The organism is Actinacidiphila sp. bgisy160 (assembly GCF_057707815.1).
Window position 1 is genome coordinate 1 of the sequence record NZ_JBYIQW010000031.1, and the last position, 56,707, is coordinate 56,707.

Consider the following 56,707-nt stretch of genomic DNA (forward strand, 5'->3'; position numbering starts at 1 on the left):
CGCGACAACGATCCTCAAGCTCACTTGATGTCCCTCCACACTCTCGGTTTGCTGATTACGGCAGGTTGCGGGCCATGACGATGCGCTGGACCTGGTTGGTGCCCTCGTAGATCTGGGTGATCTTGGCGTCGCGCATCATCCGCTCCACCGGGTAGTCCCGCGTGTACCCGTAACCGCCCAGCAGCTGCACCGCGTCCGTGGTGACCTCCATCGCCACGTCCGACGCGTAGCACTTGGCCGCCGCACCGAAGAACGTCAGGTCCGCGTCCGACCGCTCGGACTTCGCCGCCGCCGCGTACGTCAGCTGCCGCGCCGCCTCCAGCTTCATCGCCATGTCGGCCAGCATGAACTGGATGCCCTGGAACTCGGCGATCGCCTTGCCGAACTGCTTGCGCTCCTTCACATAGCCCTTGGCGTAGTCCAGCGCGCCCTGCGCGATGCCGATCGCCTGCGCCGCGATCGTCACGCGCGTGTGGTCCAGGGTGCGCATCGCCGTGGCGAAGCCCGTGCCCTCCGCACCGATCATGCGCTCGGCGGGGATCCGCACATTGTCGAAGTACACCTCACGGGTGGGCGATCCCTTGATGCCCAGCTTCTTCTCCGGGGCCCCGAAGGACACGCCCTCGTCGCCCTTCTCCACCACGAAGGCCGATATGCCCTTGGAGCGCTTGTCCGGGTCGGTCACGGCCATGACGGTGTAGAACTCCGAGACACCCGCGTTGGTGATCCACCGCTTCACGCCGTTGAGCACCCAGAAGTCCCCGTCACGCACGGCGCGCGTCTTCATCCCCGCCGCGTCGGAGCCGGCCTCCGGCTCCGACAGGCAGTACGAGAACATGCCCTCGCCACGCGCCAGCGCGCCCAGGTACTTCGCCTTCAGCTCCTCCGAGCCGGACAGCTGCACCGGCAGCGACCCCAGCTTGTTCACCGCCGGGATCAGCGAGGACGAGGCGCACACCCGCGCCACCTCCTCGATCACGATCACCGTCGACAGCGCGTCCGCACCCGCGCCCCCGAACGCCTCCGGCACGTGCACCGCGTGCAGGTCGTTGGCCTCCAGGGCGTCGCGCGCCTCCTGCGGGAAGCGACCCTGCTCGTCCACCTCCGCCGCGAACGGCCCGATCTTCGCCTCGGCCAGCGAACGCACCGCGTCCCGGAGCATGTCGTGCTCCTCCGACGTCCGGAAGAGGTCGAAATTGTCACTCACGTCCGTTACTCCAGTCCGCGTCAGGCTTCCATGGCATCGAGTACCCTCAATTATGCACACTCAGTGCCATTGATCGACGGTCCCCCGGTGTTAGGTTCGCCTCCATGACCACGAAGCCCCCGATGCGGGACGCCCTCGTCGCCGCGGCCTTCCAGCTCTTCCTGGAACGCGGCTACGAGGCCACGACCATCGACGACATCGTCACCCTCGCCGGCGTCGGGCGCCGGTCGTTCTTCCGATACTTCCCCTCCAAGGAAGACGTGGTCTTCCCCGACCACGAGCGCGCGCTCGCCGACATGACCCGCTTCCTGGAGGCCAGCGCCGACACGGACGACCCGGTGACGCGGGTCTGCGACGCGGCGCGCCTGGTGCTCACCATGTACGCCGAGAACCCCACCTTCTCCGTGCAGCGCTACCGCCTCACCAAGCAGGTGCCCGGCCTGCGGGCATACGAACTCTCGGTCGTCTGGCGTTACGAGCGCGCGCTCGCCGACTACCTCGGGACCCGCTACGCCGACCGCCCCGACGGCAAGCTCCGGGCCGACGTGATCGCGGCAGCCGTGGTCGCCGCGCACAACAACGGCCTGCGCACCTGGCTGCGTTCCGGCGCGGAGGGCGACGCCGGCGCGGCCGTGGACCACGCGCTGGAATTCGTCCGCAGCGCCTGGAACCGGGAGGGCACCGCGCGGCAGGGCGCCCCGGAGGCGGAGGACGACGTGGTGATCGTGATCACGAAGCGGCGGACGCCCATGTGGCGTGTCGTCCGGGAGATCGAGGCGGGCTTGGCGGAGGAGGAGTCCCCCGCATAGGACCCCACTCGGGGCACTCAGTGCCTTCCCAAAGTGCACTCAGTGCCATATGGTGTGCGCCATGGATGACCGGACTCTCGACGCGCACGACGAATCGGTTGACGGCGGGCTGCTGGTCCAGCGCTGCCGTTGGTGCGGCAACACCGCCTTCCAGCGCCTCCTCTGTCCCACCTGCGCCTCCACGGAGCTCGAAGAGGTGCGCAGCGACGGCACGGGGGTGATCGTCCGATCGCTGCGGGACACGTCCCTCGTCGACCTCTCCGACGGCTTCTCGGTGCGGGGCCGGATCGTCGGCGCCTCCCCGACGCAGGTGCGCAGCGGCGCCCGCGTCCGGCTGGCCCGCACCGCCGGCGGCGAGGCGGGCGGGCTCCTCTTCGAGCTCTGCGAGCCGCCCGCTTCGCAGTACACCTGGTAAACACCCCCGGCCGCCGCCTCCCGTACGTCAGTTGTGCTCGGGGTGCTGGGGCATCGCGGACAGCAGTGGGTTGAGGAACAGCAGGACGCGGGCCAGCGCCGCGGGCGTCACCAGGGAGTACAGCTGGGGGCCGAAGGGGCCCTCCCCGATGACGGCGCGACGCTCCCGCGTTGGGGCCGGTCGGCCCCTCCTCGCGCTCCCGGGTGCCGGAGCACCCTGGTGGTGAGGGCGTACCGGACGAGAGGGAGGACGCGATGACCACCACCACGACGGGCCTGCTCGACGCATTGCCCCCGGAGACCCGCGGGCGACTGCTGGAACTGGCGCGTGAAGTGTCCTTCCCGGCCAGGGCCCGGATCTTCGAGGAGGGGCACAAGGCCGACCGTTTCTGGATCATCCGCACCGGCTCGGTCGCGCTCGACCTGCACGTGCCCGGCCGGCAGCCCGCCGTGGTCGAGACCCTCGGCCCGGGTGACCTGCTCGGCTGCTCGTGGCTCTTCCCGCCCTATTGCTGGCATCTGGGCGCGCGGACGCAGAGCCCGGTGAGGGCGGACGAGTTCGACGCCACGTTGGTACGGGCGCTGTGCGAGGCCGACGCGGTGTTCGGGCGGGCGGTCGCCCGCCGGGTCGCGCAGGTCGTCGCGCACCGCCTTCAGGGGGCTCGCACCCGGCTGCTGGACCTGTACGGTCCGCAGGGCAGCGGCAGCACGGCGCACTGAGGAGCGCGTGGCCGGTGGCACCGGGCGCGCGCCCCGGCACTGCGGCCCGACGAAGCGATGGCCGACGTGCGCCTCCCCGCCGACGGCACCGGCGTCGGGAAGCTGCGCTCGCGCATGCTGGGGCTGGCCTGTCTGATGCTGACCTCCTTCGACGACGCGCCGCTGGACGCGATCACGGCCGGTGCGCCGGTTATGTGCTGAGCAGATCAAGGGCTCCGAACTGGCCTCCGGGGTCCGGACGGTGGCCTCGGGCCAGCCGATGCTCGACCCGGCCACCACCGCCCGCCTGATGCACAGCCTGCGCGAGCACGAGCAGCAGCCGGAGCCGCGGGACGAGGCGCCGGCCGGTCCGACCTCGCGCGAGCGGGAGATCCTGGAGCTGGTCGGCGAGGGACTGACCAACCGGCAGATCGGGGAACGGCTGTTCCTGTCGGAGAAGACGGTCGAGAACCATGTCTCCCGGATGCTGGACGAGCTCGGCGTCGAGCGCCGCATCCAGGCGGCCGTGCCCGCCACGCAGCGCCAGCACACCGGCGGCGCACCGGGACCGGGTCCCTGAGGGGACATACCCGGATACAGCGCCTTCGCGCGCCGGCACGGTTGGCAAGCACCGCACCCCCCGACGGCACGCGTGCCGGTCAGCGCGAGCCGCCACCACGGCGGCACCGGCGCCTGCCGGTGTGCGTGAGCCGGCCGGGCGGGACGGCTTCGCAGGGATGCCCCGGCGACCCAGGCGGTAGGGCCGGTCGGCCCTCCCCACGGGGCGTCGCGACGTGCAGGGTGGAGCACGCGCCGTCCGGAGGGAGCGCGTCATGAATCCCACCACGCTCAACGGGGCGACCCTGGAGAAGCTGATCTCCGCCGCTGTCGCGGCGCCCTCGTTCCGCGGCAGCCGGCCCTGGCGTTACCGTCTCGATCCGGACACCGGCACGTTCCAGGTGCGCGCGGTCCCCGAACCGGGCGTCCCGGACTCCGAGGCGGCGGCCCGCGCCCTGCACGTGTCCGTCGGCGCCGCCGTGTTCAACCTGCGGGTCGCGCTGGCGCACTTCGGCTGGGAGACGGCCGTGCGGCTGCTGCCCGTCCCCGGCGACCCCGACCTGCTCGCCGCCGTGCGCCCGATCGGCCCGCGCCACGTCGGCGACCACGCATACCGGGATCTGTACGACGCGATCTGGCGGCGGCACAACTGCCGTACGCCGTACTTCGCGCACTGCCCCACCGGGGCGGTCGTGCTGGAGCTGATCGACGCCGCGCACGCGGAGGGAGCGTCGTTGACCCTGCCCCGCACGGAGGAGGCGCTGCGGCTGCTGCGGCTGACCGCGGAGGCCGAGCAGCGCGGTGCGACGGGCACGGGCCGCGCCGTCGGTTCCGGGGGCCGGGTCCACGAGGAATCGGGGGCCGGAACGGCCGCCTTGGCCGATCCCGGGCCGCGGTCGCTGGTCGCGGTGCTGTGCACGCCGCACGACACGTGCGCCGACTGGCTGCGGGCGGGGCAGGCGATGGAGCGGGTGGTGCTCCTGGCGACGGCGCACACCGTCCACGCGACACTGCTGCACGAGGCGATGCAGTGGCCGGACCTGCGGGCGGCGATGCGCACCACGGACTGCGGTCCGGGCCTGGTACAGATGCTCATCCGGTTCGGTGCCTCGGCGTCCGGGTACGGCGCGCCGCAGGTGCCGGTCCGCGAGACCGCGCAGTGGGGCTGATCAGCGCGTACCCCGGCCGTCCGACGGCACCCGCCAGACCAGGCGGGTGCCGCCGTGGTCGGGTCTGTCGAGCGTCATCGTTCCGCCCGGCTTCCCGGCGCGCAGCGCGAGGTCGGCCAGTCCGCCGCGGCGCCCGTGCCCGGGAAGCCCACGCCGTCGTCGCTGACCGTGCGGGTCAGCGTGCCGGAGCCGACGACCAGGGACACCTCCGCGGCGTGGGCCCTGGCGTGCCGGGCCACGTTCGACAGGGCCTCGGCAAGCACGGCCATCACGTGGTCGGCGACCACGGCCGGCACATCGGTGTCGATCAGCCCCTCCATGCGCAGCGACGGGGGTGAAGCCCAGGCCGGGCACGGCCTCCTCCACCGCCTTCGCCGTCCGCACCCGCAGCCCCTGGCGGCCGGGGCCGGTGTCGTGACTGCGCAGCCCGAAGATCGTCGAGCGGATGATCTCGATCGTCTCGTCCAGGTCGTCCACGGCCCGCAGCAGCCGCTCGCTCGCCTGCGGGTGGCCCACGAAGCGCATCGCGCCCTGCAGCGTCATCCCGGTGGCGAAAGCAGGGCGCTGGTGATCTCCGCACACAGCGCCACCTTGGCGGCGGGACGCGCGCAGCGACGCCGCTATTCGTGGCCCCGTTCCCCTGGCGGTACGGCCGCCCAGTGCTCGATCTGCTCGTCGGGCGCGAGCCGGGACAGGGCCTCGCCGAGCCTGCGGCAGACCAGCTCGATCTCGCGGCGGGTGTGCTCCCGTTCGGTGACGGTCGCCGACAGCAGCAGGGCGGTCAGGGCGGCGGACCCGTTGAAGGCCTGGAGGGTCGCCATCTTGGCGAAGAGGTCGAGCCCCGCGAACGGGCCGGACCCGGCCGCGGCGGCGTCGATCGCGATGAGCGAGGTGATCAGGGCGCAGGGCGCGGCGCCGGCCAGCTGGAAGCGGAACGCGGCCCAGATCAGCAGCGGTGAGACGAGGAAGAGCAGCCCGGGCGTGCTGTGGGTGGCCACGACCGTGACGAGCGCGGTGCCGGCGAGCAGGGCCGCCGCCTCCGCCCAGCGGTACGGCGGTACCCCTCGCGGCGGCCGGACGTTGCGCAGGACGAGCAGCAGTGGCGCGATCACCAGCACGCCCATCGCGTCGCCCGTCCACCAGACCGACCAGGTGGACCAGAAGGCGCCGGCCGGTACGGCCCCGGAGGCCACCAGCACGCCGCTGCCGATCGTCGCGCTGATCAGCATCCCGCCGAGTGCGCCGAGGAACACCAGGGCGAGAGCGTCCTGCAGCCGGTCGAGTTCGACGCGGAACCCCACCCTGCGCAGCAGCAGGCAGGCGCACACCGGGGCGAGGGTGTTGCCCGCCGCGATCCCCAGCACGGGCAGCAGGGACGGCCCGATCGCGATGTTGACGACGAACGCGCCGATCGCGATCCCCGGCCACAGCCGGATGCCGCCGAGCAGCAGGCCGACCAGGGCGATCCCGGTCGGCGGCCACATCGGGGTGACCTGGCCGCGCACCAGCTGCTGCTCCAGGCCGATGCGGGCCGCGCCGTAGTAGGCGGCCGCGATGGCCAGGACCCACAGGGCCGTGGCGCTGCGGCCCCGGAGCCCCTCTGCGTGTCCGCCGGCGGCGGTCATCGCGGTGCCGCCCCGCAAGGTCCGCCGTGCGCGAGGACGAGCACGGCGGCGTCGTCACTGTGCCCGGTGAGGTCGGCCACGGCGATCACCCGGGCGGCCAGTTCGTCCGGGTCCGCGGTGCAGCCGGCGGCGGCCAGCTCCGCCACGCGTGCCAGCCCCTCGTCGATGGGATGCCCGGGCCCTTCCACCACGCCGTCGGTGACCAGTACGAAGGCACCGGAGCCGGCCAGAACGCGGCGGGTCGAGGGGTACTTCTCTCCGTCGAGGATGCCCAGCGGCAGGCCGCCCTCGTCGAGCACGATCTCGCAGCCACCGTCGTCGGTGGCCCACACCGCCGGCACGTGTCCGGCGCGGGCGTCGACCAGTTCGCAGGTCGCGGGGTCGAAGCGGAGGAAGGTGCAGGTCACGAAGGGGGCGGACCCCATGGAGATCAGCAGGTCGTTGGTGCGGGCGAGCACATCCGCCGGTTCCGTGGTGGCGACGGCGACGGCACGCAGACAGGTGCGCACCTGGCCCATGTAGGCGGCGGCCTCGACGTCGTGGCCCTGTACGTCGCCGATCGCGCAGCCGACGCTGCCGTCCGCCATGGGGAACACGTCGTACCAGTCACCGCCGATGTCGAGCCCGTCACGGGCGGGGGCGTACCGGCCCGCCACGCGCAGTCCGGGGACGGCCGGGAGTGCGGCGCCGAGGGTGTGCCGCTGGAGTGCGGCGGCCAGCTCCACCCGGGCCTGCTGCATCTTGATCCGCTCGAGGATGCGGCCGGTGAGCTGTCCGAGTGTGTGCAACAGCTCCTCGGCGCTGCTGGAGGGAGCGGTGTGACGTCGGGACATGGCACCAACGCTCCGTCCTTGGGCACTCGCGCCACTCTCACCTTACGCCCGCGAGCCCTCCCGCACCCCTTTCAGAGCCAGCCGCGGCGGGCAGCCTGCCATGCGAGCTGCATGCGGGTGGCCGCGCCGGCGAGCGTCATCATGTGCTGGATGTGGCGCTGCACGGTGCGCCGGCTCAGGCCCATCTGGCTGGCGATGGCCTTGTCTGCGACGCCCGCGACGAGCAGCGACAGCAGCCGGCGGTCGGTCTCGCACAGCGGGTCCGCTTCGCCGGCTCCGTCGGTGCCGCTCATCGCGCCGGACGCGCTGACGTGCAGCGGTACCGCGTCCTCCCAGTAGCGTTCGAACAGCGCGGTCAGCGCCTCCAGGAGGCTGCTGTCGCGCAGCAGCGCCGCGGTCGGTTCGTTGGGGCTGCCGTGCGGGCCGCCGGGGACCAGGGGACAGATGGCTATGGTGCGGTCGGCGACCGCCAGCCGCAGCGGCAGGTGGGGCACGGAGCGGGCCATCTCCCCGGCCTGGACGCCCTCAACAACGTTGTCGATGGCCCCCTCGTCGTCGAAGAACGCCCGCTCGTACAGGACGCGGTAGCGCACACCGCGGGCCAGGGCGTCGTATTCGGCGCGGTTGCTGCCCGAGGGCATGGCGACGTACTGCGCCTTGCAGAACCAGAGCATCTCGTGGCGTGCGTTCTCCTGCATCTGCCGCAGGTGCTGGCGCAGCGCCTCACTGCCGGTGATCACCTCGATGAGCTGGCCGGCGTCCTGGCGGCGCGCGGTGCTGCGGTAGCTCTCCAGCAGGTCGGTGACCGCGGTGCGGGCCTTGTCGAGGGCGTCGGCCTGACGTTGCAGCCGCGGCAGCAGGGCCACGTCGGGCGGGGTGGCTGCGTACTGCCGGGGGAAACCGTCGGTCGGGCTGGCCAGCCCCTTGGTGGCGAGGGCGGCGAGGACGCCCTCCGTCTGGCCGGGCGGGAGGCCCGTCTGGGCGGCGACCTCGTCCGCCGAAGCGGTCGCGGTGGTGACCAGAAGCCGGTAGACGGTCTCCTCGACCGCGGTGAGACCAGCCGCCTCGAGCATGCCGCGTTCCTCCGGGTACAGGACGGTCCGCACGGCAGGCGCGCAGTCCGCGCACAAGCCGCACATATCGTTAAAGCTTGGACTATACCCGGGAAATGTTTCGTGCCAATGGCACGGCGGGTGCAGGGGCCCACACTCCCCTGCACCCGCCGCAGTGTCAACGGTGACGCCCCACCGTCACCGTCGTCCGGAGGACCCCGTTCCGCTGTGCAGATAGGCGCGGTCCACCGTCTGCCGGACGCTGTTGCCCGCAGCGTCGGTCGCGGTCACACGCAGCGTCACATAGGCGTCGCCGCGCACCCGCGACGGACGCTCCACGGTGGCGGTGAAGCCGCTGCCCTTGCGGGCCGTGCGCGCCGTCGTCCAGGTCTTCCCGTCGTCGTAGGACGTCTCCACCCGCAGGGTCACCCCGCGCGGCGCGGCCATGCCGTCCTGCATCCGCACGTTCAGGCCCAGGTCGTACCGCCGGGCGGAGCCCACCGCGTTGCGGGCGTCGACCGGTACGGCGTAGTCGACCTGGAGCAGCGGCAGCAGCGTCATGTCGGCGGCGGCACCGGAGCGGAACGACCACGAGGTGCGGGTGCCGACGCCGAAGCGCCAGTCGTCCGATACCCGGGTGGTCGCCAGGTCCAGCCGGTACTCGGCATCGCCCGCGGGCACCTCGAAGTCGCCCCACGCGCCATGGCCGGACTCGGCGATCCGCTGCCCGTCGCGGTAGAGCACCGCGACGGCGGTGTCGTCCAGCGACGCTCCGTCGCCGGCGCGGGCCGCGCCAGTTCCGATGCCGCCACCGAAGCCGTTGATCTCGTAGAACGAATAGTGGCCGGTACCGGAGTCGTTGAACTCCGGAACGAAGAGGGACAGGGTGTTGCCCCTGCGCACCGACGGCCAGGCCGCACCGCGCGGAATCGACGGACGGACCACGGCCCCGAACCAGCGCTCCGTGGCCTTCTGACCGGGCCGGTAGGTGCGCGGCACGTTGTGCATGCCTGCCCCGAGCGGGGTGTCCATGCCGAAGACGACGTTGTGGTGCACGGTGTGGCGCCACAGGGTGTCCCCGCCGGTCACGTACTCCACACGCTCGCGGCCCGTCGGCACCTCACGGCTGTACTGGAGCCAGGCGGTGTCCTGGTACGGACGCCACCCGAAGCGCTGCTCACTCGCCCACTGCGAGGCGCCGGTACGGGTGTAGGTGCTGCGGACCACGGCGCTCTCGCGCTCGGAGACGGTGTGCACCAGGTTCTTCGGAACGAAGCCCTTCGACACCTGCATCACGTCGTACAGGTACGGGCTGCGCACCGTGCCGGAGAACTCCACCGTGGTGGTGCGCTCGTTGATGCTCTTGAGGAGCGCGGTGCCCTCCGCCGCGCCGGCGCGCATGGTGGGCAGGGCCATCCGGTCGCCGGTCGGGCTCCACCGCGTCCAGGGGTAGAAGCCGTCCTCCACGACCAGCGTCAGCGCCTTGGCCCCGGCGGCCGCGGCCGCCTCGGCGAGCTCCCGTTCATCGGTGAAGTGCCAGCGGACGACGGCCAGTTTGCCGCGGACGCCGGCCTTCTGCAGCTCGGCCGCGGTGCCGGTGCCGGCGTCGACGGCGGTCAGCTTGGCGCCCTTGTCGTCGAAGGCCGGGGACGCGGGCATGTAGTACGGGGTGAAGGCCTGCGACGTGCCGGAGACCTTCGCCCGCAGTTGCGGGGCGACCAGCTGCCAGCGCGAGGCGTACTCGAAGTCGCCGTCGGTGACGCGCGCGGTGGGGCTGACGTAGATCCGCTTGGCGATGTCGAAGAACATCACGCCCTGGAGCAGGCCGTTGCCGTCGATCTTCCGGTACGTCTGGTAGCTGAGGATGCCGCGCTGCTCGGCGGGCCGGGGCGTGCGGATCTTCACCTCGGTGACCTTGGAGGCGTCGAGCGTCACCGTGGTGTCCTTGGTGACCTTCACCTCCGGGTTGACCACCTCGCGGAGCTCCTGGCCGTCCGCGGCGTTGTCCAGCATGCCGAAGCTGAGCTGATACGTGCCCTCCTCGACCTCGGCCACTGCGGGCTCGAAGCCGCTGTACTCCACGAACCCGTCGGCGCCCCAGATCGTCGGCGCCGCTCCCTCGATGACCTTGCCGTCGCGGTCGCGGGCGACCACGGTCAGCTTGTGCTTGGGGGCGTGCACTTCGAGGCTGACGGTGGTGTGCGCGACAATGGTGCCGTCGTCCGCCGTGGCGGTGACGAAGCCGTAGTACTTCCCGCGCGAAGCGTGGGCCGGGTCGGTGCTCAGCGGGACGTCGGCGGTGGCGCCGGGCGCGAGGCTCACGGTGCCGGAGCCGAGGGTGACGACCCCTTCGGGCAGCGCGCGCCCGGTTCCGGTGGACAGCGTGACGGCCAGCTTCAGGTCGGCCTTCTTGTCACCGGTGTTGGTGTAGCGCACGGTGGCCGCCTGCTGCCGGCCCGCCGTTCCGCCGTTCTGGACCGGGGGCAGCGCGATCGTGCCGGTCGCGGTGATCGGGCCGGTCGCGGTGGCCAGGTCGATCCGGCCGCCGCCCTGCTCGGTCACCTTGGTGCCGGGCACCGTGCGCGAGGTGCTGATCAGCGCGTCCTTGATCTGCTGCGCGCCCCAGCCCGGGTGCTGCTGCGCCAGCAGCGCCGCGGCGCCCGCGACGTGCGGAGTGGCCATCGACGTGCCCGAGGCGGCGACATAGTTCGCGTCGACCGGGTCCCCCATGGTGGTGCCCGCGGCACGGGCGGCCACGATGCCCACACCCGGCGCGGTCACGTCGGGCTTGACGGCGCCGTCGCCGAAGCGCGGGCCGCGGCTGGAGAAGGAGGCGAGGGAGTCGTCCCGGTCCACGGCGCCGACGGTCAGCGCGGCGTCGGCGGCGCCCGGCGAGCCGACGGTGGAGGCGCCCGGGCCCGCGTTGCCCGCGGCGATGACGAACAGCGTGTCCGTCGACGCGGTCAGGGTGTTGACGGCCTGGCTCATCGGGTCGGTGCCATCGGTCTGGATGTCCGCACCGAGGCTCATGTTGACGACCTTGGCGTGCTCGCCCGCCGCCCACTCCATACCGTCGATGACCTGCGACTCCGACCCCGACCCGTCGTCACCGAGCACCTTGCCGACCAGCAGGTCCGCCTTCGGCGCCACACCGCGCCGGGTCCCCTCCGACGCCGCGCCGGTGCCCCCGACGATGGAGGCGACGTGCGTGCCGTGCCCGAAGTGGTCTTCGGTGTTCGTGCTGTCGGAGAAGTTCCTGGCCTCCGCGATCCGCCCCGCGAGATCGGGGTGGTTCGCGTCGACACCGGTGTCCAGCACCGCGACCTTCACGCCCTGGCCCTCGTAGCCGGCCTTCCACGCGGCGGGCGCGTTGATCTGCGCGGTGCTGCGGTCCAGCACCGCCTTGACCTTGCCGTCCAGCGAGACCCGCGGGGTCACCGCGGCCCGGGCGGCGTCCGAGGTCCCGCCGGGGTTCAGCGTCTTCCAGAAGGCGCCGAGTTCGTCGCCGTCGACCCGGAAGGAGCGGGCGTCGATGCTCTCCAGGGTGCGGGAGGGCGCCTTGTCCGCGCGGAGCGCCACCAGCCGGTCGGCGGTCGCCTCGGCGGCCTTCGCCGCCCGCGCGGCGACCCGGGCACCGTCCCGTGCCGGCTCCGGCCGCGAGGAGACGATCAGCGGCAGCGTGGAGGTGTGCGCCTCGTCGAAGCCGGCGGCGATCAGCGCCGTCACGTCGAACAGCCGGCGGTCCAGGGTGCCCGCGGACACCAGTGCCTCGGCGTCGAACGGCAGGACGGTCAGGGACTTGTCGTCGGCTTCCAGCGTGCGGAAGGGGATGTGTTCACGGCCGGGTCCGGGCTGGACCGAGGCGGTGCGCCGCCCACCGGGCACCGACGTCACCGTCACCCGGTCACCGGTCACCAGCCGGACGGTGGTGGAGTACGTCCCGACCCGGTCGGCGGATCGCGCCGGACCGTCCGGGGCGGTCCCCGCGGAGGCGCTGGTCGTGCCCCCGAGTGTCACCACCAGCACTGTCGATATCGCCGCCGTAAGGCGGAACCATGCCATCAGCCAAACACCTTTCGTACAGCTCCGGGTCACGCGCTGTCCGACAGAATCTGCCGACGTCAGGGAGGTGTCACCGGTTATCAGCTGTCACAGCTGTGACATGTCCCAACGGCGACACGACGGTTCGGGCAACCGGTGACGACCTGCGCCATGACACGCCGAACCGCCCGGTGCCGGTACGAACCGCCCCAAAGGGCGGCCCGGTGCGGGGAGGCGGTGTCTCCGGCAGGGCCGCGCCCCGCCGCCGCGGCGACACGGGCACTGCCCGGCTGACTCCCCGTAGGGCCGGGCGGCGGGGTCCGGACGGCGGACCGGGAGCACGGCCTGGAGATCGCCCGGCGGGTCCGCACCGGCGCCTTCCGCGTCAACGGCGCGGCGCCCGTCCTGGCGGCCTCCCTCGGCTCCTTCAAGGCGAGCGGTCCCGGCCGCGAGTCGGGCACGGCGGGACCGGCCCGCCGCACCGGACTGAAGCCCATCGCCGTCTGACCGCCGCGCGCCCTCCTCCGTCGCTCAGCCGCCGGGGGAGGACCCCGCCAGCGCGGCCTCCACGGCCTCCACGGCCTCCTCGGCGGATGCCGCGCGCAGGAACGTCCTCCCCGCCGGGGGCCCCTGCACGTCCCAGCCGCCGACCACGACGACGGGCTTCCCGGTCCGCAGGGCGAGCGCCACCTCGCTCAGGGTGCCCCAGCTGCCGCCGACCGCCACGACCGCGTCGGCGGCGGCGACGACGAGGCCGTTGCGGAGCTCACCGAGGCCGGTGGCGATCGCCACGGACAGGGACGGGTCACCCGCCCGGCGGTCCCGGCCCGGAAGAAGTCCGACGGTGGTCCCGCCGTGCGCGCGGGCGCCCTCGGACGCGGCGCCCATCACCCCGCCCAACCCGCCGCAGACGACGACGGCACCGCGCCGGGCCAGAAGTTCGCCGACCCCGCGGGCGACCTCGCACTCCCGCTCGCCGGCCTCGGCGGACCCCACCACGGCGACATAACGGCTCGTCATGACCCTCCCCCCGGCATCCCGCTCCGATTGACATACAGGACATCAAGGATATTCGCTGCACATGTGACCTCGTACGTCCTCACCCCCCGACGCGTGTCCCTCGCCCTGCTGGCCACGACGCTGGCCCTGGCCGCCTGCGAGAGGGCGCCGTCCGCCCCTGAGTCCATGGCCGCCACGGGGCGCGCGGCGGCCACCGCCACCCCGAAGGCGTCCTGCGCGGACCGGGTTCTGGCGGCGATGAACGACACGCAGCGGGTCGGCCAGCTCTTCATGGGCGCGGCCCAGTTGCCCACGCCGCCGAAGGCGGACCTGGACGCGATGAAGTCGTACGCCGTCGGGTCGGTGTTCCTCGCGGGCCGCAGCACGGCCGGTGTGACCAAGACCCGGACCCTGGTGGACGGGCTGCAGAAGTCGCTCGGGCAGACGGTGGCGGGGCAGCGGGTCGGCCTGCTGGTCTCCACGGACCAGGAGGGCGGCCAGGTGCAGGTCCTCAAGGGCACCGGCTTCTCCACCATCCCCAGCGGCAAGACGCAAGGCACGTGGTCCACCGCCACGCTGCGCTCACGCGCGGAAGGCTGGGCCAAGGAGCTGAGGAAGGCGGGCGTCAACGTCAACCTGGCCCCGGTCGCCGACATCGTCCCCGCCTCGATCGGCACCGCGAACGCCCCCATCGGCCGCTACGGCCGCCAGTTCGGCTCGACGTCCGGCGTGGTGTCCCCGCACGTCACGGCGTACGTCCAGGGATCGAGGACGGCCGGGGTGCTGACCACGCCCAAGCACTTCCCGGGCCTCGGCAGCGTCAAGGGCAACACCGACACGACCGCCTCGGTGACGGACACGACGCTGACCCGCACCGGTGGCAACATCGCCCCCTTCCGCGCGGGCATCTCCGCCGGTGCGGGGCTGGTGATGGTCTCACTGGCGACGTACAAGCGCATCGACCCCAAGCACAAGGCCGTGTTCTCCGCGCTGATCGTCGATCAGACGCTCCGCCACGACCTGGGTTTCAAGGGCGTCATCATCTCCGACGACCTCGGCAAGGCGGCCTCCGCCCAGTCCGTGGCGCTCGGCCAGCGCGCCCTGTCCTTCCTGCGAGCCGGCGGTGACCTCACCCTCACCGTCTCCCCCAAGGGCATCCCCACGATGGCCGAGGGCATCCGCTACGCCATGCGCCACGAACCGAAGGTGCGGACCCTGGTCGCCAACAGCGTGCGGCGCGTGCTGACCGCCAAGCAGGCGGCGGGCGTGCTGCGCTGCAGCGGTTGACGCAGCGCAGGCCTCCCAACCGGCCCCGGCCCGCGCGTGCCCGGGCCGGACCGGGCCGGCGACCGATCAGGTCGACGCCGGATGCCGTGACCGGGAACGTCGACCGGGCCGGCGGGTACGGCTCGTCGGGACGCGGCGCCGCCTTCCGGCAGCGGCCCTTTCAGACCGGGACTTCAAAGATGAGCTCGAGGCCGTCCACCTCGTCCCACTGCTCGCCGACCTCCACGAAGCCGAAACCGGAGATCGTGGCCAGGGACGCGGTGTTCTCGGGGCTGATCGTCACCCGTGCGGTCCTGACCGCGGGTTCGGCGGCGGCGCGACGCATCAACTCGGTCAGCATCGTCCTGGCGTACCCCTGACGACGGTGGCCGGGGGCCACCGAATAGCCGATCTCCACCATGCCCGTCCCATCGGGCGGGCCATGGAAACCGGCATACCCCACGACGACTCCCTCGGGCTCGGCCACCACGGCTCGGGTGAGCCACCCCGCGCTACCCGGGTCGGAGGCGAGCTGATCGACCCGATACCGCCAGACCCACTTCGCCTGATCGGTGAGGAAGTAGTCCGTGAGCCCGACTCCCGCTTCGGCACTGGCCCGGGCAAGGTCGTCGTCCAGCAAGGCGGTCATGGCCGGGCCCGAGAGATCAACGAATCTCACCGGCCTCAGGCCGGTCGGGGCGGGGGAGCGGTGGGCGGGCTCATCTGTCACGGCTCGGATGTTCGCGCAGCGCGCTGGAGCGTGTCCAGCGGTTTTCGCGGTGGCTGCGCCCCACCGGCGCAACGCGCTCAGGCGGCCGCCGGACCGCGTCGACCCGCGCCGTCATCGGACGCCCGAGGCGCCCGGCACCCCGGCCGGGCCCGGCCGGGGCGGCGTCAGCGACGGATCAGGCTGGAGTCGCGGACCACCAGTTCCGGCTGGAGCACGACCCGCCGGTGCCGGTGCTCCCGGGCCTGCGGCCCGGTCTCCTCCAGCAGCATCCCGGCGGCCAGCGCGCCCATGTTCGCGGCGGGCTGCCGCACCGAGGTGAGCGGCACCGCCGCCGCGGCCGCGAACTCGATGTCGTCGTAGCCGACGATGGCCATCTCGCCGGGCACGTCCACCCCCGCCGCGTACAGCGCCTGCAGCACCCCGAGGGCGAGCAGGTCGTTGGCGCAGAACACGGCGGTCGGCCGCTCCGGGAGGCCGAGCAGCCGGTGGCCGGCGTCCCGTCCGGCGGCGACGTCCAGCCGCTCGGTGGGCAGTTCGCGCAGGGTCTTTGGGGGCAGTCCGGCTTCCGCGAGGGCGGCGAGCGCCCCCGCGCGCCGGTCCCGGACCTGCTGCAGATGCCCGGGACCGGAGACGAACGCGATCCTCCGGTGCCCGGCGGCCGCCAGGTGACCGACGGCCGTCCGGCCACCGGCCACGTCGTCCACCGACACCGAGCACTCGGCGGTGCCCGCCGCGACCCGGTCGACGAGGACGAAGGGGATGCGGTGCCGCCGGAAGGCGGCGAGGTTGCCGCCGTCGGCGTCGGCCGGCGTCACCAGCACCCCGCGCACCCGCTGCTCCGCGAAGAGCGCCAGGTACGCGGCCTCCTCCCGCGGGTTCTCGGCGCTGTTGCAGACCATCACGCCGAGCCCCGCCTCCCGGGCCGCCCGCTCCGCGCCGCGTGCCACGTCGACGAAGAACGGGTTGCCCATGTCGAGCACGAGCAGGGCCATGATCCTGCTGCGGCCCGCCCGCAACTGCCGGGCGGACTCGCTGCGTACGTACCCCAGCCGGGCGATGGCGCGCTGTACGCGGACCCGGGTCGCCTCGGGGACCGCCTCCGGCCGGTTGATCACATTGGAGACCGTGCCCACGGACACCCCCGCCTCACGCGCGACGTCCTTGATCCCCACCGTGCGGCCCTTCTCCGCCACGCCCGGGCTCTCAGAACTTGAACTGGTCGATGTTGTCCTTGGTGAACACGGTCGGCTTGCCGAGCACCACCACGCCGTCCTTGCCGATGGTGTAGCTGCCCATGTCACCGGCCTTGAAGGTCTGGCCCTCGGCGCCGGAGATCTGGCCGGAGGCCAGGGCGACCGCGGCGTACGAGGCGAGGGAACCGAGCTTGGCCGGGTCCCACAGCTCGAAGGCCTCGACGGTGCCGTTCTTGACGTAGGCACGCATGTCGTTGGGCGTGCCGAGGCCGGTCAGCTTGACCTTGCCCTTGTACTTGGAGCCCGCCAGGTACTGGGCGGCCGCCTTGATGCCCACCGTGGTCGGGGAGATGATGCCCTTCAGGTCGGGGTACTGCTGGAGCAGGCCCTGGGTCTGCTGGAAGGACTGCTGGGCGTCGTCGTTGCCGTAGGCGACCTTGACCAGCTTGACGTCCTTGTACTTGGGGTCCTTGAGCTCGTCCTTCATGAAGTCGATCCAGGTGTTCTGGTTCGTGGCGGTCTGGGCCGCCGAGAGGATCGCGATCTCGCCCTTGTAGCCGATCTGCTCGGCCAGCAGCTGCACCTCGGTGCGGCCCAGGTCCTCGGAGCCGGCCTGTGAGACGAACAGGTCGCGGCACTCGGGCTTGGTGTCCGAGTCGTAGGTGACGACCTTGATACCGTTCTTGCGGGCCTGGTTCAGCGAGGTGCACAGCGCGCCCGGGTCCTGCGCGGAGACGGCGATCGCGTCGACCTGCTGCTGGGTCAGGGTGTTGACGTAGCTCACTTGGCCGGCGGTGTCGGTGCCGCTGCTGGTGCCGACCTCCTTGTAGGAGGAGCCCAGCGCGTCCAGGGCCTGCTTGCCGCCGCCGTCGGCGATGGTGAAGTACGGGTTGTTGACCTGCTTGGGCAGGAAGGCGACGGTCAGACCCTTCTTGGTCGCCGCGTCGGGGTCTGCCGACGCGGTGGCCTTGGCGCCGCTGCCGCTGTCCTTGGAGGAGTTCTTGGTGGTGCCGCCGCAGGCCGTGGCGCCGAGCGCGACGGCCGCGGTCACTGCGACGACGACGGTGGCTCGACGGGTGAGGGTTCTGGACATGGTGATCCTTTCGCTGCCGGAGCGGGCGCCGGAGTGAGGACGGGTGGTGGTGCGGGGGGTGGTGGTGCGGGGGGTGGTGGTGCGGGGGGGGGTGGTGGTGCGGGGGGTGGTGGTGCCGTGTGACGTGTGCGGGGGGGGAGGTGGGGGTTCACGAGGTGGCGAGGGCGGCCGGGGCCTTGTCGGCCGGCCTCCTGCGCGCCCTGGCCTGCGCCACCTGGCGGCCGATCCTCGGGGCGAGGACGGAGATCACCAGGAGCACGCCCGTGACGACGATCTGGGACTGCGCCGAGACGTTGAGCAGGCTCATGACGTTCTGTCCCGCGCCGAGCAGGAACACACCGGCGATCGCGCCGCCCAGGGTGCCCTTGCCGCCGTCGAAGTCGATGCCGCCGAGCAGGACGCCGGCGATGACGGACAACTCCAGGCCGGTGGCGTTGTCGTAGCGGGCGCTGGCGTAGTGCAGGGCCCAGAAGACCCCGGTGAGGGAGGAGACCAGGCCGGTCGTCACGAACATCGCCAGCTTCAGCCGCCGCACGCGCACTCCCGCGAACCGGGCCGCCTCCTCCGAGGTGCCGACGGCGAACAGGGAGCGTCCCACGGGGGTCGCGTGCAGTACCAGGACGGCGATCAGCAGCAGCACGGCGAAGGGGATCGCCGCGTACGGGATGAAGGTGCCGTCGATCCGGCCGGCGCCGAAGTCGAGGTACTGCTGGGGGAAATCGGTGACGGAGTCGGCGCCGAGCACGATCTGCGCGATGCCGCGGTAGGCGGCCAGCGTGCCGATGGTGACGGCCAGCGAGGGCAGGCCGAGCCGGGTCACGAGCAGGCCGTTGACCAGGCCGCACACGGCGCCGAGGAGCAGGCAGAGCGGGATGATCGTCTCGATCGCCATGCCGCCGTTCCACAGCGCGCCCATCACGGCGCCGGACAGGCCGGCGGTGGAGCCGACGGACAGGTCGATCTCGCCCGAGACCACGAGCATGGTCATCGGCAGCGCGATGAGCGCGATCGGCAGGGTGTTGCCGATCAGGAAGGACACGTTCAGGGCGTTGCCGAAGTTGTCCACGAAGGAGAAGGAGCAGATCAGCAGGACGACGAGCAGGGCGCCGACCGCGGTGTCCCAGCGCACCGCGCCGCCGAGGCGGGCGAGCGGGGCGGGGGCCTTGGTGGTCTCAGGCATGGTGGGCACTCCTCATCTGTGCGGCCCGCTTGCGAAGGACGCCGGCCACACGCAGCGCCACGATCCGGTCGACGGCGATGGCCAGCAGGAGCAGGACGCCGTCGATGGCCAGCACCCACACGGAACTGACGCCGATGGAGGGCAGGACGCTGTTGATCGAGGTGAGCAGCAGGGCGCCGAGCGCGGCGCCGTACACGGTGCCGGAGCCGCCGGTGAAGGCGACGCCGCCGACCACCACGGCGCTGACGACGGTCAGTTCGTAGCCGTTGCCGGTGCCGGAGTCGACGTTGCCGAAGCGGGCGAGGTAGAGCGCGCCGGCCAGTCCGGCGAGCGCCCCGCACACCACGTACGCGGTGAGGATCCGCTTGCGGACCGGGACGCCGGCCAGCCGGGCGGCCTCGGGGCTGGAGCCCAGCGCGTACAGATCGCGGCCGCCGCGGTAGCTGCGCAGGTAGTAGCCGGCCGCGACCAGTACCAGGAGCGTCAGCAGCGCGAGGTAGGGGATCACCGAGATTCCGTCGTGGCCGAAGTCGACGAAGCCGGCCGGCAGGTCGTTCGCGGTGATCTGCCGCGAGCCGACCCAGATGGAGTCGATGCCGCGGATGATGTAGAGGGTGCCCAGGGTCACCACGAGCGCCGGGACCTGACCCAGGCTCACCAGCAGGCCGTTCAGCAGGCCGAAGAGCACACCGAGGGCGACCGCGATGAGCACGGCGACCAGCGGGTCGCCGCCGCCGTGCAGATAGGTGCCGGCGGCGAAGGCCGAGATGCCGAGCACCGAGCCGACCGACAGGTCGACGTTGCGGGTGATGACGACCATGGCCTGGCCGACGGCGACCAGCACGAGGATGGTGGCGTTCAGCAGGAGGTCCTTGATGCCCTGCTGGGACAGGAACTCGCTGTTGTAGATCTGGGTCGCGGCCAGCATGACCACGAGCACGGCGAGCACGGCGAGCGCCCGCAGTCTCAGCACCCGGTCCAGGAAGCGGCGGGACGCGGTCGGTTCGTCCGCGGCGATCTGCTGCGGGGTGTCGGCGGTCACGGTCATGCCGCCCTCCGCACGCGGCCGGTCGCCGCCGCCATCACGGATTCCTCGGTCGCCTCCGACCGGGGGATCTCGGCCGTCAGCCGTCCCTCGTGCATCACCAGGACGCGGTCCGCCATGCCGAGGATCTCCGGCAGGTCGGAGGAGATCATCAGTACGGCCACGCCCTCGGACGCGAGCCGGGAGAGCAGCCTGTGCACCTCGGCCTTGGTGCCGACGTCGATGCCGCGGGTGGGCTCGTCGACGATCAGCACCCCAGGCGCGGTGGCCAGCCACTTGGCGAGGACGACCTTCTGCTGGTTGCCACCGGACAGCGTGCCGACGACGTCGGCCAGCCGTGCGTACTTCACCTGGAGCCGGACGGCCCAGTCCGCCGCGCGGCTGCGCTCGGCGCGACGGCTCATCAGACCACCCTTGGTGGTGGCGGCGAAGCCGGTGAGACCGATGTTGCGCTCGATGGACATGTCCATCACCAGGCCTTGGGCCCGGCGGTCCTCGGGGACCAGAGCGATCCCGGCGGCCATGGCGAGGCTCGGCGCGGCGCCGCGCAGCGGCTTGCCGTCGACGACGACCTCGCCGGCGTCCCGTCGGTCCACGCCGAAGATCGCCCGGGCGACCTCGCTGCGGCCGGCGCCGACGAGGCCCGCCAGGCCCACGATCTCGCCGCGGCGCACCTCGAAGGAGACGTCGGTGAAGACGCCTTCGCGGGTCAGCCGGCGCACGCTCAGCGCCACCTCGCCGATCTCCGCTTCCTGCTTGGGGTAGAGCTCGTCCAGGTCGCGGCCGACCATGCGGCGCACCAGGTCGTCCTCGGTGAGCGAGTCGAGGGGCTCGCTGGCGATCCAGGCACCGTCCCGCAGGGTGGTGACCCGCTGGCAGAGGGCGAAGATCTCGTCGAGACGGTGGGAGATGAAGAGCACCGCCGCGCCCTGCTCGCGCAGGGACTTGACGACGCCGAAGAGCCGGGCGACCTCGCTGCCGGTGAGCGCGGCGGTCGGCTCGTCCATGATCAGGACGCGGGCGTCGAAGGAGAGCGCCTTGGCGATTTCCACCAACTGCTGGTCGGCGATGGACAGTCCGCGGGCCGGCTGCTCGGGGTCGAGGTCCACGCCGAGGCGGCGGAAGAGTGCGGACGCGGCTTCGCGCACGGCCTTGTGGTCGACCCTGCCGAGCGAACGGCGGGGCTGACGGCCGACGAAGATGTTCTCGGCCACCGACAAGTCGGGGAAGAGCGTGGGCTCCTGGTAGATGACGGCGACCCCCGCGTCACGGGCGTCCCCCGGGCCGTGGAATTCCACGGGCCGGCCGTCGAGCAGCACGGTTCCGGTGTCCGGGCGGTGCACACCCGCGAGGGTCTTGATCAGCGTCGACTTGCCGGCGCCGTTCTCACCCGCCAGGGCATGGGCCTCGCCGGCGTGGAGCCGGAGCGAGACATCGCGCAGAGCGCGAACGGCACCAAAGGACTTGCTCACCCCCTCGAGCGCGAGCACCGGAGTGGTCTCCGGTTCGGGGTGCGTCATTGCGCCCTCCTGCTATGAAATGTTTCAACGGGGTTGCGGGGAAGCTAGCCCCGCCCTGCGGAGGCGTCAAGAGCTGCCACCTCCCCCTCCTGACCTGCACCCTCGAGAAACCCGCAGGTAACAGGCCCGACAACGCCGTACGAACAGCAACAACGCGCTTTCCGGGCACGGATGACACGATTCAATAACGGGGATCCAGGCCGACGGACCCCTTGACGGCCACCCGTGGACGTGGATAGCTTCACACCCGAATGAATCGATTCACTGAGCCGATTCACTGAGCCATCCGAGGTGGACATGCCTGACTTCGCAGCCGTGAAGGCCGCACTCACAGCCCAGCGGATCGAGACGCCGTCCTGGGGTTACGGCAATTCCGGCACCCGTTTCAAGGTCTTCGCCCAGGCCGGGGTGCCCCGTGACCCGTACGAGAAGCTCGACGACGCGGCCAAGGTGCACGAGTTCACCGGCGTCGCCCCGAAGGTGGCCCTCCACATCCCCTGGGACCGGGTGGACGACTACACCTCGCTCGGCGCCCACGCCAAGGACCGCGGCCTGGAGTTGGGCGCGATCAACTCCAACGTCTTCCAGGACGACGACTACAAGCTCGGCAGCGTGTGCCACCCCGACCCCCGGGTCCGCCGCAAGGCCACGGACCACCTGCTGGAGTGCGTCGACATCATGGACGCCACCGGTTCCAGCGACCTCAAGCTCTGGTTCTCCGACGGCACCAACTACCCCGGCCAGGACGACATCGTGGGCCGCCAGGAGCGCCTGGCCGGGGCCCTGTCCGAGGTCTACGAGCGGCTCGGCGACGACCAGCGGATGCTGCTGGAGTACAAGCTCTTCGAGCCGGCGTTCTACACCACCGACGTCCCGGACTGGGGCACCGCCTACGCGCACTGCCTGAAGCTCGGCCCCAAGGCGCAGGTCGTCGTCGACACCGGCCACCACGCGCCGGGCACCAACATCGAGTTCATCGTCGCCTTCCTGCTCAGCCAGGGCAAGCTCGGCGGATTCGACTTCAACTCCCGCTTCTACGCCGACGACGACCTGATGGTCGGCGCCGCCGACCCCTTCCAGCTCTTCCGGATCCTGCACGAGGTCGCCAAGAACGGCGGGTTCGAGGCCGAGACCAACGTGGCCTTCATGCTCGACCAGTGCCACAACATCGAGGCCAAGATCCCCGCGGTCATCCGTTCGGTGATGAACGTCCAGGAGGCCACCGCCAAGGCCCTGCTGGTGGACCTCGACGCCCTGGGCGCGGCGCAGCGCTCCGGTGACGTGCTCGCCGCCAACGCCGTCGTGATGGACGCGTACAACACCGACGTGCGCCCGCTGCTGCGAGAGGTGCGCGAGGAGCGGGGCCTGGCCCCCGACCCCGTCGCCGCTTACCACGCCTCCGGCTGGCAGGAGCACATCGTCGCCGACCGCGTCGGCGGCACCCAGGCCGGCTGGGGTGCGTAGGCCTGTCGTCACATAGCCGCCCACCGGCGCCCGTGTGACGACCCGGCCCGGCGCCGGTCCCCCCGTCCCTCCTCGATCCTCCCTTCCCGAAGGACATCCCATGGCACCCGCCACCCATCCGGAAGTCGCCGCGCTGCTGGAGCGCGCCCACCGCCTGGGCGCCGACCCGCGCAACACCAACTACGCCGGCGGCAACGCCTCCGCCAAGGCCGCCGCCGCCGATCCCGTCACCGGCGGCGCCGTGGACCTGATGTGGGTCAAGGGCTCCGGCGGCGACCTGGGCACGCTCACCGAGGCCGGCCTCGCCGTCCTGCGCCTGGACCGGCTGCGCGCGCTGACCGCCGTCTACCCGGGCCCCGAGCGCGAGGACGAGATGGTCGCGGCCTTCGACTACTGCCTGCACGGCAAGGGCGGCGCCGCGCCGTCCATCGACACGGCCATGCACGGCCTCGTCGACGCCGCGCACGTCGACCACCTGCACCCCGACTCGGGCATCGCGCTGGCCTGCGCCGCCGACGGCGAGAAGCTCACCCAGGAGTGCTTCGGCGACAAGGTCGCCTGGGTGCCGTGGCGCCGGCCCGGCTTCCAGCTCGGCCTGGACATCGCCGGCATCAAGGAGGCCAACCCGCAAGCGGTCGGCGTGATCCTCGGCGGTCACGGCATCACCGCCTGGGGCGACACCTCCGAGGAGTGCGAGCGCAACGCCCTGTGGATCATCCGCACCGCCGAGGAGTTCCTGGAGCGCCACGGCAGGCCGGACCCCTTCGGCGCCCCGCTGGCCGGCTACGAGCCGCTGCCGGAGGCCGAGCGCCGGGCCCGGGCCGCCGCCCTCGCCCCGGTCCTGCGGGCGATCGCCTCCCAGGACCGCCCCCAGGTCGGCCACTTCACCGACTCCGCGCCCGTCCTGGACTTCCTCGCGCACGCCGAGCACCCCCGGCTGGCCGCGCTCGGCACCTCCTGCCCGGACCACTTCCTGCGCACCAAGGTCCGCCCGCTCGTGCTCGACCTGCCCCCCACGGCGCCGCTCGAGGAGGCCGTGGCCCGCCTGGAGGAGCTGCACACCGCCTACCGCGCCGACTACCAGGCCTACTACGACCGGCACGCGACCGCGGACTCCCCCGCCATCCGCGGCGCGGACCCGGCGATCGTCCTCGTCCCGGGCATCGGCATGTTCAGCTACGGCAAGGACAAGCAGACCGCCCGCGTGGCGGGCGAGTTCTACGTCAACGCGATCAACGTGATGCGCGGCGCCGAGGCCGTCTCCGCCTATGCCCCGATCGACGAGGCGGAGAAGTTCCGCATCGAGTACTGGTCGCTGGAGGAGGCCAAGCTCCAGCGGATGCCGAGGCCCAAGCCGCTGGCCACCCGCATCGCCCTGGTCACCGGGGCCGGTTCGGGCATCGGCAAGGCCGTCGCGCACCGCCTGGTGGCGGAGGGCGCCTGCGTGGTCGTGGCCGACCTCGACGCGGAGAACGCGCGGGCGGTCACGCAGGAGCTGGGCGGCCCGGACCGCGCGGTCGCGGTCCCCGTGGACGTCACCAGCGAAGAGGCCATCCGCGCCGCCTTCGACGAGGCCCTGCTGGCCTTCGGCGGGGTGGACCTGGTCGTCAACAACGCGGGCATCTCCATCTCCAAGCCCCTGCTCGAGACCACCGCCCGCGACTGGGACCTCCAGCACGACATCATGGCCCGCGGCTCCTTCCTCGTCTCCCGCGAGGCGGCCCGCGTCCTCATCGCGCAGAAGCTCGGCGGCGACATCGTCTACATCGCCTCCAAGAACGCGGTCTTCGCCGGGCCCAACAACATCGCCTACTCCGCCACCAAGGCCGACCAGGCGCACCAGGTCCGGCTGCTGGCGGCCGAACTCGGCGAGCACGGCATCCGCGTCAACGGCGTCAACCCCGACGGGGTCGTCCGCGGCTCGGGCATCTTCTCCTCCGGCTGGGGCGCCCAGCGCGCCGCGACGTACGGGGTGCCCGAGGAGAAGCTCGGCGAGTTCTACGCCCAGCGCACGATCCTCAAGCGCGAGGTGCTCCCCGAGCACGTCGCGAACGCGGTCTTCGCCCTGACCGCGGGCGAACTGACGCACACCACGGGGCTGCACGTCCCGGTCGACGCCGGCGTGGCAGCGGCGTTCCTGCGCTGACGCCGACCGCACTGCGCGGGGGAGCCGGTCGGCTCCCCCGCACCGGTAGGACCCACCGACCCCCACGGTGCGCACAGCCGACCGCACCCGTCGCCCCGGCAGGAACGGCCCGAACGGCCCGAACGGCGAGAACGACCAGACTGACCAGAACGACCAGAACACGAGGGGCCCACGTGCCATTCGCCGCCATCGACCTCGGCGCCACCAGCGGCCGCGTCATCCTCGGCCGGGTGGGCCCGGACCACCTCGTCCTCGACGAGGTGCACCGCTTCGCCAACACCCCCGTACGGCTGCCCACCGGGCTGCACTGGGACGTCCTCGCCCTGTTCCGGGAGAGCCTGGACGGCCTGCGGCTGGCGGCGCGGGACGGGGCGGGCGTCACATCGGTCGGCATCGACAGCTGGGCGGTCGACTACGGACTGCTCGACGCGGACGGCGCCCTGCTCGGAATCCCTCACCACTACCGCGACAGCCGTACGGAGCATGTCGCCGACCGGGTCAGGGACGACATCGGCCCGCAGGAGCTGTACGCGGTCACCGGGCTGCAGCACCTCCCCTTCAACACGGTCTTCCAGCTGGCGGCGGCCCGTGACGGCGCGCAGTTCGCCGCCGCGCGGACGCTGTTGATGATCCCCGACCTGCTCACCCACTGGCTCACCGGGAGCATCGGCGCGGAGGAGACCAACGCCTCCACCACCGGGCTCTTCGACGCGCGCACCGCGAACTGGGCGGAGGGCTGCCCCGGCCGGCTCGGCATCGACCCGCGCCTGCTGCCGCCGCTGCGCCGACCGGGCACCCACGCCGGCACACTCCTGCCCCACGTGGCCGCGTACACGGGGCTGCCCGCGGACACCGCCGTCGTCACCGTCGCCTCGCACGACACCGCCTCCGCGGTGGCCGCGGTCCCGGCCACCGAACCGCACTTCGCCTACATCTCCTGCGGCACCTGGTCGCTGGCGGGACTGGAGCTCGACGCCCCGGTGCTCACGGAGGCCTCGCGGCTGGCCAACTTCACCAACGAGCGCGGTGTCGACGGCACCATCCGCTATCTGCGCAACATCATGGGCATGTGGCTGCTGGAGGAGTGCCGCCGCACCTGGGAGCAGCGGCAAGAGGGCCTGCCCCTGCGCGAACTGCTCGCCGCGGCCGCCGCCGCGGAGCCCTTCGCGGCCCTCATCGACCCGGACGACCCCGTGTTCCTGGCACCCGGCGACATGCCCGCCCGGATCCGCGCCTTCTGCGCCCGGACCGGCCAGAAGGCCCCCGCGTCGCACGGGGCGGTCGTCCGCAGCATCCTGGAGAGCCTCGCCCTGGCCCACCGCCGCACCCTCCGCGAGGCGGCCGGACTCGCCGGGCGCGACATCCATCGCGTCCACATGGTCGGCGGCGGCTCCCGCAACGAACTGCTGTGCCGGTTCACCGCCGACGCCACCGGGCTCCCGGTCGTCGCCGGCCCCACCGAGGCCACGGCCCTGGGCAACATCCTCGTCCAGGCCCGCGCCCACGGCGCGTTCGGCGAGGGTCCCGACGGCCTGGCGGCGCTGCGCGCCCTCGTCGCGGCCACCCAGCCGCTGCGTACGTACGAGCCGGACACGGACCACCGGGCCTGGGACGCCGCGGCGGCACGACTTGCGGAGCTCACCGCGGCGCGGTGGCCCTGAAGGGCGCCGCGCTCAGCCCACCGAGCGCGTGACCTCGGCGCCCTGGCGCAGGGCGCGGGGGATCTCGGCGACCTCGTCGACGGCCGCGATCAGTGCCGCGACCCGTTCCCGGGGCGCCGCGCTGTCGACCTCGACGGCGTAGGAGATGCCGGTCGACCGCCATCGGGCGGTGTCGAAGCCGCCCTCCGCGCGCACCCGGACACCCCGCAGCTCCAGCCCGCCGGCCGCGGCCTCGCGGTAGAGGTCGTTGAGCACGCAGGCCGCCACCGCGAGGTTCAGCACATGGCCGCCGGTGAACGCCGAGCGCACCCCGACGCCGCCGGGCGTCCAGCGGTGCGGGAGCCGGACGTCGTCGCCGTCCTCCTCCAGGAACGATCCCGCACTCGCCACCACCGCGAACCGCTCGTCCATGCCCTGCCTCCCGTGGCCGCTCACGCGGCCGTAGCCCGCCCACCCCGGATCCTCCCGCATCATCGCGCAACCCGGGGCGGCAGGTGGGCGGTTCGGGAACCCGCCCCGTTCGTCAGCCCTGCTTCTGGGAGGACAGCTGCGAGCTGAGGTCGGCCGTGTCGGACGCCGGGGGCGCGGTGACGGCCCGGGTGCCGCCGAACTTGAGGAAGTCGATGGTCACCTTCGCCTTGCCCAGGACCTGCACCATGCGGACCGGCAGGTCCTTGCCGTCCACCCAGACCTCGATCGTGATCTTGTCCACCGGACCGGTGACGGAGTTGAAGATGTTCTTCTCCTCGGACGGCGAGAGCGCCTTCCCCATACCGCCGAGCCGGCTCTTGTCGAGCGTCGCCCGGTAGTGGTGGGCCTCGCGGCCGCGGATCGACTGCTCCCCGAGGTCCTCGACGTCCTTGGTCAGTCCGATGTAGCGCAGCCCGGCGGTCGGGTCGGCACCCTTCTCCACGGCGGCGGCACCCGCCTTGCCCAGGACCGCGGAGACGTCGACGCGCAGCCAGTGCTTGCCCTTCAGCGGGCCGGCGGGCTGCGGGTCGACGTTGTAGTAGTAGGCGCCGTCCACCAGCAGCGCGCGCAGCTCGGGGTCGTCCTGAAGCTGCTGCATCCGCGCCGCCGCGGTGTCCATCATGACGTCGTACGCAGCGCCCTTGCCCCAGGAGTAGGTGCCCTTCATCGTGACGGGGCTGCCCTGGCCCAGATCGGTCGACATATCGACCTTGGCCGAGCCGATCTTCTCCGTCTGGCTGGTGACGCGGGCCAGTATCCGGGCGATCGAGTCCGCCTTGCCCACCGCGTCCGCCGTGTCGCGCGCGGCGCTGCAGCCCGCCGTCGCGGTCAGCGCGACGGCTGCGGCCCCCACCGTGGCGGCCACGCGTATCCGCCGCTTGTCCCTCATGTTCTCGATCTCGCTCATGCCGCCTGCCCCTTGGTCGTTCGTGGTCGATCTCGTGTGTCCGCCGTGGACCGTATCGCGGACGACTGACACCGCTAGACGCCGGTGGTGCCGTCGGCCAGTTCCCGCAGGAGGTCGAGGTGGCCGTTGTGGCGGGAGGTCTCCTCGACAAGGTGCAGCAGGATCCACCGCAGGTTGGGGTGCCGGCCGTCGCGGATGGGGCGCTCGGCGACCGCGTCCAGTTCGTGCGCGGCGACCAGTTCGCGGTAGCGGGCGGTCTGCGCCTCGTAGTCGGCCAGCAGATCGGCGAGGGGGACGTCCACGGCGATCCGCATCTCGCGGTCGGGGTCCTCCTCCGTCCAGGGGCCCTCGTCCTCGCCGCCGAGGAACACCACCTCGAACCAGTAGTACTCGACCCAGCGGAGGTGGTTGATCAGTCCGCTGAGCGTCATCAGCGGGGAGCCCGGGAGCGGGGCGCTGCGGGCGCGCTCGGGCGTGACGCCCTCGCACTTGGCGCGTGCGGTGTCGCGGGCGTAGTCGAGGAGGGTCGTCAGCGCGGAGCGCTCGTCCCATGCGGTGGGTGTGTCTGTTCGCGTCATCGGCGGAATGCTGTCGGGAACGACGGCGGCGCGTCCACCGATTAACCGCGGGCGGCGCGCCGCGTCCCCCTGACAGCAGATGTCAGCGGAAAGCCGGACCATCGGTCCCCGTGACCACCACCGAACGCACGCAACGCCTCCTCCTGCCCGCCGTGTTCATCACCTCTCTGGGCAACAACATCCAGCTGATCGCCGCGGCCCTGCTGATGGTGCGCGCCCAGGGCTCGGTGCTGGACGTGGGGTGGCTCTTCATCGCCGTCGCCGTCCCCCAGGCCGTGCTGTCGCCGTTGGCCGGCCGGCTGGCCGACCGCTACGACCGGCGGGCACTGTGGGCGGGCTGCGACCTGCTCAGCGCCGCCGTGGCCGTGGTCCCGGCGCTGGGCACGGCACTCGGCTGGCCCCGGGGAGCGGTCGTCTACGGCAGCAACTTCGCGCTGGCGGTGGCGGCCGCGCTCTTCGTGCCGGTGAGCGCGGCGTTGGTCAAGGAGCGGGTGCCCGCCGGGCGGCTGCGGCGGTTCAACGCCCACTACGAGATGGCACTGCAGAGCGGCATGCTGCTGTCGGCGGCGGTGGGCGGCCTCGCGTTGCAGTACGCCGGCCCGGCCCCGCTTTTCGTGTTCAACGCGGCGACCTTCGTGGCCTCCGCCGTCCTCGTCCTGGCGACCGGGCGCGGGCCGGGGCAGCCGGTCGCCGCGGACACCGCCGCCGTGGCGGCCGCGGCGCGGCCGGCCCCGTCACGACGGCCGCTCGGGCCGCTGATCGTGCTGTACGCCCAGGGCAGTGTGGTGGTGACGGTCTTCAACGCCCTGATGCCGGTGCTGGTCATCGCCGAGCTGCACCGGGGCGCCGCCGTCGTCGGTGCGGTGGACGCGCTCGGCGGCGCCGGTTTCCTGCTGGCGGCGGCCGCGTACCGGCGCACGGGGGCCCGGCTGGGGGACCTGCGGCTCGCCCTCACCGGCTTCGTGGTCTGCGCCGTGCTGTTCGCGCTGCAGCCACGGTTCGGGGTGACGGGACTGCTGCTGCTCGTACCGGCCGGGGCCTTCGTCTTCGGGCAGGCGCGCATCGCCTCGCGCACCCTGCTGATGACCGCCGTCGACGAGGGCCGCGCCGGGCGGGCCTTCGGGACGGCGAACGCGTACGGGCTCGCCGCGACCGTGGCCGTGATGCTCGGGACCTCGGCGGTCAGTGCCCGCGCCGGACTCCTGACCGGCTTCGCGGCGGTCGCCGGCCTCAGCGCGGTGGCGTCCGCGGTGGCGGCGGTGTGGATCGCGGCGGGCCGTAGAGGGCGGCCAGCGCCCGCGCCGACTCCGCGAGCATCTCCCGCAGCGGACCGGGCGCCAGAACTTCGAGATCCGCGCCGAGCCTGAGGAACTCGCCGTGCGCGTGCGCGACCGACTCGATGGGCACCCGGGCGCGCACCCAGCCGTCCGGCTCCCGCTCGCCGCCTTCGGCCACCGCCCGGGCGACGGCCGGTGACAGCAGCGCCGGCAGCCGCTCCGCGCCGCGCGGTGACAGCCGGATCAGGGCCTCGTCCCGGTGGAGACGCGCGTGGAATCCGGCGAGATACTCCCGCCAGTACGCGGGGAGGTCGAAGCCGGGCGGGGGAGGGAACGTCTCGTCGAGGGCGCGCACCTCCAGCATCTGGTCGACGCGGTAGGTGCGCGGCTCGCTGCCGTCGTGGGCGACCACGTACCAGCGGCCCGCCTTGAGCACCAGCCCGTACGGCTCCAGCCTGCGGTCGGTCTCGGCGGGCTCGCGCCAGCGGCGGTAACGCACCCGCACGACCTGCCGGTTCCACACGGCGTCGGCCACCACCGGCAGGTGCGGCACCTGCTCGTCGGAGCTGTACCAGCCGGGCGCGTCCAGCAGGAACCGCTCCCGCACGCGCTCCGCCCGTTCCCGCAGCGCCGGCGGCAGCGCGGCGCTGAACTTCAGCCGGGCCGCCGCCGCGGCCTCCCCGAGCCCCAACTGCGCGGCCGGGTCGGGAAGGGCGGCCAGGAACCACGCCTGCGTCTCGTCGGCGGTCAGGCCCGTCAGCCGGGTCCGGTAGCCGTCGAGGAGCCGGTAGCCGCCCTCGTGCCCGGCGTCGCCGTACAGCGGGATGCCCGCCTCGTGCAGCGACTGCACGTCGCGGTAGATGGTGCGTACGGACACCTCCAGCTCCTCCGCCAGATCCGAGGCGGTCATCCGGCCCCGCGTCTGGAGGAGCAGGAGGAGGGAGACCAGCCGGCTCGCGCGCATGGCGGCAGTATCGCCGCCACCACCGACACCGGCCGCTGCGGACGGCCGTGCGCACCCTCGCGGACGTCGGCCTGGCGCCGCACGAGCCGCTGACGCATCTCGACGACCTCGTCACGCACCTGGACCCCGGTGGACGGTGGGGACCGGGAGGTGTCGCCCGCCGGGACCAGCGGCGAGCTCGGCGCGACGTGTCCGGTCGCCGTGCACGACCCCATCGCGCGCCGCTGCGCCCTCGCCGGCGCCGCCCGCCGCCCGCCCCCGGCAGACCGCCGCGGGCAAGACCATCCGGGCCGAACAGGCGTTTCCCCCGGCCGGGCGATGAGCGGGGCCACGTCCGGGCTCCCCGCGTCGCGCCGACCCTGACGAGCTGTCAGTCTCGGATGCATGACCGCTCGCTTCCCCGTGGCCGCACTGCACTGGACGGTCGTCGTCCCGGTGCTCTCCGTGGTCCTGCTGGCCCTGACCTGGGGACGCGTGCTGCCGGTCGCCGTGGTCGTGATCGTCGCGGTCTTCCTCGCCGTCGCGGTGCTCGCCGCCGTCCACCACGCGGAGGTGGTGGCGCGCCGGGTGGGCGAACCCTACGGCGCGCTGGTGCTGGCGGTGGCGGTGACCGTCATCGAGGTGGCCCTGATCCTCACCCTGACGGCGGACGGCGGCCCGAAGAGCGCGGGCCTGGCCCGCGACACCGTCTTCGCCGCGGTCATGATCACCTGCAACGGCATCATGGGGCTCTCCCTGCTGGTGGGGGCCGTGCGCCGGCGGGTGGCGGTCTTCAACCCGGAAGGGACGGGCGCCTCCCTTGCGACGGTCGCGACCCTGGCCACTCTCAGCCTGGTGCTGCCGACGTTCACCACCAGCACCCCGGGCCCGCGCTTCTCCACCGCCCAGCTCACCTTCGCCGCGCTCGCGTCGCTGGTGCTCTACGCCCTGTTCGTGGCGACGCAGACGGTGCGGCACCGCGCGTACTTCCTGCCGGTGAAGCCGGGCGGCGAGGTGATCGACGTCTCGGAGGACGACACCGTCCCGCCGACCTCCCGCGCCGCGATGTTCAGCCTGGCACTGCTGGTGGTGGCCCTGATCGCGGTCGTGGGGCTGGCCAAGGTGGAGTCGCCGACGATCGAGCAGGGCGTGCAGTACGCCGGGCTGCCGTCCTCCTTCGTCGGTGTCGTCATCGCTCTGCTGGTGCTGCTGCCCGAGACCATCGCCGCGGTGCGCGCGGCCACCCGCGACCGTGTGCAGACCAGCCTCAACCTGGCGCTCGGCTCGGCGATGGCGAGCATCGGGCTGACCATCCCGGCGGTGGCGGTGGCCTCGCTCTGGATGTCCGGTCCGCTGCTGCTGGGGCTCGGCGCCACGCACATGGTGCTGCTGGCGATCACCATCGCCGTGGGCACCCTCACGGTGATCCCGGGACGCGCCACACCACTGCAGGGCGGGGTGCACCTGGCGCTGCTGGCGGCGTACGTGGTGCTCGCGATCAGCCCGTGAGCCGGTGCCGCCCACCGGCAGCCGGCGACGAAGCACCCGCCGCGGACCCCGCCCGCGCGCACCTCACCCGTACGTGGCGAGCCCTCGCCGGCGCGTCCTCGGCGGGCGTGGGTTCCAGTGCCGTGCGCGGCACCCGTCAGCCGGCGACCGGCTGCTCGTCCTTGCCCTCCTCGACCGGGGGCGCCGGTGCCACGGGCTTGCGGCCGAGCCAGCCGCCCAGCAGTTCGTGCACGGCCGCGGCGCCCACCAGCCGGTCCTGCGGGTCCGGACCGTCCAGGTCGAACGGGTGCAGCAGGAAGGCGCGGCTCTGGTCGCCGCCCAGGCCGCCGTGCGATCCCACCTGCTCCTCGAAGGCGTGCACGGCCCGGGTGACCGGGTCGTACGCGGAGTTGACCATGATGTCGGCGGCGTGCGGGAAGCGGGCAGTGCGCAGCACCGCGGCCGCCGCGCCCGGCCCGAACGGCGCCAGCGGGTCGCGGCCGGTGATCCGGCCCGTCCCCAGCTCGTGCTCACCACCGTCCCCGCCCAGCACGAGCGGACCGCGCTCCCGGTCCAGGACCAGCACGAAGCCGATCCCCGGGTGCTCGGTCAGCGTGCGCAGCAGGGCCGGGTGGCGGGCCTCGATGCTCTGCCGGTCCGCCCGCCCCGGAAGGCCGGGGAAGGAGATCAGCGCCAGGTTCCCCGAGGCCAGCACCACGGGGTCCGAGGACGGCCCGGCCATCTCCTGCTCCTCGCCCGCGTGGCGTCCGTGCTCCGGGCGGTGCAGCGCCGCACGGGCCGCCGCGCGCGCCTCGGCGCCACTGGCCGTGCCACGGGCGCGGCGCCGCACCGGCAGCCCGCACCCCGCCCGGACCAGGTCCCTCAGGGTCAGCCCGTATGCGGCCTCGAAGGTCTCGCCGTGGCTCTGACCGTGGTCGGAGAGCAGCACGATCCGGTAGGGGCGCGGCGCGTACCGGGAGGCGTCGGCGATCAGCCGGATGGCGCGGTCCAGACGGCGCAGCACCCGCATGGCGTCCGGGCTGCGCGGCCCCGAGTGGTGCGCGACCTCGTCGTAGGCGACCAGGTCGGCGTAGACGGCCCCGCGCCCGGCGAGCATGTCGCCGACGACGGCCGCCACCGCCACGTCGCGCTCGACGACGGTGGCGAAGGCCCGCAGGAAGGGGTAGAGCCCGCCGCGCCGCACCCGGGGACGCTCGTGCCGCAGCCGCGCGGCGATGGACTCGGTGATCTCGCGGCCCACCTCCGCGAGAAAGGACGCGGCGGTGCGCACCGCGTTGGCCGGGTCGGAGAAGTACGCGAAGTAGCCGGTCCGGGAGCGGGTGGCGCCGGCCCGGGCGAGGACGGCGGCCGGATCCCCGCCCTCCGGGGCGCCGAGCGCCCGGGACCGCAGCCGGGCCATGGCGAGCCGGTCGGCCGAGAAGCGCCGGCGGCGCGTCGACACCGACATCACCAGCGCCAGCTGCTCCGCGCCGCCGCTGAACAGGTTGCCGCGGCTCGCGCCGTCCGGCGCCAGCAGACCCGCCCGCCCGGTGCGGGCGACCGCGCGGCGCTCCAGCTCGGCGGCGCAGGAGGGCCGGTTGCAGACCATGACCTGCCCGGTCTCCTTCTCGTACCAGCGGAAGGCCGGCACGTCCTCGTTGCTGCCGTGCAGGATGGCCAGCTGGCTGGCGCCGGTCTGGCTGCTCCAGTCGGTGGTCCACGGCACCAGGCGGTGGCTGCCGTCGAGCCACTCGGCGACCGTCTCCATCGCCGGGGCACGCAGCCGCCCCTTGCGCGTCGCCGGGCGCACGGCCTCGCGCAGCACGTCGTGCCCGACGCCGTCCAGCTGGACGAAGACGAAGCCCGGCTCCCGCGTGCCCTCCGCGTCGTGACCCGCGCCCCGGCGCCGGCCGGCCAGGCGCGCCAGACGGCGGCCGTACGCCGCGTCGTCGCGCATGGCGAGGGTCGTGCTCATCGCGGACGAGGCCGCCGACATCACCGCGGCGATCACCACGGCCGTGGCAGGCGCGATGTCGCCCTGCCAGTCGGGGGTGAAGCGGAGCGCGAGCAGCAGCAGCGAGCCGTTGAGGAAGAACACCAGCAGGCCCAGCACCAGCGCGGGCACCAGCAGCACGGCCCGGACGAGCACCGGCCAGACCAGCGCGCTCAGCAGGCCGAAGGCACCGGCGGCGGCCGCCGCCGTCACCGCGATGCGGGTGGGGCTGTCGCCGCTCGGCGACTGGATGCGGAAGTCGGGCAGGATCCCGGCGAGCGCGGCCATCGTCGCCGTCGACACCGCCCACACGACCAGCACGCGCACGATCGCGCCACCGGTGGCCCGCCACCGACGCAGCACGCCCACCCTCTCCTCACGTCTGTCCACGTCCCCGAACACGAATACCCCCAGACTGTCACAGTCCCCCCTGCGCCCCGCGGCGCACCCGGGGCACAGGCGGGCGCGCCGGAGCATAGGCTCGGGGCGAGACGAGGAGGCACGAGTGGCGGTCGAGATCACCTGGTGGGGACACGCGACGGTGACCGTGCGGGACTCGGGGGTACGGGTGCTCACCGATCCGCTGTTCGCCCCGCGCCTGGCCCACCTGCGCCGGCGGCGCGGCGCGGTCCCGCCGCCGGGAGCGGCGCTGGCGGACGTCGCCGTCGTCTCCCACCTGCACGCCGACCACCTGCACACCGGCTCGCTGGCCCGGCTCTCCCGGGGCACCCGGGTACTGGTGCCGCGCGGGGCCCCCGCCGCGGTGCCCCGGCTGCGGCGGCTCGCCGCGGACCGGCGACTGGAGCTGACCGAGGTCGCCCCCGGTGACGAGGTGAAGGTGGACGCGCTGACGGTACGCGTGGTGAGCGCCGCGCACGACGGCCGGCGCCTGCCGTACGGGCCGCGCCGCTCCCCCGCGCTGGGCTACGTGCTGACGGGCGAGGAACGGACGTACTTCGCCGGGGACACCGGGCTGTTCGACGCGATGGCGGACGAGGTCGGCCCCTGCGACGCCGCCCTGCTGCCGGTCGGCGGCTGGGGACCGTTCCTCGGCACCGGCCACCTCGACGCGGCGCGCGCCGCCCAGGCCCTGGCACGGCTCGCCCCGCGCGCCGCCGTGCCCATCCACTACGGGACGTACTGGCCGATCGGCATGGACGCCGTCCGCCCGCACGAATTCCACTCCCCCGGCGAAGAGTTCGTGCGCCTCGCCGGGCAGCTCGCACCGGCGGTGGCGGTGCACCGGCTGGAGCACGGGGAGAGCATCCTGCTGGAGGCCGCCACGTGAGCGGACTCACCCTGCTCGCGGAGCAGACGTCCTCCCAGTCCACCGGCCAGGTGGTCGGCTACCCCTCGCTCTTCCTGCTGGTCGTGCTCGGCTCGCTCGTGCCGGTCGTGCCCACCGGAGCGCTCGTCAGCAGCGCCGCCGTCGTGGCCTTCCACCAGACCGCCCCGTTCTCCCTGGCGCTGGTCTTCGTCATCGCCTCCGGCGCCGCCTTCCTCGGCGACATGGGCCTCTACCTGCTCGGCCACCGCGGCGTACGCTCCCGCAACGGCTCGCGCTGGATGCGGCAGCTGCAGGAGCGCGCCGACCCCGCGCGCCTGGCCGACGCGCAACGCCGGCTCGACGACCACGGCGTCACCGTCCTCGTGCTGTCCCGCCTCATACCGGCCGGCCGTATCCCGGTGATGGTCGCCTGCCTGCTCGCCGAGATGCCCGTCCGCCGCTTCGCCCGCGGCGACGTCCCCGCCTGCCTGGCCTGGGCGGCGGCCTACCAGCTCATCGGCATCCTCGGCGGGACCCTCTTCCCCGAGCCCTGGCAGGGCGTCCTCCTCGCCGTCGCGCTCACGCTCCTCATCGCCTCCGCCCCGCAACTCTGGCGCCGGGTGCGCGGCCTCACGGCCACTCCCACCACGTGCGACGACACCCGGGCGGAACGCCCCGGCCGCTGACCGTCTCCCGGCGGGGGTCGCGCCGCGGGCCCGTTGCCGCCCCCTTGGCAGGCCGGGAGCGCCAACGAGCACGGGCGCCCGCAGGGGTACGGCGTCGCCAGAGCGCTGTTCGCGGCCTCCCCGGCAGGAGTGCCCGGCAGCGAATCCAAAGACGCGCCGCCGTCAGGGCACAGGGACCGTGGCTGCTGCGCCCATACGCAACCGGGCCGCCGGCGAAGGCGGAGGGGCACCGTCCCCGGCCGGGCGTCGGCACCGGGCGGCACTCAGGCGGCGCCCGTGCCCAGGCCCGCGATCGCCGCCTCCAGGTCGGACAGCGCCGCGGCGACGTGGGGCAGTTCGAGCGGGTCCCGGGCGCCAAGGGCGGCACGGCGCTGGGCGTCGTCGGTGCCGTGGAGGGGGCCGGTGTCGATGCGTACGTGGAGGGCGGACGGGTCGTCGCCGAAGCGGTGGCCGCCGGGGACGGGGCGGCCGAGGCGGGCGGACAGGGCGGTCTCCAAGGTTGGGGCGTCCGTGACGCCCGCCGCTTCCAGGGCGTGCCGCAGGGGCCCCAGATCGGCGTAGAGGTGGAAGCCCGCCTCGGGCGGGCGGCACAGGGCGCCCGCGCGGGTGACCACCTGGTGGGCGGCGGCCCCGAGGGCGGCGTGCAGGCGGGTCGCGGCGGCGAGGTGTGCCCGTACGGCGCCGTCCTCGGCGAGCGCGTGGGCGGCCGTGGCGGCCACCGGCTCCGGCAGCACCGCGCGCAGCCCGGCGCAGCGGTCCGCCACGGCGTCACGCAGCCGCGCGCCCTCCTCGCCGGCCGGGAAGCGGGCGACGGCCACGGGCCAGGACGGCGGGGCCAGGGCCGCGCACAGGTCGGTGACGACGATCGTCCGGCCGGGCAGCATCTCGGCGGGCGTGAGCAGCACGGTCTCGTGCGGTTGGTGCACGGTGTCGGCGTACGTCTCGTCGGAGACCAGCAGGAGCCCGCACTGCTCCGCCGCCTCGCACGTCTCGTGCAGCAGTTCCGGCGGAGTCACCGTCCCGCTGGGGTCGTCGGCGGCCGACATGAGCAGCACCCGCGGGTCGGCGCCCTCCGTGCGGGCCCGGCGCACCGCCTCCAGCAGGGCGAAGGGGTCGGGGGCGCCGCCGCCCACCGCGGGGGTCTGCACGGCCGTCACGCGCCGGCCCAGCGTCCGCACCAGCGGCGCCTGCCAGGCGGCGGCGGGCCTGGCGAGCACGACGTCCCCGTCCACCGCCGCGAGGAGCGCCAGCAGCAGCGTCTCCGCACCCGGCGCGGCCACGGTGTCGGCCGCGGTCGTGGCGAGCCCGCGGCGCTCCCAGTAGCCCGCGGCGGCCGCGCGCACCGCCTCGCCGCCACCGGGCGGCTCCGGCGCGGCACCGCCGGGCAGGCCGGCGGACAGCCGCTCGGCCCAGTACGGCGGCACAGGCAACCCGGGGTCGGGCCGCCGGCCGGCCCGTGCGAGGCGCCCGGCCGGGGCCGGCGGTGAGGTCCGCTGCATCCGTGCCTCCGGTGGGATCGGGGGACCGGCGGGATCCGGCGACGGGGCACACGGCCCCGGTCGTCCCCCGCCGCCACCCTCGCACGCGCTCCGGGCTCCCGCCGCCGGGACGCGCGAATTGCGCTGCGTGCCGCCGGGAATTCAGGGCAACCGGAATCCAGGAGGTGTTCCCATGACCCCGCTGCTCCTCGTTCTGCTGCTGGCCCTCGTCCTCTTCGGCGCGGGTTTCGCCGTCAAGGTCCTCTGGTGGGTCGCCCTGGTCGTCCTGGTGCTGTGGCTGCTCGGATTCGTGGCACGGAGCGGTTCCGGCGGCTCGCGCTGGTACCGGTGGTAGTGAACGGAACCGCGAAGGGAAGGGGGGCGCGCGTCCGCCATCGGGTGGCCGCGCACCCCGAATGCGCGAGGAATCCCGCCCTGTCCGCTATTGCTGGGCCTGGACCGGCATCCGCACGGTCCGGGCCCTCGCCCCGGCCCGGGTACGGCCGGCGGAGACCATCCGCTGGGGATGACGGCGCAGGTACTCGCCCTCCAGGGCCGCCATCCGCGAGTTGTGTGCGTCGAGCGCCGCACCGGAGCCGTAGAGCAGTGTCTCGTGGCGGGTCCGGTGGACCGACTCCAGCTCCTGCACCAGCTGTCGTTCGTCCAGGTCTGCGGGGTCGACCCCGCCGGGATAGCGGCTCATGGGTCGCGCACCTTCCTTTCGCCTCCCTGTCACCTCGCCCGTTTGTTACCCCCGGCGCGGGGATTCATCCGCTTCTGTGGGCATTCAACAGGCATCGGATCCCTGGTCCGGGTAGACGATGGAAGGACCCGACCCCTGAGGAAAGGAGCCACCGTGCAACGAGGAAGCGACCGTCTGAGCGTCCATCGAGACGACGAGATGAAGCACGAACTGCGCGAGATGCTGCGCTCCGGGCACTCCACCCGGGTCGAGGAGTGGCACGACCCCGAGCCCGCCGCGGACGACGACCCCGAGGTCGGCACCGGGCCGGCCTGGGCGGGTGCGCCCGAGGGCGCGTCGGTGCGGTTCGAGCTCGCCAGGCATCTGACCCGGCAGCCGTTCCCCGCCCGGCGCGGCGACCTGTTGCGGGCCCTGCGCGACCGGCACGCGCCGGACCCCCTGACCGATCTGGTGGACGGACTCCCCGGCGACAATCGGCGGTACGCCAACGTCCAGGAAGTCGTACGGACCCTGGGCATGCGCCCGGAGGCCTGACCGGCCGCACGACCGCGACGCGGGCCGCGGGGCCGGTCGGCCGGCCCCCGCGCGCCTCGCACGGACCGCACCGCCCGGGAATCGACCGATCACGAAGGGAGTCGTTGTGCGCCGGATGCTGAGCACATGGGACAAGGAGCTGTTCCGGAATGTGGCGACCCGTTCGTGGCCGGCCGCCGAGCCGGTGCTGCCCCGCCTCAGCAGGGCCGCCAACCACGGGCTGCTGTGGTTCGGGGTCGCCGCCGGCATCGCGGCCGTCGGCGGCCGCACCGGCCGGCGCGCCGCGCTGCGCGGCGCCGGGTCGCTGGCGGTGGCGTCGGCGGTGGTCAACACCGTCGGCAAGGGCGCGGTGCGACGCAACCGCCCGGCCCTCGACGGCGTGCCCGTGATACGCAGGCTGGCGCGGCAGCCCGGCACCACGTCCTTCCCGTCCGGCCACGCCGCGTCGGCCGCCGCGTTCGCCGCGGGCATCGCTCTGGAATCGCCCCGCTGGGGCGCCGCGGTGCTGCCGGTCGCCTGGTCGGTGGCCTTCTCCCGGATCTACACCGGTGTGCACTATCCCAGCGACGTCCTCGCCGGGGTGGCCCTCGGCGCGGGCGCCGCCCTCGCCGTACGCGGCCTCGTCCCGACCGGGCGGCAGCTGGCGGTGCGCCCGACCCCACGGGCGGACGCCCCGGCCCTGCCGGACGGCCGTGGACTGTACGCGGTGGTCAACGAGGTCTCCGGCCCCCCGCCGCTGCTGGGCCCGCCGGCCGATCGACTGCGCAACGCGCTGCCCGAGGCCGTGGTGGAGGAGTGCTCCGAGGACGACGACCTCGCCGAGATGCTGGAGAAGGCCGCCCAGCAGGCCGCGGAGGCCGGCGGCGCGCTCGGCATCCACGGCGGCGACGGCAGCGTCAGTCTCGCCGCTTCGGTCGCGCTGCGGCACGGCGTGCCGTTGCTCGTCTCCCCCGGTGGCACGTACAACCACTTCGCGCTCGATCTGTCCGTCAAGAGCATCGAGGACGCCGCGCGGGCGGCCCGGGCGGGCACCGCGATCGCCGCCGACGTCGCGCGGATCTCGCCGGCCCCGACGGACGACGCCGCGGGCGAGGAGACGGGGTCCGCGCAATCCACGGTCTTCCTCAACACGTTCAGCATCGGCGTCTACCCCGACCTGGTCCACTACCGCGAACGCTGGTCGCGGCGTGTGGGCAGCTGGCCCGCGGGGGTGCTGGCCGCGCTGCACGTGCTGCGCACCTCCGCCCCGATCGACCTCGAGATCAACGGCCGGCGGCACTCGGTGTGGATGCTCTTCGCCGGCAACGGCGCGTACCGCAGCATCGGCCCGGCGCCGCTGCGCCGTCGTGCCCTGTCCGACGGGCAGCTCGACGTCCGCATCGTGCCCGGCAGCCCCCACGCCCGCACCCACCTGCTCGCGGCCGCCCTCACCGGCTCCACCACGGCCCTGCTGCGGCGGCTGCGGATCGGCGGCATGGATCCCGGCACCCGCCTGGCCTTCGACGGCGAGGTGGCGCCCGCGCCCCGCGACCTGGTGATCGACAAGGCCAACGAGGCCCTGACCGTCTACCGGCCGCTCTGACCCGGCGACGCGAAGCGGGCCGCTCCCCAGGGGCGCGGCCCGCTTCGCGCGTGCGGGTGGGCGGGCCGCCGTCAGTCCGACAGGCCCGCCAGCGCCCGGACGCCCTCGCCCTTGATGGTGAGGGTGTCCGGCGACCCCGCGTCTATCGCGAGAGTGAGGTCGTCCGACGGCCAGCCGCTGCTCAGCGCCGCGAGGGGCAGGATGCGGTAGCCCCGGGCGTTGGGCAGGGCGTGCGCCAGGCGCACCTCGGAGGTGAAGACCGGGACCAGCTTCGTCCCGTCCTCCTGCTCGAAGACCGGCAGGCTGATCGTCTCCTGCTCCGCCCCGTCCCCCGCGGGCTCCTCCGGCGGCGCGGGCACCGGCAGCAGGACGTCGCTGGAGGCCAGAGTGCTGAGCGCCGCCGCGTTGTCACCGCCGGTGGCGATCTCGTGCAGGGCTCGCTGCGCCGGGGGCTGCGCACCGTTCGGAGTGGTGAAATCGGTCATGGCCGTTCCCTTTCCGTTGCTTGCGTACGGGGTGGCTCGGGGCCTGCGCGTACCCAGCGAGGGAACGGTCATGCGTGCCCGACGGGGTCACTCGTACTCCGTGCCGCCCTTGCGGGTGAGGTAGGCGTCGCTGACCGCCTTCAGGACGGCGCGTCCGCCGAGCTCGGGGCTGTGGCGATCCGGGGCCGCCCGGACCACGACGCCCTCGCGCAGGTGCAGGCCGCGGCCGGAGACGGTCTCGGCGCCCCGCGCGAGCTCCAGGACGAGGTCGAGGTCGAACGGGCCCTCGTACAGCGTGGGGACCAGCGGCACGCTGCCGGCCGGGAGGATCTCGGCGGGGGCGAGCCAGCGGACGGACCCGTCGATCTCGGCGGCGACGTCGAAGGCCGCGTAGCCGGGCGTGTCGCGGCGCGCGTCGGCGCCGTAGCCCAGGTCCTGGACACCGGAGCCGTACACCTCGCCGTAGATCGCCACCCGACTGGCGCCGAGCCGGCCGGCGAGGGCCGCGGCGACCTCGGGCAGGCCGTGGCCGCGCACGGCGCGCCAGTAGAGGTTGCCGTCGGCCTCCTTCAGTGCGAGGCGCTGGGCACCCAGCCCCTTGGAGGTGACCAGCACGCGTCCGGTGTCCGCGAGATAGGTCAGGCAGCAGGCCGTTCCATGGAGCTTCTCGGTGATCGCGACCGGCTCGCCCGCCGTGAAGACGCCGGGGTGACGCTTGACGTTCTCGATGTCGATCCACGGCAGCAGGTCCGGCGCGGACTCCACGTCGCCGCTCATCGACACCGGCACCGGCGGCACCCACTTGGATATGCCGAGGAGCCCCGCGAAGTCGGTGCCTTCCCCGGCGGCCCGCGCCAGGTCCGTGCCGCCGAGCGCGGCCGGGCGGCAGACGATGCCCTGGGACAGCTCGCCGCGCAGCCGGACCGCCTTGACGCGGTCGGACGCGGGGCCGGCGAGCCGTCCGGTCAGGCCGAGTTCGGCGATGAGCGCGGCGGGCAGCACGGACTGCTCGGGGATGTACAGCGCGAAGTCGCCCGTCCGGTAGGCGCCCTTGGCCACGACCGCGCGGTAGAGGCCGACCTGGGCGAGCTCCAGGGCGTCCGCGTTCGGGTGGTCGTGGACGGTGAGCCTTTCGGCGGTGACGCGCAGCGTCGACATCGGGTTCCCCCTCGTGGTGGTGCGTGGATCGCACCACTGTGCGGGGTGCCGCGCTCCGCGGGCGAACGGTTTTTCAGGGCGCCGGGGCCATACGGAAGTCGTACGTCCCGGGCAGCGGTTCGTCGGTGAGGGCCTGCCAGGTCGTGTGCAGCGACTCCTCGCCCTCCCTCAGGTCGTCCACGGTGAAGCCCCCGTCGAAGACGGCCCGCGCGCCCGCGGTGTCCCCTGCGGCCAGCAGGACCTGGGCGTGCAGCAGCCTGAAGCGCCCGCGGGCGCGGGTCGTTCCGGGCAGGGCGTCGAGGACGGCGGCGGCGTCGCCGGGGCGGCGGGCCGCGAGGAGCACCGGCACGGCCTCGCGGGCCAGGGCCGCCGCGGCGGTGGCCCATGCCTCGCCCACGGGCACGGCCCGGAAGGCGTCGAGGTAGCGCTGCGCGGCGCGTTCGGGGTTGCCGTCGGTCTGGTCGGCGACGGCGAGGCAGTGCAGCGGCAGGCACGAACCCGACTCCGCCGCGGCCCGCTCCCAGCTGCGCACCGCCTGGGCGCGGTCGCCGGCGTGCCATTGGGCGAGGCCCAAGTGGTAGTCCAGGGCCCAGCTGTTGTCCTCGTAGGTGCCCGCGGTCTCCAGGAGTTCCCGCCACTCCGGGGAGACGAGCACGGGGCCGGGGACGGTGTCCTCGCTCAGCCGCGGGAAGACCCCGGCGCGCAGGAGTTCCAGCCAGGGCTTCTGCAGCTCTCCCATGGTGTCGGGCGCGAACGGCGTACCGGGCAGGTCGAACCGGCCGCGGGTGACCTCCAGCGCTCCCCAGCCGGAACCGGTCGCGAGGACGTCCTCGGGCTCGGTGTCCGCGGCGGGCAGCCACGCCTCGTGGGCGGCGCGCAAGCGTTCACGCGGCAGGACCGCCTCCAGGTGATCCGCCACGGCGTGCGAATCAGCGCCGGGGGCGGTCTCCAGCGGGCCGTAGGCCTCCAGCCAGCTGACGCAGGCGCCCGCGGCCAGGGGGAGGTGCTCGAGCTGGGTGGGGGCGAGTCCGGCCTGGATCTCCAGGTACCCGGGGCCGTCGCCCTCGTCCCCGGCGAGCCAGCGCTGCCAGCGGCGGCCGCCCGCGCCCTGCCCCCAGACGAAGAGCTTGCGGCCGCGGAGGGTGTCGGTGGAGGTCTGCACGAGGCCGCGGCCGCCGGCGTCGAGGGCCGCGATCCAGGGGCGGGTGCCGTCGGGCAGGTCGTAGAACCAGTCGGCGGGGTGCTCGGAGGCGGTGGGCGCCTCGGGGACGGGCACCCGCTGGAGGGTACGGGAGGCGCCGAAGTGCCAGGCATGGGTGGCGGGTGCGACGACGCGGGTGCCAGGTGCCTGCGGTACGGCGGTGTTGGACCACCAGTAGAGGGGAACGGTCCGGTGGTGAGGATTGCGGACGCGTACCCCCGCGTAGAGGAAGCCGGAGCCCTCGGGGAGCCACAGGTCGATCTGGAAGGGCAGGTCGCGCAGCCGCTCCCACTCCCAGAGGCGGAGCATCTCGCCGCCGTCGGGGGCGGGGACGCGGGCGGCGTGGAGCGGCGCGCAGCTGAGCGTGGTGTGCCCGGTGGCGCCCGGGTTCCATTCGACGCCACCGGAGAACCAGGCGCCGGCGAGGCCGAAGTCGGCGTACTGCAGGGCGGGGTCGGCGTGCAGCAGTTCGCGGCCCGTGGACTTGTCGTGCAGCGCGTACAGGCGGCCGCCGAGGCCGGGCAGGACGGTGGCGCGCAGCCGCTCGTTCTCGAGGACGACGGCGTCCAGTGCGGTGGGCACGCGCTCGCGGGTGTAGCCGTCGAGGCGCGGTACGGGGAGCAGGGTGCGCAGTTGCCCGTAGGCGATGCGCCGGGCCATGGCGGGCGGGAGCGCCGCGCTCTCGGACGGGTCGAGGACGTGCGGGTCCCCCGGCGCGCGGAGCGCGGGCAGGGGGTTCTCCGGGCCGAGCGGGCTGGCCGGGAGGGTGAGGGTGGTGCGTCGCACGGTGGTGGCCAAGAGGTCCCTCTCTCTGTCACCGGTATTCGGGTGAGGACATGGAACCCCGTATCGGCCCGCGCCGTCAGCGGTTTGCACCTCACGGAACGGCCGGCGTGCGCACATCGGTCCATGGTGAACGCCATTTTGGCCTGCTTTTGCCGTCCGACGGGTCCGGGAGGGTTTGCCGATCATGCTGTCCACGCTGTGGAGCCCGCCGAACGGCACGCCTTCGCGCGCGCCCCGCGTGCCACGTCCCGCTCCGGTCGAACGCGCGCACAGCCCGCGGCTGGCGGCGCTGGCCGCCCGTCCCGAGCGCGAGGCCGAGTTCTGGCGGGCCGTGGAGGCCGAGGGGACACCCCTGGTGGAGCGCCTGGACGGCGACCCGGGGCACGCCGCGGTCACCTTCCTGTGGCGCGGTACCACCGCGACCCGCGCCGTACTGGCCCTGCCCAACCAGGTGCTCGACCCTGACGACCTGGCCGGCAACCTCATGTCGCGGGTGCCGGGCACGGACGTGTGGCACTGGACGATAAGGATGCGGGCCGACTGGCGCGCCACATACGCGCTCTGCGTGGACGAGGGCGACGGCGGCGCCGCGGCCCCCTCGGGGCCCAAGGGGCAGGCGTACCTGCGCGGACTGCGCCGCCACCCGCGGCGCGACCCGCTCAACCGCACGGTCTTCCCCACCCGCTGGGGCACCGAGCCGCTGTCGGTGGTCGCCCTGCCCGCGGCCCCGGCACCGCTGGGCGCGTGGCGCGACCGGCCGTGTCCGCCGGTGGGCGAGGTCACCGTCCACACCATGCGCAGCGCGCACCTGCGCAACTGGCGCCGCGTGTGGGCCTACACCCCGTCCGGCTACGAGGATCTCGCCGGGCTGCCGGTGGTGGTGCTGCTCGACGGCGACGTGTGGCAGCAGCACCTCGACGTCTCGGCGCTGCTCGACGGGCTCGTGGCGGCCGGCGCGCTGCCGCCGCTGGTCGCGCTGATGCCGGACGCGCTGGACAGCGACACCCGGCGCCGCGAACTCACCTGCGACGACCGCTTCGTGGCCTTCCTGACCCGCGAACTGCTGCCCTGGGCGGCCCGCCGGTGGCCGGTCAGCGGCGACCCGGCGCGCACGGTCCTCGCCGGCCAGGGCCTCGGCGGACTGGCCGCCGCGTACGCGGCGTTGCGGCGGCCCGAGCACTTCGGGAACGTGCTCGCGCAGTCCGGCGCCTTCTGGTGGCCGGCCGGGCGCCGCGCGGGCGCGCTGCCCGAGGAGTGGCTGACCGGCCGCGTGGCGTCGCTCGCGCGCAGACCGGTGCGGTTCCACCTCTCGGCGGGCTTGCAGGAATGGGGCCTGACGGCCGTCGTCCGGCGGCTGCGGGACGCCCTGCAGGCCCAAGGCTACGAGGTGGCCCACCACGAGTACAACGGCGGCCACGACTACCTCTGCTGGCGCGAGGAACTCGCCCACGGCCTGGCCTCGTTGCTGCGCGGCCCCTTCCCGGGCACCCTCCCCGGCCCCCGGCTGCCGGCCCCGGCCGACACCGAACCCGTCTGACGCGGCCACCCGGCGCGCCCCTTCCCCGAGGCCCACGCCGACGCCCAGCGCCACGGGGCGGCGCGCCCCAGGGCGGCGAACTCGCGCAGGGGCGGCCTCGTTGCCGCACGGCACTGTCCCGAGGACCCTCCCGGCCGACAGGGAACCCGTCTGACGCGGCCACCCGGCACAGCGGCAAGGGGGTGGCGCGCCCCGGGGTGGGGAAGCGGCCCGGGACCCGCTGACGTTGCCGTCCCGGCTGCCCTCAGTCGGTCCGCGGTGCGTGCGGCGCGTGCCACGCAGCGCATCCGTCCCGGGCAGCCGCGACGACCGCGGCCCCGCGTCGGATGCCGACGTGGCGCGCAGCCGCCGCGCGTACGATGGCGCTGCCGCCGGAGCCGGCGTCTGCCGGTCCGGCGCGGCGAGGGCGCCATCGCACGGAAAGCGCCGCTCACGCGGATCGGCGGGACCCTGCGGCCGTTCGCGACGACGGACCTTCCGGCAGCCGTGCGGAGCCGCTGCCGTCCCGGCGGCGTGAGGCGGTGGCGATCGCGGCGGGAAGAGGGGCCCACAGGGTGGCCGCGGCCGAAATGCGCTTGCCCGGCGGGGGTGGGGCGTCCAGACTGCCCGGGTGCTGATTCGACGTGAGACCCCCGACGATGTCCCGGCCGTCCAGGCTCTCACCGCGAAGGCGTTCGCCTCGGAGGACCGTCCCGACCCCGTCGAGGTCACGTTGCTGGCCGAGTTGCGCAAGAGCGACGCGTGGCTGCCGGAGCTGTCTCTCGTCGCCGTCGACGCCGACGGCGATCGCGTCGTCGGCCACATCGTCTGCACGCGGGCGCACGCCGGCGGCACGCCCGTGCTCGGTCTGGGCCCGCTGAGCGTCGCGCCGGGGCACCAGCGCAAGGGCGTCGGCCTGGCGCTGGTGCACACGGTGCTGGGCGCCGCGGACGCCCTGGGGGAGCCGCTGGTGGCGCTGCTGGGGAGCCCGGACTACTACGGCCGTTACGGCTTCCGGGTGAGCACGGACTACCGGATCACGCCGCCCGACCCGGCCTGGGGGCCGTACTTCCAGGTCCGCCCGCTGTCCGCCTACAGCCCTTCGGTGAGCGGGGCGTTCCGCTACGCGGAGCCCTTCGACCGGGTCTGAGTGAACCGGGGCAGCCACGCGGGCACGGCCCGGCAGTACGCCTCGTACTCCTCGCCGTGGGCCGTGCGCAGCGTCGGCTCCTCGTACCAGTGGACGAACGCGGCGACCGTCAGCCACACGGCGGCGGCGTAGAGGAGCAGGACGGGCCGCAGAAGCAGCAGTCCCTGCCCCGCGACGAGCGCCACGACGGCCAGGTACATGGGGTTGCGGACCCGGGCGTACGCGCCGCCGGTGACGAGGCGTTCGGTGGGGGCGACGGGCGCGGGCGTGCCGCGCCCCTCGCGTACGAAGCGGGCGAAGCCGTGCAGGAGCACCGCCGCCCCGGCCAGCGCGACGAGGCCGCCGGCCGCCCGTACCGGCCAGGGCCCGTCGCCGGACGCGTACCGGGTGAGCCACCAGGGAATCAGCCCGGACACGACGCCGGGCGCCGCGAGGAAAAAGACCGCGCTGCCGAGCGCGGCCGTGGACCGTCTCATGCCTTCATGGTGCCCGCCGACGGTCGCCCCGGATACGTCTTGGCGGCGCGGGTTGCCGTAGACATGGGCGCGCAGTTCAGGGCGCACATGGTCGCGACGGCGAGGATGAAGGGGAGGCGGCGAGCCGCAGGCCGGTCATGGCGTACGGGAGCGCGGTGGGCCGGACGAGCCGGCGCAGCGTCGTCCAGAGTTCCGTTCGCGCAGTGAACTGTCGTTCATTGGGTGGTGCGCAAAGCGACGGTAGCGTCGCCGCGCGGGCGCGTTCAACGGATCGCACAACGGCTCCTCGATGACAGTTGTGTCGCGGACGGGAGAGCGGGGGCGCAGGGGACATGAGGGGTGAAATTACATGGAGAAAATCGCCAATTGTGGCCTTTTGCCCCTGGCGGTCGGCTTTCACCCCGAGTAGATTGGATTATGGCCTACGGGGCGAGCGAGGGAGTCCGGTAGCACCGGTTGCGGAGCAGGAAGCAGCAGCTTCCGCCGGCGCCGGGTTCAACGGCCGGGCTGAGAGGCTTGAAGGTCTGGGAAGAGGTTTTTGGACCGGAGAGCGACCCCTAGCACCTGATCCGGACCATGCCGGCGAAGGGAGTCCCACCTCGTAGGTCGTGGAACTGCAGCCGATGAGCCGCGCGGTGAGCGCGGCTCTTTGTGTGCCGCGGCCACTTGGCCGTCCCGCCCGGCCGCTGGGATGATCCCCTGAAGCGTTGGGCGCCGACGGGTGGAGGGCTTGGGGGGACATGGACGACCGTATGCCGGTTGCGGCGGTCAACGGGCTGACCGCGCGGTGGGCCCGCGACACCCTGGGCGGCGGCCGTGCCGGGGCGACCGTCTTCTCCGCCGCAGGGGTCTGGCCGCTGCTGGGCCTGCTCGCCGCGGGGGCCGCCGGCGCCGCCCGTGCCGACCTGGAACAGGCCGTCGGGACGGACGCCGCGACCGCGGCGGGTGCCTCGGGACGACTGCTCGCGCGGCTTGACGCCATGGAAGGCGTCGACACCGCCGTGGGGCTGTGGACCCGCGCTTCCCTTCCGCTCGCGCCCGGCTGGCTCTCCCTGCTCCCGGCCGGCGCCCACGGGCACTTCACCGGCGACACCGAGACCGACCGCAAGACCCTGGACACCTGGGCCGCGGACCGGACCCACGGCATGATCCCCAGGATGCCGGTCGCCGTGGACCGGAACACCCTCCTGCTGCTCGCGAACGCGCTGGCCCTGCGCACCGACTGGGCCGAGCCCTTCCAGGACAACCACACCGGGACCCTCTTCCGCAGCTCGCCCTACCTGGACATGGCCGGGGTCGCGGCCACCCCCTTCGGCCCGCTGACCATGGCTAAGGTGAACGGCACCAACGGGATCGAGGTCCACCTGCTGCTCGGCCCCGACCACGTCGCCCCCGGCGAGGTGATCGCCGCCGGCATCGCCGCCCTCGACGGGACGTACCAGGTGCTGCCCGGCAACCTGCTGCCCTACGGGCGGCCGGGGCCGGGGGTCACGGTCGAGGACGTCACGAGCTTCGACCCGGCACCCGCGCTCGACCTGACCACGGTCCCGTTCACCGTCGGAGCCGAGCACGACCTCCTCGAGCGCGCCGAGCTGTTCGGGCTCGCCACCGCCCGCGACAGCGGCGCGGGGCACTTCCCCGGCGTCAGCGCGCAGCCGCTGGCCGTCGGCGCGGCGAAGCAGGCGGCCACAGCGACCTTCAGCGCGAAGGGCTTCCGGGCCGCCGCCGTCACCGCGGTCTCCCTGCGCGTCGGCAGCGCTCCCGGGCAGGCCCGGCAGACCCGGCGGGTGCGGGTGGGATTCCTGCGCCCGTTCGGCTTCCTCGCCGTCCACCGGCTCCTTCCGGCGGTCCTCGTGGCGGGGTGGGTGACGCCCTGACCTCGGCACGCGGCGGTCACGGTCACAGGGCGCTCCCCGACCGCCAGTCCCGTCACCGCGCTCTCGGCGGCCGAACCCTCCTGAGGACGGGACCCCGCACCGGTCAGCCGGTGGGCGCGGGCACCTCCACCGTGAGGGTGCCCGCGTCCGCGTCCAGCACGGCGGGGACGCCGAGCGGCACGGTCAGACTGGTCTCGCAGTGACCGAAGCCCAGTTCCTCGACGATCGGGACGCCGAGCCCGCCCAGCCGGTCCAGGAGCACCGCCCGCACCTGCTCGTAGGGGCCGCAGTCCCGCCAGGAGCCGAGGGCGATACCCGCCACCCCGTCGAGCCAGCCGGCCCGCAGCAGCTGGGTGAGCATCCGGTCGATCCGGTAGGGCTCCTCGCCGATGTCCTCCAGCAGCAGGATGCCGCCCGGCACCCCCGGCCGCCCGTCCGGTGTGCCGAGGCCGGAGGCGAGCAGGGCCAGGCAGCCGCCGACGGTGACGCCGCGTGCCGTGCCGGGGACGAGCGTCCGGGCGGTCGGCGCGCCGAGGACTCGCGTCCGCCCGGGCTCGAAGAGTGCCTCCCGCAGGTGTGCGCGCGTGGGCTCGTCCTTGAGGAAGCCGTGCGCCGCGATCATGGTGCCGTGCAGGCTGGCCAGGCCCAGCCGGACGGCGAACGCCTGGTGCAGCACGGTGATGTCGCTGAAGCCGAGGAGGGTCTTGGGCCCGGCCGCTCGCAACGCCTCCCAGTCCAGGAGGTCTGTCATGCGCTGGGCGCCGTAGCCACCGCGGGCGCAGAGCACGGCGGCCACCGACGGGTCGCACCACGCTCCCTGGAAGTCGCGGGCGCGCGCCGCGTCCTGTCCGGCCAGGTAGTCGAATGTGGGGTGGCGGTCCAGGACGTGCGGCGCGACCACCGGGTCGAGGTCCCAGCCGCGGAGGATGTCCAGCCCGGCGTCGAGCCGTTCCCGGGGCACAGGTCCGCTGGGGGCGACGACGGCGACCCGGTCCCCGGGGACGAGGGGGCGGGGTCGGGTGAGGGGGGCCAGCGGTGTCACTTGGTGAGCTCCAGAGGGGGTACGGAGGGCGGGGTGAAGCCGAAGACCTGTCCGTAGAGGGCGAGTTCGGCCTCCAGACAGGTGATCATCGTGTCCTCGCGGCGGAAGCCGTGGCCCTCGCCCTCGAAGGTGAGGTAGGCGTGGGGGACGCCGCGTCCCTTGATCCGCTCCAGGAACCGCTCGCACTGCACGGGGCGGCAGATCACGTCCTCCAGCCCCTGCAGCAGCAGGAAGGGCACGGAGAGCCGGTCGGCCCGGGTGACCGGCGAGCGGTCGCGGTAGCGCTCGGGAACCTCGGCGTAGGGCCCGATGAGCGAGTCGAGGTAGTGGGACTCGAAGTCATGGGTCTCACCGCCCGCGGCCCAGCCGGTGAGGTCGAGGAGCGGGTACTTGATCACGCCGCAGGCGTAGACGTCGGTACCGGTGAGGGAGGCCGCGCTGGTCCAGCCGCCGGCGCTGCCGCCGCGGATCGCGAGGCGCTGCCCGTCGGCGGTGCCCTCCTCCGCCAGCGCCCTCGCGACGGCGGCACAGTCCTCCACGTCGACGACGCCCCACTGCTCGCGCAGCCGCTCGCGGTAGGCGCGCCCGTAGCCGGTGGAGCCGCCGTGGTTGACCTCGACGACGCCGATCCCCCGTGAGGTGAAGTAGGCGATCTCGAGGTTGAGAACGAGCGGTGCCCGGCTGGTGGGACCGCCGTGCACCCAGACCACGTAGGGCGGCAGCTCGCCCTCGGGCGCGGCGAAGTAGGGGTTGGCCGGCGGATAGAGCTGCGCGTGGATCTCTCGTCCGCCGGGCCCGGTGAAGGTGCGTTCCACGGGCTCGGGCAGGAACTCCGGGGGCACGGTGTCGCGGTGGGCGGCACCGATGACGCGGGTGCGTCCGGTGCAGGTGTCGAGTTCGAGCACCTCGAAGGAGCTGCGGGCCGAGGCGGCCACGGCGACCACCCGGGTGCCCGCGGTGGACAGCGCCGCGGTCCACTCGCTCCAGGGACCCGGCACGTCGGCCCACTCGCCGGTCGCCGGGTCGAATATCCCCAGACGCTGGGCCCCCTTGCCATGCAGCACAGCCAGTGTCCCGGCGGCGAGCGGGGCGAACCAGCGCGCGCCCATCTGCCAGCCCGGCCCGGCGAACTCCTCCTGCGCCGGCAGCAGGTTGACCGCGTTGCCGGTGGCAGGGTCGACTCGGTGCAGGTTCCACCAGCCGTCGCGGTCGGTGGCGGCGATCAGGGTGCCGTCCGGTGTCCACTCCGCCTGCGCGACGGACTCGGTGGGGCCGCCGAGGATCGTCCGGGCGGCGCCGAAGGTGCCGTCCGCGCCGACGGCGGCGTGCTTGAGCTCCGTGCCGTCCCACGGCATCCGGGGGTGGTCCCAGGCGATCCACACGGCCTGCCGCCCGTCCGGGGAGAGCCGCGGCGAGGTCACGAAGTGGTGGGAGGCGTCGGAGAGTTCACGAACGGCGGTGCGGTCCTCGGCGGCCGAGCCGTCGAGTGGGACGGCGGCGACGACGCGTCGTACGTCGCTCGGCCCCTCGCCGGTGAACTCCTCCAGTACGCACCACACCTCACCGCGGTCCGGATGGATCTGCGGATCGGCCCAGCGCAGTCCGTCGCCGACCGGGGAGAGCGGGGTCAGCGGCCGCGGCAGGGCGTCCGGCACATCGGGCTCGTATGCGTAGAGCCGCTGGTCCGGGAAGTGGGAGAAGACGATCAGCGGTCCTCTCCCGGGCTGCGCGGCGCCCGCCCAGGCCCGGCCGCCGTACTCGATGACGCGGGTTCGCACGTTCCACGGCGCGGGCAGCGGACTGCCGACCGTGCCGTCCGCGCGTCGGCGCACGAGGGCACGGCGACCGCCCTGCGCCGGCCGTGGTTCGGTCCACCACACCTCGTCACCGACGAACCCGGGGAATTCGGGGCGTCCGTCGTGGGAGGCGGCGGTGCGAGCGCCGACCGGCGACTCCCAGGCACCGTAGGGGGCGATGATCGGGGCACGCGTCATCGGGCGACTCCGTCGGTCGTGTCCTGCCGGCCCAGCATGAACCGGTCGAGTACGCGGACGCCGAAGTGGAGCCCCTCCACGGGGACCCGCTCGTCGACGCCGTGGTACATCCCCGCGTAGTCGTAGCCCTCGGGCAGCTTCAGTGGGGAGAAGCCGTATCCCGTGATGCCGAGCCGCGAGAACTGCTTGGCGTCGGTACCGCCGCCCATCACATAGGGCACGACGTGGGCGTCGGGGTCGAAGTGGATCAGGGCCTCCCGCATCGCGGCGTAGACCGGCGCGTCGAGTGGGGCCTCCAGCGGGATCTCGCGGTGGTGGAACTCCCATGCCACGTCCGGGCCGGTGAGCTCGTCCATGGTGGCCGCGAACTCGGCCTCGCCGCCGGGCAGGACCCGGCCGTCGATGTAGGCGACCGCGCTGCCGGGGATGACGTTGACCTTGTACCCGGCCTCGAGCACGGTCGGGTTGGCGCTGTTGCGGATCACCGGTTCCACCAGGGCGGCGGCGCTGCCCAGCTTGGTGAGCAGGATGTCCACGTCGTCGAAGTCGGGCTCGACCTCGTGCAGCGCGGCCAGTTCGGTCAGCGCCGCCCGGACCGTGGGGACGATCCGCACCGGCCAGCGGTGCTCGCCGATGCGGGCGACGGCCGCGGCGAGCCGGGCCACGGCGTTGGTGCGGTTGACCTTGGAGCCGTGCCCCGCCCTGCCGTGGGCAGTGAGCTTCAGCCAGGCGGTGCCGCGTTCCCCGGCGGCCACCGGGTACAAGAGCAGCCCGGGCCCGGCATGGAAGGTGAAGCCGCCGGACTCGCTGATGCCCTCGGTGCAGTCGCGGAACAGCTCGGCATGCTGCTCGACGAGGTAGGTCGCCCCGTAGGTGGCGCTGTCCTCCTCGTCCGCCGTCAGCGCGAGCACGATGTCCCGCTCGGGCCGCAGTCCCCTGCGGGCCCAGGAGCGCACGGTGGCGAGCACCATCGCCACGGTGCCCTTCATGTCGACGGCGCCGCGGCCCCAGACCACCCCGTCCCGCACCTCGCCGGAGAAGGGGTGCACGCTCCAGTCCTCCGCCTGGGCGGGCACGACGTCCAGGTGACCGTGGACCAGCAGCGCGCCCTGTCCGCTCCCGGCGCGTGGGGCGCCCTCGATACGCGCCACGACGTTGGCCCGGCCCGGTGCGGACTCCAGGACGCGCGCCTGGATCCCGGCCTCGTCGAGAAGCCGCGCGGCGTACTCCGCCGCGGGGCGCTCGTTGCCGTCACCGCCGCCGCGGTTGGTGGTGTCGATCCGGATCAGCTCCGAGGTGAAGCGGACCGCCTCCTCCAGTGCCCGGGTGTCAGCCATACTGCTCCTCCACAGCTGCCGAGACGAGGGCGGTCACGGCCTTGTAGCAGCGGATCCCCTCGTACATGGTCGGTGAGGTGTAGGCGACGCGGCGCTCGCCCGTACGCTCCACACCCGGCACGATCGCGGCGGCCCCCGCCAAGTGCGCCGCGTCGAACTCGACCTCGATCGTGAACGGCCCACCCCGCACCGGCTCGTGGCGCACCGCGAGCGGCGTCGCGTCCTTGGCGGCGGCGCGGATGTCCGCCGCCGTGCGGGCCGGCGGCCGGCACACGGCCGCGTAACGCGAGACGTAGTCCTTGACGGCGACCGTGCGCGCCGCCGGCGCGTAGCCCCGGGCGTCGAGGCCGGTCCGGTCGTCCCCCGTGACCAGTACGACGGGCACCCCGTACTCGGCGGCCACCAGCGCGTTCAGCCGGCCCTCACTCGCCGGCGGGCCGCCGTCGACCCACACGCCGGTGATCGAGTTGGGCAGGTAGGTGTGGGCCAGCACCCCCTCCGTCCCGGCGCCCGTGTGGAAACCGACAAAGGCGATGCCGTCCACGTCGCCGTGCTGCACGCCCTCGACCATCGACAGGTCCTTGTGCCGCCCGGTGACCATCTCGGCCCGCTCGTCCAACTGCTCCAGCAGCAGGTTCCGCATCGACCAGTGGGCCTCGTTGACCAGGACCTCGTCGGCGCCGCCGTCGAAGAAGCCGGCGATCGCGGCGTTGACGTCGGAGGTGAACAGATGCCGGAACCGCTGCCAGCCCTCCGTGCCGGGCAGGACGTCACCGGGCCAGGTCACCCCGGTAGCGCCCTCCATGTCCGCGCTGATCAGGATCTTCATGGCATGGAACGTTACGCAAAGTCACCGCGCCACACCAGGCCCCCCGGCCCGCCTGTGGAAAACTTCAGTGGTACAGACCGGGGACGATCAGCCGACACCCCCTGCCACCAGCCAGTTCGTCGGTACCTCGAACCACGAGCCGTCCGGCCGCCGCTCCGTCGTCACGAGTGCGACCTCACCGCGTGCGAGCACCTCCATGCCCGCCGCGCGGAAGAGTTCCGGGACGGTCTCGTCGGGCATCTCGGCCGGCGCGATCCCGTGCGTGAAGATCGCGGCGAGCTTGGCGGGCGGCTCCCCGGGCCCTTGCGCGAGCCCCATCAGCACGGCCTTCGCGGACGCCGCGAGTTCCTCCGCGAACACCCGGCCGCGCCCGCCGGTGAGCACGGAAATGCCCTCGACCAGGGGTGCGCGATCCTCGGGCGGGCACTGGTGGAGCACTCCGCGCATGTACACGTTCACCTCGCCCAGTTCCTCACTCAGCCGCCGGACCGCTACGGGGTCGGCCGCGTCGAGCTGCCGGTACTCGGCGACGCCGCCCGGGTCCTGGTGCCGCGCGTGGCCGATCGCCGCCGCCGCGAGGTCCACCCCGACGGCCCGGCCGTACCGCTTGGCCAGGAACCGGGTCTGGGTGCCATTGCCGCAGCCGAGGTCGACGACCGGCAACGACGGGTGGAAGTGGGCCTCGGAGAACGGGAGGTGGGCCGCCGCGGTGAGCTCCGCCTCCGCGTCCCAGAGCGCCGCCCCGGCTCGCCGGGGGCGGCGCGCCAGAAGCTCTCCCACGCCTGCAGGTTCGTGCCGGTGACGTCCATGCGATCTCCCCAGGTCCACGTGTCCGTCGCCGCGGACCGTGCCCGGCCGCGCGACCGAAGCCCCGTCAAAATCCGTGCTACAGACGGTCGTCGGTGCGGGCAAGTGTCCGGGGCAAGTCGTGACCTGGCGTTCACTATGTTCGAGGACGGGCCGGGACCGCGCCATCGCGTCCGCCGGTCCGCCGCCACGGCAGGGCCTGCTCGAACCAGACCGTCTTGCCCTGCGCCGTACGGCTCGCGCCCCACTCCCGGGCCAGCCGGCTCACGATCCGCAGTCCCCGTCCCGACTCGTCCTCGGGCCCGGCGCCCACCAGGACGGGCACGGCGTGATCGTCGTCCGAGACCTCGCACAACAGCGCGTCCGTGCGGACCAGGCGCAGCTCGACGTGCCGGGAGTGCGCGTGCCGGACGGCGTTGGTGACCACCTCGCCGACCATCAGCTCGGCCGCCTCCGCGGCCTCCTCCAGCCCCCAGCGCTCCAGGACGCCCCGGGTCAGCATCCGGGCCCTGCCCACCTCCCGGGGGTCGAGGGCGAGCTGCCAGCTGACGACGTCCTCACGGGCGATGCCGTTCAGCCGCGCCATCAGCAGGGCGACGTCGTCCTTGCGGCCGCCCGGCGGGTCGAGCGCGCGGATGATCGCGTCGCAGGCGTCGTGCATCGAGGCCGCGGGGTGCGCGGCACTCTCGCACAGTGCGGCCAGACCGGCCCCGATGTCCTGGTCGCGCGCCTCGACCAGCCCGTCCGTGCACAACACGAGCCGGTCGCCGGGGCCGACGGCGATCCGGACCGTCTCGAAGGGCACCCCGCCGACGCCGATCGGGGCGCCCGTCGGCACGTCGAGCAGCTCGCTGCGGCCGTCCTCGGCGCGCACCAGCACCGGTGGGACGTGGCCCGCGTTGGCGATGTGCAGATCGGACCGGATCGGGTCGTACACGGCGTACAGGCAGGTGGCGAGGTAGTGCTCGCCGAGGCGCTGCGCCAGGTCGTCGAGGTTGCGCAGCAGCTGCGCCGGCGGCATGTCCAGCGCCGCCATGGTCTGCACGGCGGTGCGTAACTGACCCATCATGGCCGCGGCGTTGAGCCCGTGCCCCATGACGTCGCCCACGACGAGGGCGAGCCGGGAGCCGGGCAGCTTGATGGTGTCGAACCAGTCGCCGCCGACCCGGCCCAGCCGGGTGCCGGGCAGGTAGCGGATCGCGACGTCGCACCCCGGCATCCGCGGGGTGATCTGCGGCAGCATGCTGTCCTGCAGCGTGTCGGCGACGTTCTCCTGGTACGTGTACATGCGGGCGTTGTCCAGGACGAGCCCCGCACGAGCGGCCAGTTCGGCGCCCGTCACGCGGTCCATGTCGTTGAACGGCGGGCGCTCGGCGTGCCGCAGCAGGATCATGAAGCCGAGGACGACGTTGCGCGCCTTCAGCGGCACAACCAGCAT

The 56,707-nt window shown here is 73.6% G+C and carries 45 protein-coding genes and 5 pseudogenes (1 of these 50 cut by a window edge); 20 read left to right on the forward strand and 30 right to left on the reverse strand.

Annotation, left to right across the window (positions count from 1 at the left end; translation table 11 throughout):
- Positions 1–55: 55 nt before the first annotated feature.
- A complete protein-coding gene (locus AC3EUJ_RS23120; protein ID WP_431964296.1) occupies positions 56–1,207 on the reverse strand; it encodes an acyl-CoA dehydrogenase family protein in 1,152 nt (383 codons plus the stop codon).
- A 104-nt stretch (positions 1,208–1,311) separates the two neighbouring features.
- Between AC3EUJ_RS23120 and AC3EUJ_RS23125 the strand changes: the two genes are divergently transcribed.
- The 5 genes and pseudogenes from AC3EUJ_RS23125 (at position 1,312) to AC3EUJ_RS23145 (ending at position 4,856) form a co-directional block, all read left to right on the forward strand.
- Positions 1,312–2,016, forward strand: a complete 705-nt coding sequence (locus tag AC3EUJ_RS23125; RefSeq protein WP_431964298.1) for a TetR family transcriptional regulator — start codon at positions 1,312–1,314, stop codon at positions 2,014–2,016.
- Positions 2,017–2,077: 61 nt separating this feature from the next.
- Entirely contained in the window at positions 2,078–2,431 is a 354-nt protein-coding gene (locus AC3EUJ_RS23130) for a Zn-ribbon domain-containing OB-fold protein (protein WP_431964300.1), read from the forward strand.
- Between the two features lie 254 nt (positions 2,432–2,685).
- Positions 2,686–3,150 carry a Crp/Fnr family transcriptional regulator gene (locus AC3EUJ_RS23135; RefSeq protein WP_431964302.1) on the forward strand — a complete coding sequence of 155 codons (465 nt, stop codon included), beginning with the start codon at positions 2,686–2,688 and terminating at the stop codon, positions 3,148–3,150.
- A gap of 24 nt (positions 3,151–3,174) precedes the next feature.
- A pseudogene (locus tag AC3EUJ_RS23140) lies at positions 3,175–3,709 on the forward strand (LuxR C-terminal-related transcriptional regulator); the annotation flags it as partial.
- Between the two features lie 253 nt (positions 3,710–3,962).
- The gene (locus tag AC3EUJ_RS23145) at positions 3,963–4,856 is read left to right on the forward strand and encodes a nitroreductase family protein (protein ID WP_431964304.1); all 894 of its coding nucleotides are present in this window, start codon (positions 3,963–3,965) and stop codon (positions 4,854–4,856) included.
- Here the strand turns inward: AC3EUJ_RS23145 and AC3EUJ_RS23150 are convergent.
- The 5 genes and pseudogenes from AC3EUJ_RS23150 to AC3EUJ_RS23170 form a co-directional block, all read right to left on the reverse strand.
- Positions 4,857–5,411, reverse strand: a pseudogene (locus AC3EUJ_RS23150) (sensor histidine kinase); the annotation flags it as partial.
- Positions 5,412–5,476: 65 nt separating this feature from the next.
- On the reverse strand, positions 5,477–6,481 hold the full coding sequence (locus AC3EUJ_RS23155) for an MASE1 domain-containing protein (RefSeq protein ID WP_431964306.1): 1,005 nt from the start codon (positions 6,479–6,481) through the stop codon (positions 5,477–5,479).
- Positions 6,478–7,314 carry a PP2C family protein-serine/threonine phosphatase gene (locus tag AC3EUJ_RS23160; protein WP_431964308.1) on the reverse strand — a complete coding sequence of 279 codons (837 nt, stop codon included), beginning with the start codon at positions 7,312–7,314 and terminating at the stop codon, positions 6,478–6,480. Before AC3EUJ_RS23160 ends, AC3EUJ_RS23155 begins: the two co-directional genes overlap by 4 nt.
- A 71-nt stretch (positions 7,315–7,385) precedes the next feature.
- Positions 7,386–8,387 (reverse strand): helix-turn-helix domain-containing protein, encoded by a 1,002-nt coding sequence (locus AC3EUJ_RS23165; protein WP_431964310.1) that lies wholly within the window; start codon positions 8,385–8,387, stop codon positions 7,386–7,388.
- Between the two features lie 177 nt (positions 8,388–8,564).
- Positions 8,565–12,428, reverse strand: a complete 3,864-nt coding sequence (locus AC3EUJ_RS23170; protein ID WP_431964312.1) for a S8 family peptidase — start codon at positions 12,426–12,428, stop codon at positions 8,565–8,567.
- 291 nt (positions 12,429–12,719) lie between these two features.
- On the opposite strand from AC3EUJ_RS23170, the pseudogene AC3EUJ_RS23175 reads away from it, so the two are divergent.
- Positions 12,720–12,914, forward strand: a pseudogene (locus tag AC3EUJ_RS23175) (aldehyde dehydrogenase); the annotation flags it as partial.
- Positions 12,915–12,938: 24 nt separating this feature from the next.
- On the opposite strand, the gene AC3EUJ_RS23180 reads toward AC3EUJ_RS23175, so the two are convergent.
- Positions 12,939–13,427 (reverse strand): TIGR00725 family protein, encoded by a 489-nt coding sequence (locus AC3EUJ_RS23180; protein WP_431964314.1) that lies wholly within the window; start codon positions 13,425–13,427, stop codon positions 12,939–12,941.
- A gap of 63 nt (positions 13,428–13,490) precedes the next feature.
- Between AC3EUJ_RS23180 and AC3EUJ_RS23185 the strand changes: the two genes are divergently transcribed.
- The gene (locus AC3EUJ_RS23185; protein WP_431964316.1) at positions 13,491–14,693 is read left to right on the forward strand and encodes a glycoside hydrolase family 3 N-terminal domain-containing protein; all 1,203 of its coding nucleotides are present in this window, start codon (positions 13,491–13,493) and stop codon (positions 14,691–14,693) included.
- A 160-nt stretch (positions 14,694–14,853) separates the two neighbouring features.
- Here the strand turns inward: AC3EUJ_RS23185 and AC3EUJ_RS23190 are convergent, their stop codons facing one another.
- The 6 genes from AC3EUJ_RS23190 to AC3EUJ_RS23215 all read right to left on the reverse strand — a co-directional run bounded on the left by AC3EUJ_RS23190 (position 14,854) and on the right by AC3EUJ_RS23215 (position 21,433).
- Positions 14,854–15,402 (reverse strand): GNAT family N-acetyltransferase, encoded by a 549-nt coding sequence (locus AC3EUJ_RS23190; RefSeq protein WP_431964318.1) that lies wholly within the window; start codon positions 15,400–15,402, stop codon positions 14,854–14,856.
- A 164-nt stretch (positions 15,403–15,566) separates the two neighbouring features.
- Positions 15,567–16,595: a LacI family DNA-binding transcriptional regulator gene (locus tag AC3EUJ_RS23195; RefSeq protein ID WP_431964320.1), complete on the reverse strand. Its 1,029-nt coding sequence runs from the start codon at positions 16,593–16,595 to the stop codon at positions 15,567–15,569.
- Positions 16,596–16,605: 10 nt separating this feature from the next.
- Positions 16,606–17,688, reverse strand: a complete 1,083-nt coding sequence (gene rhaS / locus AC3EUJ_RS23200) for a rhamnose ABC transporter substrate-binding protein (protein WP_431964322.1) — start codon at positions 17,686–17,688, stop codon at positions 16,606–16,608.
- A gap of 148 nt (positions 17,689–17,836) precedes the next feature.
- Complete coding sequence (locus AC3EUJ_RS23205; protein WP_431964324.1) at positions 17,837–18,868, reverse strand: ABC transporter permease; 1,032 nt, start codon at positions 18,866–18,868, stop codon at positions 17,837–17,839.
- The gene (locus tag AC3EUJ_RS23210; RefSeq protein WP_431964326.1) at positions 18,861–19,916 is read right to left on the reverse strand and encodes an ABC transporter permease; all 1,056 of its coding nucleotides are present in this window, start codon (positions 19,914–19,916) and stop codon (positions 18,861–18,863) included. The genes AC3EUJ_RS23205 and AC3EUJ_RS23210 overlap by 8 nt, the downstream gene beginning before the upstream one ends.
- Positions 19,913–21,433: a sugar ABC transporter ATP-binding protein gene (locus AC3EUJ_RS23215; protein WP_431964328.1), complete on the reverse strand. Its 1,521-nt coding sequence runs from the start codon at positions 21,431–21,433 to the stop codon at positions 19,913–19,915. Before AC3EUJ_RS23215 ends, AC3EUJ_RS23210 begins: the two co-directional genes overlap by 4 nt.
- 297 nt (positions 21,434–21,730) lie before the next feature.
- Between AC3EUJ_RS23215 and rhaI the strand changes: the two genes are divergently transcribed.
- The 3 genes from rhaI (at position 21,731) to AC3EUJ_RS23230 (ending at position 26,704) form a co-directional block, all read left to right on the forward strand.
- Positions 21,731–22,897, forward strand: coding sequence for an L-rhamnose isomerase (gene rhaI / locus AC3EUJ_RS23220; protein ID WP_431964330.1), 1,167 nt, complete (start codon positions 21,731–21,733; stop codon positions 22,895–22,897).
- 100 nt (positions 22,898–22,997) lie between these two features.
- Positions 22,998–25,043, forward strand: a complete 2,046-nt coding sequence (locus tag AC3EUJ_RS23225) for a bifunctional aldolase/short-chain dehydrogenase (RefSeq protein ID WP_431964332.1) — start codon at positions 22,998–23,000, stop codon at positions 25,041–25,043.
- Positions 25,044–25,216: 173 nt separating this feature from the next.
- Positions 25,217–26,704: a rhamnulokinase gene (locus tag AC3EUJ_RS23230; protein ID WP_431964334.1), complete on the forward strand. Its 1,488-nt coding sequence runs from the start codon at positions 25,217–25,219 to the stop codon at positions 26,702–26,704.
- Between the two features lie 12 nt (positions 26,705–26,716).
- Here AC3EUJ_RS23230 and AC3EUJ_RS23235 read toward each other — a convergent pair whose 3' ends face one another.
- The 3 genes from AC3EUJ_RS23235 to AC3EUJ_RS23245 form a co-directional block, all read right to left on the reverse strand.
- On the reverse strand, positions 26,717–27,115 hold the full coding sequence (locus AC3EUJ_RS23235) for an OsmC family protein (protein WP_431964336.1): 399 nt from the start codon (positions 27,113–27,115) through the stop codon (positions 26,717–26,719).
- Positions 27,116–27,227: 112 nt separating this feature from the next.
- Positions 27,228–28,082 (reverse strand): SCO4651 family lipoprotein, encoded by an 855-nt coding sequence (locus AC3EUJ_RS23240; protein ID WP_431964338.1) that lies wholly within the window; start codon positions 28,080–28,082, stop codon positions 27,228–27,230.
- Positions 28,083–28,156: 74 nt separating this feature from the next.
- Positions 28,157–28,660 carry a DinB family protein gene (locus AC3EUJ_RS23245; RefSeq protein WP_431964340.1) on the reverse strand — a complete coding sequence of 168 codons (504 nt, stop codon included), beginning with the start codon at positions 28,658–28,660 and terminating at the stop codon, positions 28,157–28,159.
- Between AC3EUJ_RS23245 and AC3EUJ_RS23250 the strand changes: the two are divergent.
- Positions 28,633–29,829 (forward strand): annotated as a pseudogene (locus AC3EUJ_RS23250) (MFS transporter); the annotation flags it as partial. The gene AC3EUJ_RS23245 and the pseudogene AC3EUJ_RS23250 sit on opposite strands and share 28 nt — an antisense overlap.
- Positions 29,830–29,890: 61 nt before the next feature.
- On the opposite strand, the gene AC3EUJ_RS23255 reads toward AC3EUJ_RS23250, so the two are convergent.
- The gene (locus AC3EUJ_RS23255) at positions 29,891–30,901 is read right to left on the reverse strand and encodes a helix-turn-helix transcriptional regulator (protein WP_431964342.1); all 1,011 of its coding nucleotides are present in this window, start codon (positions 30,899–30,901) and stop codon (positions 29,891–29,893) included.
- Positions 30,902–31,285: 384 nt separating this feature from the next.
- On the opposite strand from AC3EUJ_RS23255, the gene AC3EUJ_RS23260 reads away from it, so the two are divergent.
- The gene (locus AC3EUJ_RS23260) at positions 31,286–32,389 is read left to right on the forward strand and encodes a calcium:cation antiporter (protein WP_431964344.1); all 1,104 of its coding nucleotides are present in this window, start codon (positions 31,286–31,288) and stop codon (positions 32,387–32,389) included.
- A 136-nt stretch (positions 32,390–32,525) separates the two neighbouring features.
- Here the strand turns inward: AC3EUJ_RS23260 and AC3EUJ_RS23265 are convergent, their stop codons facing one another.
- Positions 32,526–34,721: a phage holin family protein gene (locus tag AC3EUJ_RS23265; RefSeq protein WP_431964426.1), complete on the reverse strand. Its 2,196-nt coding sequence runs from the start codon at positions 34,719–34,721 to the stop codon at positions 32,526–32,528.
- 145 nt (positions 34,722–34,866) lie between these two features.
- Between AC3EUJ_RS23265 and AC3EUJ_RS23270 the strand changes: the two genes are divergently transcribed.
- Together AC3EUJ_RS23270 and AC3EUJ_RS23275 are read left to right on the forward strand one after the other, a co-directional pair.
- On the forward strand, positions 34,867–35,649 hold the full coding sequence (locus AC3EUJ_RS23270; protein WP_431964346.1) for an MBL fold metallo-hydrolase: 783 nt from the start codon (positions 34,867–34,869) through the stop codon (positions 35,647–35,649).
- Entirely contained in the window at positions 35,646–36,314 is a 669-nt protein-coding gene (locus AC3EUJ_RS23275; RefSeq protein ID WP_431964348.1) for a DedA family protein, read from the forward strand. Before AC3EUJ_RS23270 ends, AC3EUJ_RS23275 begins: the two co-directional genes overlap by 4 nt.
- 263 nt (positions 36,315–36,577) lie before the next feature.
- Here AC3EUJ_RS23275 and AC3EUJ_RS23280 read toward each other — a convergent pair whose 3' ends face one another.
- Positions 36,578–37,813, reverse strand: a complete 1,236-nt coding sequence (locus AC3EUJ_RS23280; protein ID WP_431964350.1) for an aminotransferase class I/II-fold pyridoxal phosphate-dependent enzyme — start codon at positions 37,811–37,813, stop codon at positions 36,578–36,580.
- 172 nt (positions 37,814–37,985) lie between these two features.
- Between AC3EUJ_RS23280 and AC3EUJ_RS23285 the strand changes: the two genes are divergently transcribed.
- Positions 37,986–38,147, forward strand: a complete 162-nt coding sequence (locus tag AC3EUJ_RS23285; RefSeq protein ID WP_431964351.1) for a hydrophobic protein — start codon at positions 37,986–37,988, stop codon at positions 38,145–38,147.
- A gap of 87 nt (positions 38,148–38,234) precedes the next feature.
- Here the strand turns inward: AC3EUJ_RS23285 and AC3EUJ_RS23290 are convergent, their stop codons facing one another.
- A complete protein-coding gene (locus AC3EUJ_RS23290) occupies positions 38,235–38,495 on the reverse strand; it encodes a DUF6158 family protein (RefSeq protein ID WP_431964353.1) in 261 nt (86 codons plus the stop codon).
- Between the two features lie 153 nt (positions 38,496–38,648).
- On the opposite strand from AC3EUJ_RS23290, the gene AC3EUJ_RS23295 reads away from it, so the two are divergent.
- Together AC3EUJ_RS23295 and AC3EUJ_RS23300 are read left to right on the forward strand one after the other, a co-directional pair.
- Positions 38,649–39,029 carry a DUF2795 domain-containing protein gene (locus tag AC3EUJ_RS23295; RefSeq protein WP_431964355.1) on the forward strand — a complete coding sequence of 127 codons (381 nt, stop codon included), beginning with the start codon at positions 38,649–38,651 and terminating at the stop codon, positions 39,027–39,029.
- 115 nt (positions 39,030–39,144) lie between these two features.
- Positions 39,145–40,611, forward strand: a complete 1,467-nt coding sequence (locus AC3EUJ_RS23300) for a bifunctional phosphatase PAP2/diacylglycerol kinase family protein (protein ID WP_431964357.1) — start codon at positions 39,145–39,147, stop codon at positions 40,609–40,611.
- A 71-nt stretch (positions 40,612–40,682) separates the two neighbouring features.
- On the opposite strand, the gene AC3EUJ_RS23305 is transcribed toward AC3EUJ_RS23300, so the two are convergent.
- The 3 genes from AC3EUJ_RS23305 to AC3EUJ_RS23315 all read right to left on the reverse strand — a co-directional run bounded on the left by AC3EUJ_RS23305 (position 40,683) and on the right by AC3EUJ_RS23315 (position 44,253).
- On the reverse strand, positions 40,683–41,096 hold the full coding sequence (locus AC3EUJ_RS23305) for an SseB family protein (protein WP_431964359.1): 414 nt from the start codon (positions 41,094–41,096) through the stop codon (positions 40,683–40,685).
- Between the two features lie 87 nt (positions 41,097–41,183).
- Positions 41,184–42,254, reverse strand: coding sequence for an RNA ligase (ATP) (locus AC3EUJ_RS23310; protein ID WP_431964361.1), 1,071 nt, complete (start codon positions 42,252–42,254; stop codon positions 41,184–41,186).
- Positions 42,255–42,327: 73 nt separating this feature from the next.
- Positions 42,328–44,253, reverse strand: coding sequence for a DUF5107 domain-containing protein (locus AC3EUJ_RS23315; protein ID WP_431964363.1), 1,926 nt, complete (start codon positions 44,251–44,253; stop codon positions 42,328–42,330).
- Positions 44,254–44,425: 172 nt separating this feature from the next.
- Between AC3EUJ_RS23315 and fes the strand changes: the two genes are divergently transcribed.
- Positions 44,426–45,778 carry an enterochelin esterase gene (gene fes / locus AC3EUJ_RS23320; protein ID WP_431964365.1) on the forward strand — a complete coding sequence of 451 codons (1,353 nt, stop codon included), beginning with the start codon at positions 44,426–44,428 and terminating at the stop codon, positions 45,776–45,778.
- A 610-nt stretch (positions 45,779–46,388) separates the two neighbouring features.
- Positions 46,389–46,907 carry a GNAT family N-acetyltransferase gene (locus AC3EUJ_RS23325; RefSeq protein WP_431964367.1) on the forward strand — a complete coding sequence of 173 codons (519 nt, stop codon included), beginning with the start codon at positions 46,389–46,391 and terminating at the stop codon, positions 46,905–46,907.
- Here the strand turns inward: AC3EUJ_RS23325 and AC3EUJ_RS23330 are convergent.
- Entirely contained in the window at positions 46,880–47,383 is a 504-nt protein-coding gene (locus AC3EUJ_RS23330) for a methyltransferase family protein (protein ID WP_431964369.1), read from the reverse strand. The two genes, AC3EUJ_RS23325 and AC3EUJ_RS23330, sit on opposite strands and share 28 nt — an antisense overlap.
- Before the next feature lie 740 nt (positions 47,384–48,123).
- Here AC3EUJ_RS23330 and AC3EUJ_RS23335 point away from each other — a divergent pair.
- On the forward strand, positions 48,124–49,260 hold the full coding sequence (locus AC3EUJ_RS23335; protein WP_431964371.1) for a serpin family protein: 1,137 nt from the start codon (positions 48,124–48,126) through the stop codon (positions 49,258–49,260).
- Positions 49,261–49,363: 103 nt separating this feature from the next.
- Here the strand turns inward: AC3EUJ_RS23335 and AC3EUJ_RS23340 are convergent, their stop codons facing one another.
- The 6 genes and pseudogenes from AC3EUJ_RS23340 to AC3EUJ_RS23365 form a co-directional block, all read right to left on the reverse strand.
- On the reverse strand, positions 49,364–50,302 hold the full coding sequence (locus tag AC3EUJ_RS23340) for a S66 peptidase family protein (protein WP_431964373.1): 939 nt from the start codon (positions 50,300–50,302) through the stop codon (positions 49,364–49,366).
- A complete protein-coding gene (locus AC3EUJ_RS23345; protein ID WP_431964375.1) occupies positions 50,299–52,296 on the reverse strand; it encodes a dipeptidyl-peptidase 5 in 1,998 nt (665 codons plus the stop codon). Before AC3EUJ_RS23345 ends, AC3EUJ_RS23340 begins: the two co-directional genes overlap by 4 nt.
- The gene (locus tag AC3EUJ_RS23350) at positions 52,293–53,633 is read right to left on the reverse strand and encodes a M20/M25/M40 family metallo-hydrolase (protein ID WP_431964377.1); all 1,341 of its coding nucleotides are present in this window, start codon (positions 53,631–53,633) and stop codon (positions 52,293–52,295) included. Before AC3EUJ_RS23350 ends, AC3EUJ_RS23345 begins: the two co-directional genes overlap by 4 nt.
- Positions 53,626–54,462, reverse strand: coding sequence for a M55 family metallopeptidase (locus AC3EUJ_RS23355; RefSeq protein ID WP_431964379.1), 837 nt, complete (start codon positions 54,460–54,462; stop codon positions 53,626–53,628). Before AC3EUJ_RS23355 ends, AC3EUJ_RS23350 begins: the two co-directional genes overlap by 8 nt.
- A gap of 87 nt (positions 54,463–54,549) precedes the next feature.
- A pseudogene (locus tag AC3EUJ_RS23360) lies at positions 54,550–55,271 on the reverse strand (class I SAM-dependent methyltransferase).
- Between the two features lie 134 nt (positions 55,272–55,405).
- On the reverse strand, positions 55,406–56,707 hold the 3' portion of the coding sequence (locus AC3EUJ_RS23365) for an ATP-binding SpoIIE family protein phosphatase (protein ID WP_431964381.1). 1,194 nt of this gene lie beyond the right edge of the window; the window shows 1,302 of its 2,496 coding nt (coding positions 1,195–2,496); its start codon lies off the right edge, out of view — the gene reads right to left on this strand; it ends in the stop codon at positions 55,406–55,408.

Bases quoted from the DNA above. Each gene is read 5' to 3' on its own strand.
- AC3EUJ_RS23125 (WP_431964298.1), top strand. From the start codon at position 1,312: ATGACCACGAAGCCCCCGATGCGGGACGCCCTCGTCGCCGCGGCCTTC.
- AC3EUJ_RS23130 (WP_431964300.1), top strand. From the start codon at position 2,078: ATGGATGACCGGACTCTCGACGCGCACGACGAATCGGTTGACGGCGGG.
- AC3EUJ_RS23135 (WP_431964302.1), top strand. From the start codon at position 2,686: ATGACCACCACCACGACGGGCCTGCTCGACGCATTGCCCCCGGAGACC.
- AC3EUJ_RS23145 (WP_431964304.1), top strand. From the start codon at position 3,963: ATGAATCCCACCACGCTCAACGGGGCGACCCTGGAGAAGCTGATCTCC.
- AC3EUJ_RS23155 (WP_431964306.1), bottom strand. From the start codon at position 6,481: ATGACCGCCGCCGGCGGACACGCAGAGGGGCTCCGGGGCCGCAGCGCC.
- AC3EUJ_RS23160 (WP_431964308.1), bottom strand. From the start codon at position 7,314: ATGTCCCGACGTCACACCGCTCCCTCCAGCAGCGCCGAGGAGCTGTTG.
- AC3EUJ_RS23165 (WP_431964310.1), bottom strand. From the start codon at position 8,387: ATGCTCGAGGCGGCTGGTCTCACCGCGGTCGAGGAGACCGTCTACCGG.
- AC3EUJ_RS23170 (WP_431964312.1), bottom strand. From the start codon at position 12,428: ATGGCATGGTTCCGCCTTACGGCGGCGATATCGACAGTGCTGGTGGTG.
- AC3EUJ_RS23180 (WP_431964314.1), bottom strand. From the start codon at position 13,427: ATGACGAGCCGTTATGTCGCCGTGGTGGGGTCCGCCGAGGCCGGCGAG.
- rhaS (WP_431964322.1), bottom strand. From the start codon at position 17,688: ATGTCCAGAACCCTCACCCGTCGAGCCACCGTCGTCGTCGCAGTGACC.
- AC3EUJ_RS23205 (WP_431964324.1), bottom strand. From the start codon at position 18,868: ATGCCTGAGACCACCAAGGCCCCCGCCCCGCTCGCCCGCCTCGGCGGC.
- AC3EUJ_RS23210 (WP_431964326.1), bottom strand. From the start codon at position 19,916: ATGACCGTGACCGCCGACACCCCGCAGCAGATCGCCGCGGACGAACCG.
- AC3EUJ_RS23215 (WP_431964328.1), bottom strand. From the start codon at position 21,433: ATGACGCACCCCGAACCGGAGACCACTCCGGTGCTCGCGCTCGAGGGG.
- rhaI (WP_431964330.1), top strand. From the start codon at position 21,731: ATGCCTGACTTCGCAGCCGTGAAGGCCGCACTCACAGCCCAGCGGATC.
- AC3EUJ_RS23225 (WP_431964332.1), top strand. From the start codon at position 22,998: ATGGCACCCGCCACCCATCCGGAAGTCGCCGCGCTGCTGGAGCGCGCC.
- AC3EUJ_RS23235 (WP_431964336.1), bottom strand. From the start codon at position 27,115: ATGGACGAGCGGTTCGCGGTGGTGGCGAGTGCGGGATCGTTCCTGGAG.
- AC3EUJ_RS23240 (WP_431964338.1), bottom strand. From the start codon at position 28,082: ATGAGCGAGATCGAGAACATGAGGGACAAGCGGCGGATACGCGTGGCC.
- AC3EUJ_RS23245 (WP_431964340.1), bottom strand. From the start codon at position 28,660: ATGACGCGAACAGACACACCCACCGCATGGGACGAGCGCTCCGCGCTG.
- AC3EUJ_RS23255 (WP_431964342.1), bottom strand. From the start codon at position 30,901: ATGCGCGCGAGCCGGCTGGTCTCCCTCCTCCTGCTCCTCCAGACGCGG.
- AC3EUJ_RS23260 (WP_431964344.1), top strand. From the start codon at position 31,286: ATGACCGCTCGCTTCCCCGTGGCCGCACTGCACTGGACGGTCGTCGTC.
- AC3EUJ_RS23280 (WP_431964350.1), bottom strand. From the start codon at position 37,813: ATGCAGCGGACCTCACCGCCGGCCCCGGCCGGGCGCCTCGCACGGGCC.
- AC3EUJ_RS23285 (WP_431964351.1), top strand. From the start codon at position 37,986: ATGACCCCGCTGCTCCTCGTTCTGCTGCTGGCCCTCGTCCTCTTCGGC.
- AC3EUJ_RS23290 (WP_431964353.1), bottom strand. From the start codon at position 38,495: ATGAGCCGCTATCCCGGCGGGGTCGACCCCGCAGACCTGGACGAACGA.
- AC3EUJ_RS23300 (WP_431964357.1), top strand. From the start codon at position 39,145: ATGCTGAGCACATGGGACAAGGAGCTGTTCCGGAATGTGGCGACCCGT.
- AC3EUJ_RS23305 (WP_431964359.1), bottom strand. From the start codon at position 41,096: ATGACCGATTTCACCACTCCGAACGGTGCGCAGCCCCCGGCGCAGCGA.
- AC3EUJ_RS23310 (WP_431964361.1), bottom strand. From the start codon at position 42,254: ATGTCGACGCTGCGCGTCACCGCCGAAAGGCTCACCGTCCACGACCAC.
- fes (WP_431964365.1), top strand. From the start codon at position 44,426: ATGCTGTCCACGCTGTGGAGCCCGCCGAACGGCACGCCTTCGCGCGCG.
- AC3EUJ_RS23330 (WP_431964369.1), bottom strand. From the start codon at position 47,383: ATGAGACGGTCCACGGCCGCGCTCGGCAGCGCGGTCTTTTTCCTCGCG.
- AC3EUJ_RS23335 (WP_431964371.1), top strand. From the start codon at position 48,124: ATGGACGACCGTATGCCGGTTGCGGCGGTCAACGGGCTGACCGCGCGG.
- AC3EUJ_RS23345 (WP_431964375.1), bottom strand. From the start codon at position 52,296: ATGACGCGTGCCCCGATCATCGCCCCCTACGGTGCCTGGGAGTCGCCG.
- AC3EUJ_RS23350 (WP_431964377.1), bottom strand. From the start codon at position 53,633: ATGGCTGACACCCGGGCACTGGAGGAGGCGGTCCGCTTCACCTCGGAG.
- AC3EUJ_RS23355 (WP_431964379.1), bottom strand. From the start codon at position 54,462: ATGAAGATCCTGATCAGCGCGGACATGGAGGGCGCTACCGGGGTGACC.